This is a genomic window from Psychrobacter immobilis (genome assembly GCF_904846175.1).
Taxonomy (GTDB): Bacteria; Pseudomonadota; Gammaproteobacteria; order Pseudomonadales; family Moraxellaceae; genus Psychrobacter; species Psychrobacter immobilis_E.
Window position 1 is genome coordinate 1 of the sequence record NZ_CAJGZM010000001.1, and the last position, 57671, is coordinate 57671.

Annotated in this window: 45 protein-coding genes and 1 tRNA gene (1 of these 46 running past the window's edge); 26 read left to right on the top strand and 20 right to left on the bottom strand. The window is 41.7% G+C overall.

Going from position 1 to position 57671, the window contains the following annotated elements:
• Together JMW39_RS00005 and JMW39_RS00010 are read right to left on the bottom strand one after the other, a co-directional pair.
• The coding region (locus JMW39_RS00005; RefSeq protein ID WP_201542897.1) for a hypothetical protein at positions 1-624 on the bottom strand (624 nt) is incomplete at its 3' end.
• 163 nt (positions 625-787) lie between these two features.
• Positions 788-1744: a hypothetical protein gene (locus JMW39_RS00010; protein WP_201542898.1), complete on the bottom strand. Its 957-nt coding sequence runs from the start codon at positions 1742-1744 to the stop codon at positions 788-790.
• 256 nt (positions 1745-2000) lie between these two features.
• Here JMW39_RS00010 and JMW39_RS00015 point away from each other — a divergent pair, with 256 nt between their 5' ends.
• The 10 genes from JMW39_RS00015 (at position 2001) to JMW39_RS00060 (ending at position 16568) form a co-directional block, all read left to right on the top strand.
• Positions 2001-3059 carry a LysR family transcriptional regulator gene (locus tag JMW39_RS00015; protein WP_201542899.1) on the top strand — a complete coding sequence of 353 codons (1059 nt, stop codon included), beginning with the start codon at positions 2001-2003 and terminating at the stop codon, positions 3057-3059.
• A gap of 337 nt (positions 3060-3396) precedes the next feature.
• Positions 3397-4683: an NRAMP family divalent metal transporter gene (locus tag JMW39_RS00020; protein WP_201542900.1), complete on the top strand. Its 1287-nt coding sequence runs from the start codon at positions 3397-3399 to the stop codon at positions 4681-4683.
• A 402-nt stretch (positions 4684-5085) separates the two neighbouring features.
• A complete protein-coding gene (gene prpB, locus JMW39_RS00025) occupies positions 5086-5976 on the top strand; it encodes a methylisocitrate lyase (RefSeq protein WP_201542901.1) in 891 nt (296 codons plus the stop codon).
• 136 nt (positions 5977-6112) lie between these two features.
• A complete protein-coding gene (prpC, locus tag JMW39_RS00030) occupies positions 6113-7252 on the top strand; it encodes a 2-methylcitrate synthase (RefSeq protein WP_201542902.1) in 1140 nt (379 codons plus the stop codon).
• Between the two features lie 342 nt (positions 7253-7594).
• Positions 7595-10228 (top strand): Fe/S-dependent 2-methylisocitrate dehydratase AcnD, encoded by a 2634-nt coding sequence (gene acnD / locus JMW39_RS00035; RefSeq protein ID WP_201543468.1) that lies wholly within the window; start codon positions 7595-7597, stop codon positions 10226-10228.
• 297 nt (positions 10229-10525) lie between these two features.
• The gene (locus JMW39_RS00040) at positions 10526-10903 is read left to right on the top strand and encodes a hypothetical protein (protein ID WP_201542903.1); all 378 of its coding nucleotides are present in this window, start codon (positions 10526-10528) and stop codon (positions 10901-10903) included.
• Between the two features lie 62 nt (positions 10904-10965).
• Positions 10966-12222, top strand: coding sequence for a 2-methylaconitate cis-trans isomerase PrpF (prpF, locus tag JMW39_RS00045; protein ID WP_201542904.1), 1257 nt, complete (start codon positions 10966-10968; stop codon positions 12220-12222).
• A gap of 78 nt (positions 12223-12300) precedes the next feature.
• Entirely contained in the window at positions 12301-14154 is a 1854-nt protein-coding gene (locus tag JMW39_RS00050; RefSeq protein WP_227679081.1) for an ABC transporter ATP-binding protein, read from the top strand.
• 118 nt (positions 14155-14272) lie between these two features.
• Positions 14273-14863 carry a GNAT family N-acetyltransferase gene (locus tag JMW39_RS00055; RefSeq protein WP_201542905.1) on the top strand — a complete coding sequence of 197 codons (591 nt, stop codon included), beginning with the start codon at positions 14273-14275 and terminating at the stop codon, positions 14861-14863.
• A 187-nt stretch (positions 14864-15050) separates the two neighbouring features.
• A complete protein-coding gene (locus JMW39_RS00060; protein WP_201542906.1) occupies positions 15051-16568 on the top strand; it encodes a bifunctional 2-methylcitrate dehydratase/aconitate hydratase in 1518 nt (505 codons plus the stop codon).
• Between the two features lie 64 nt (positions 16569-16632).
• On the opposite strand, the gene JMW39_RS00065 is transcribed toward JMW39_RS00060, so the two are convergent.
• Complete coding sequence (locus tag JMW39_RS00065; RefSeq protein ID WP_201542907.1) at positions 16633-17394, bottom strand: SDR family oxidoreductase; 762 nt, start codon at positions 17392-17394, stop codon at positions 16633-16635.
• A gap of 247 nt (positions 17395-17641) precedes the next feature.
• Here JMW39_RS00065 and JMW39_RS00070 point away from each other — a divergent pair, with 247 nt between their 5' ends.
• Both JMW39_RS00070 and JMW39_RS00075 read left to right on the top strand, forming a co-directional pair.
• The gene (locus JMW39_RS00070) at positions 17642-19042 is read left to right on the top strand and encodes a DUF2868 domain-containing protein (protein ID WP_201542908.1); all 1401 of its coding nucleotides are present in this window, start codon (positions 17642-17644) and stop codon (positions 19040-19042) included.
• A 21-nt stretch (positions 19043-19063) separates the two neighbouring features.
• Complete coding sequence (locus JMW39_RS00075) at positions 19064-20716, top strand: DUF3482 domain-containing protein (RefSeq protein WP_201542909.1); 1653 nt, start codon at positions 19064-19066, stop codon at positions 20714-20716.
• Between the two features lie 46 nt (positions 20717-20762).
• Here JMW39_RS00075 and JMW39_RS00080 read toward each other — a convergent pair whose 3' ends face one another.
• From JMW39_RS00080 to JMW39_RS00090, 3 genes are all read right to left on the bottom strand, one after another.
• Positions 20763-21797, bottom strand: a complete 1035-nt coding sequence (locus JMW39_RS00080; RefSeq protein WP_201542910.1) for an ArsA family ATPase — start codon at positions 21795-21797, stop codon at positions 20763-20765.
• Positions 21798-21882: 85 nt separating this feature from the next.
• Positions 21883-22197, bottom strand: coding sequence for a cory-CC-star protein (locus JMW39_RS00085; protein ID WP_227679084.1), 315 nt, complete (start codon positions 22195-22197; stop codon positions 21883-21885).
• A 120-nt stretch (positions 22198-22317) separates the two neighbouring features.
• Positions 22318-23997, bottom strand: coding sequence for a carbon starvation protein A (locus JMW39_RS00090; protein WP_201542911.1), 1680 nt, complete (start codon positions 23995-23997; stop codon positions 22318-22320).
• Positions 23998-24328: 331 nt separating this feature from the next.
• Here JMW39_RS00090 and JMW39_RS00095 point away from each other — a divergent pair, with 331 nt between their 5' ends.
• A complete protein-coding gene (locus JMW39_RS00095) occupies positions 24329-24997 on the top strand; it encodes a hypothetical protein (RefSeq protein ID WP_201542912.1) in 669 nt (222 codons plus the stop codon).
• Positions 24998-25087: 90 nt separating this feature from the next.
• Positions 25088-25651: a hypoxanthine-guanine phosphoribosyltransferase gene (locus JMW39_RS00100; RefSeq protein WP_201542913.1), complete on the top strand. Its 564-nt coding sequence runs from the start codon at positions 25088-25090 to the stop codon at positions 25649-25651.
• Positions 25652-25767: 116 nt separating this feature from the next.
• Here JMW39_RS00100 and recD read toward each other — a convergent pair whose 3' ends face one another.
• From recD to JMW39_RS00115, 3 genes are all read right to left on the bottom strand, one after another.
• Complete coding sequence (recD, locus tag JMW39_RS00105; RefSeq protein ID WP_201542914.1) at positions 25768-27993, bottom strand: exodeoxyribonuclease V subunit alpha; 2226 nt, start codon at positions 27991-27993, stop codon at positions 25768-25770.
• A 45-nt stretch (positions 27994-28038) separates the two neighbouring features.
• Entirely contained in the window at positions 28039-32526 is a 4488-nt protein-coding gene (locus tag JMW39_RS00110) for a UvrD-helicase domain-containing protein (protein WP_201542915.1), read from the bottom strand.
• A 77-nt stretch (positions 32527-32603) separates the two neighbouring features.
• A complete protein-coding gene (locus JMW39_RS00115) occupies positions 32604-36968 on the bottom strand; it encodes an exodeoxyribonuclease V subunit gamma (protein WP_201542916.1) in 4365 nt (1454 codons plus the stop codon).
• 494 nt (positions 36969-37462) lie between these two features.
• Here JMW39_RS00115 and JMW39_RS00120 point away from each other — a divergent pair, with 494 nt between their 5' ends.
• From JMW39_RS00120 to JMW39_RS00135, 4 genes are all read left to right on the top strand, one after another.
• A complete protein-coding gene (locus tag JMW39_RS00120) occupies positions 37463-38023 on the top strand; it encodes a hypothetical protein (RefSeq protein ID WP_201542917.1) in 561 nt (186 codons plus the stop codon).
• A gap of 65 nt (positions 38024-38088) precedes the next feature.
• The gene (locus JMW39_RS00125) at positions 38089-38928 is read left to right on the top strand and encodes a hypothetical protein (protein WP_201542918.1); all 840 of its coding nucleotides are present in this window, start codon (positions 38089-38091) and stop codon (positions 38926-38928) included.
• A gap of 72 nt (positions 38929-39000) precedes the next feature.
• Positions 39001-39076, top strand: a tRNA-Arg gene (locus JMW39_RS00130).
• 146 nt (positions 39077-39222) lie between these two features.
• Positions 39223-39675: an Arm DNA-binding domain-containing protein gene (locus JMW39_RS00135; RefSeq protein WP_201542919.1), complete on the top strand. Its 453-nt coding sequence runs from the start codon at positions 39223-39225 to the stop codon at positions 39673-39675.
• Between the two features lie 151 nt (positions 39676-39826).
• On the opposite strand, the gene JMW39_RS00140 is transcribed toward JMW39_RS00135, so the two are convergent.
• The 3 genes from JMW39_RS00140 to JMW39_RS00150 form a co-directional block, all read right to left on the bottom strand.
• On the bottom strand, positions 39827-40141 hold the full coding sequence (locus JMW39_RS00140; RefSeq protein ID WP_201542920.1) for a hypothetical protein: 315 nt from the start codon (positions 40139-40141) through the stop codon (positions 39827-39829).
• Between the two features lie 159 nt (positions 40142-40300).
• Positions 40301-40918, bottom strand: coding sequence for a hypothetical protein (locus tag JMW39_RS00145; protein ID WP_201542921.1), 618 nt, complete (start codon positions 40916-40918; stop codon positions 40301-40303).
• A gap of 43 nt (positions 40919-40961) precedes the next feature.
• Positions 40962-41294, bottom strand: a complete 333-nt coding sequence (locus tag JMW39_RS00150) for a hypothetical protein (protein ID WP_201542922.1) — start codon at positions 41292-41294, stop codon at positions 40962-40964.
• A gap of 658 nt (positions 41295-41952) precedes the next feature.
• On the opposite strand from JMW39_RS00150, the gene JMW39_RS00155 reads away from it, so the two are divergent.
• The 3 genes from JMW39_RS00155 (at position 41953) to JMW39_RS00165 (ending at position 44575) form a co-directional block, all read left to right on the top strand.
• Entirely contained in the window at positions 41953-42438 is a 486-nt protein-coding gene (locus JMW39_RS00155; protein WP_201542923.1) for a hypothetical protein, read from the top strand.
• Positions 42439-42507: 69 nt separating this feature from the next.
• Positions 42508-43074, top strand: a complete 567-nt coding sequence (locus tag JMW39_RS00160; RefSeq protein WP_201542924.1) for a hypothetical protein — start codon at positions 42508-42510, stop codon at positions 43072-43074.
• An 892-nt stretch (positions 43075-43966) separates the two neighbouring features.
• Entirely contained in the window at positions 43967-44575 is a 609-nt protein-coding gene (locus tag JMW39_RS00165) for a hypothetical protein (RefSeq protein WP_201542925.1), read from the top strand.
• A gap of 395 nt (positions 44576-44970) precedes the next feature.
• Here the strand turns inward: JMW39_RS00165 and JMW39_RS00170 are convergent, their stop codons facing one another.
• Positions 44971-45249 (bottom strand): hypothetical protein, encoded by a 279-nt coding sequence (locus JMW39_RS00170; protein WP_201542926.1) that lies wholly within the window; start codon positions 45247-45249, stop codon positions 44971-44973.
• 96 nt (positions 45250-45345) lie between these two features.
• Positions 45346-46233, bottom strand: coding sequence for an ABC transporter ATP-binding protein (locus JMW39_RS00175; protein WP_201542927.1), 888 nt, complete (start codon positions 46231-46233; stop codon positions 45346-45348).
• Positions 46234-46423: 190 nt separating this feature from the next.
• Between JMW39_RS00175 and JMW39_RS00180 the strand changes: the two genes are divergently transcribed.
• The 5 genes from JMW39_RS00180 to JMW39_RS00200 all read left to right on the top strand — a co-directional run bounded on the left by JMW39_RS00180 (position 46424) and on the right by JMW39_RS00200 (position 52812).
• Positions 46424-46606: a hypothetical protein gene (locus JMW39_RS00180; RefSeq protein ID WP_201542928.1), complete on the top strand. Its 183-nt coding sequence runs from the start codon at positions 46424-46426 to the stop codon at positions 46604-46606.
• A 779-nt stretch (positions 46607-47385) separates the two neighbouring features.
• A complete protein-coding gene (locus tag JMW39_RS00185) occupies positions 47386-49059 on the top strand; it encodes a glycosyltransferase family 2 protein (RefSeq protein ID WP_201542929.1) in 1674 nt (557 codons plus the stop codon).
• A 120-nt stretch (positions 49060-49179) separates the two neighbouring features.
• Positions 49180-50538 (top strand): glycosyltransferase, encoded by a 1359-nt coding sequence (locus JMW39_RS00190; protein ID WP_201542930.1) that lies wholly within the window; start codon positions 49180-49182, stop codon positions 50536-50538.
• Between the two features lie 2 nt (positions 50539-50540).
• Positions 50541-51743 carry a hypothetical protein gene (locus JMW39_RS00195; protein WP_201542931.1) on the top strand — a complete coding sequence of 401 codons (1203 nt, stop codon included), beginning with the start codon at positions 50541-50543 and terminating at the stop codon, positions 51741-51743.
• A 97-nt stretch (positions 51744-51840) separates the two neighbouring features.
• A complete protein-coding gene (locus JMW39_RS00200) occupies positions 51841-52812 on the top strand; it encodes a glycosyltransferase family 2 protein (protein ID WP_201542932.1) in 972 nt (323 codons plus the stop codon).
• 15 nt (positions 52813-52827) lie between these two features.
• Here JMW39_RS00200 and JMW39_RS00205 read toward each other — a convergent pair whose 3' ends face one another.
• The 6 genes from JMW39_RS00205 to JMW39_RS00230 all read right to left on the bottom strand — a co-directional run.
• Positions 52828-53583: a hypothetical protein gene (locus tag JMW39_RS00205; protein ID WP_201542933.1), complete on the bottom strand. Its 756-nt coding sequence runs from the start codon at positions 53581-53583 to the stop codon at positions 52828-52830.
• Between the two features lie 702 nt (positions 53584-54285).
• A complete protein-coding gene (locus JMW39_RS00210; protein ID WP_201542934.1) occupies positions 54286-54576 on the bottom strand; it encodes a hypothetical protein in 291 nt (96 codons plus the stop codon).
• 82 nt (positions 54577-54658) lie between these two features.
• Complete coding sequence (locus tag JMW39_RS00215; protein WP_201542935.1) at positions 54659-55396, bottom strand: hypothetical protein; 738 nt, start codon at positions 55394-55396, stop codon at positions 54659-54661.
• 71 nt (positions 55397-55467) lie between these two features.
• Complete coding sequence (locus JMW39_RS00220; protein WP_201542936.1) at positions 55468-56142, bottom strand: glycosyltransferase; 675 nt, start codon at positions 56140-56142, stop codon at positions 55468-55470.
• Positions 56139-56870 carry a class I SAM-dependent DNA methyltransferase gene (locus JMW39_RS00225; protein ID WP_201542937.1) on the bottom strand — a complete coding sequence of 244 codons (732 nt, stop codon included), beginning with the start codon at positions 56868-56870 and terminating at the stop codon, positions 56139-56141. The genes JMW39_RS00220 and JMW39_RS00225 overlap by 4 nt, the downstream gene beginning before the upstream one ends.
• Positions 56854-57671, bottom strand: partial view of a PIG-L deacetylase family protein gene (locus JMW39_RS00230; RefSeq protein WP_201542938.1) — the 3' portion only. 43 nt of this gene lie beyond the right edge of the window; the window shows 818 of its 861 coding nt (coding positions 44-861); its start codon lies off the right edge, out of view; its stop codon occupies positions 56854-56856. Before JMW39_RS00230 ends, JMW39_RS00225 begins: the two co-directional genes overlap by 17 nt.

Genomic DNA, 57671 nt, shown 5'->3' on the forward strand with positions numbered 1-57671 from the left:
GTCCTGTTGATCCATCGTTGGCTGACTTATTACTACAAAGCGCGCACTATTACTTTCTAAGTCATGAGAATCTGAATCACGGAATAACGTATTCTGCGCCGCTCGTTTAAAATCATCTTCACTCAGCATTGTTTTAACCTTTATCATCCCTATTTCTCCATCAGTATTTTGCATCTCATTTTGAGTTTCAATAAACTGAGTAATGGACTTAGGATTGGGTGCGGCTGCTGCATTCACTTGATTGGCTGATACCTTATCCTTGACGAATGAAGCTGATACACTATCAGTTGCTAGTGATATATTGGAATTTTTTGCGAGTAAATAATCGAAGGCAAATACAGCAAGTAAGAAAACGGCGCAAAAAACACTAATGACGCTGAGAAATTTGGTGTTATTAAACGACCTACTCTTATTAATTTTAGCAGCGTAGATAGAGACCTGAGGTTTTGAGTCGTTTACAGCCTTTTGCGTGGTTTGATGCATCATTTGCTGCATATAGCGCTCGTATGGGCGACGCATACGCTTACGACCCTCGACATTTAAAATAACGTCATTACTATTAAGGCTACTACTAGGCAGCTTTGTAGCGATATCAGGATTCATGTCATTACTTGAGGGGCTCATCAGTACCGTATCCATATATGTTATTAGCAGTATATATCCGCGTCTATATCTGATGATACGTAACCTTTGATACGATGCAACGGTTTTTGGTATGAGCGTTAAGATTACCGGATAAACGGTATCAAAACACTGATTTAGGGCCTTTTTAGTAAATTAGGCATAGTTAATCATTGGTCTCACGAAATAATGTACTTTGTGACTCTTCTCTAAAATCTTCATAGGTAATGGCAGGTTCAGACTTTGATTCATTCTCAGCGGTAGTCTTATCCTCATTGCTAGAGTTTTTATTATTGGTACTTGGCGCAGTGCTTTTAGAGTCTACAGTCGATTGATTGCTAGTATCAGCAGAAGCTTTATTAGGGTTTTTGTTTTCTTGTCCATTATTAGCAACAGGCGTCTCATTTGCTGTATTTACTTTATCACTATTATTACTAACAACTGTATCAGTGGCAGGCGGTGTTGTTGACAGAAAACCGGCAAAGATAAGCGTCAATACGACCGCAGCAATTAATAATGAGCCAACAATCATCCCGATGATGAGTGGTTTTTTGCTACTTGCCAGCTTAGCATTTTTTGCTGAGATAAGTTTGGTTGGGCTTTGTGCAGATAAATCATCGATGTTAATCTTTTCTTGATCGAGATCTTCAATGTTGTCATAGCTTTGTTTCGTACTATTTAAAGGTGCCTTATCTAAGGAATCTATAGGAGAAAACGACGCAGAATCTCTTGCAGTAGTGTTGTTAGCCGTATCTGCATACTCATCATTTTCATCGGAGAAATCTAAATGAACGCCCGTACTTGAGGCGTTTGTTCCCTGTAGACTTGTCTCTTGCTGTAGCTCATCTTGCTGGCTAGCAAATAACTCTAGCTCTGCGGCGCTCAACGGCTCGTATGATGACAGTTTATTGGCATTTTTTAACAGTTTTAATACTGCTTGCTTGCCTTCATTACTATTATCTTGCTCATGATTGCTATTATCGGTGCTGTCTACATTTTCAACACGCGTGATAAAACGCTCATAAATATTGTCTTTACGCGAACGTCTTCGTGGCTTAGCATTAGCAATTTTAGCTAAGTTTGCCTCTAGATCAGCGCTTTTCTTGCTTTTTTTATCGCTCATGAAGTGATACCAGAACAGTTAATGCCACGAATAATAGATGATTGCTAGAATTAGGTTAAAAATGTCTTGTTGGTACGCGTTGTTTGTATGGCTAATTTACAGGAATTGTTTGCTAAATTGTAACACTATCGTTACCCCACAATATAGTGGGTCGCCTTCTCTCCTTCAAGTATAATTTACGTTTGTTTATTTTAGTTGTATAAACGTCACAAAATACCCGCTTAAATAAGCGTTATAGACAGATGAGCATCACAATATGGATTTAAAACAGCTCAATGCTTTTATTGCTATTGCTGATTGTAAAAGCTTTAGCGCCGCTGCCACTAATACTGGATTATCACAGCCGACGCTTAGCCGGTTGCTCAAGCAGCTTGAGACTGATATGGGTGTAGAATTGGTTGATCGTTATCATAGACCGCTCCATCTGACAGAAGCGGGTATATTCTTTTACGATAAAATCAGTACGATACTGACAGAGATTGACACCGTCACCATTATGACCCAACGCTTATCAGAGCCAAGCACGGCTTTAAATATTGGCTTTGTACCATCGGTGCTGTACGGCTTACTACCCGAAGTTATCGCTAAGCTCAAGCAGTCTAATCCCGATATTGAGGTAAATCTCAAGGACATCAGCTCCTATCAGCAAACTGATGCCTTAAAAACGGGTGAGATTGACATAGGTTTTGGGCGCTTTGCCCATCAAGATCCTTGGATTCAGCAGATATTATTACGTCATGAGCGTTATATGGTGGCGCTTCCTAAAGCGCATGCGCTCGCTCATATTAATGAACAACGCCTGATTGATTTGGCAAATAATCGTTTGATTTTATATCATCAAACTCACCTGCCTATATCGACGACAGCCCAACCTATTAACTCTTCTATTAGGAGTAGCTCTACTAATAACGCTACTAAGCCTCTAACTACCAACGATAAAAGCCGTGACCAAAATAAGCTGTCTTCTACCGAGCAGGCTTCTTTTGAGCCGGTAACTGAACCTTTGCTGCATCTATTTGCTCAATATGGCATCTCACCATTTATGACCACCACCGTCAGTGATTTACAAGTAGCACTCGGCTTGGTTGCCGCTGGTGAAGGCATTACCTTGGTACCTGCCAGCCTAAAAACCGTACGCACCGAGCAGATCGTCTATCGAAGCCTGCTGCATGAAAATGCCACCTCTCCTATTTACCTGCATACCCTTAAAGACTTTGTCCATCCTAAAATACCTGACTTGCTTGGCGCAATTTATCAAGTATATGAGCGCCGCGGTATCACTTATCGTAAGCAAAGTTTTACCTTACAGCGTTAAAGCGCATTAAACCGTTGTAAATGGCGCCAAGTGGCAGATATCGGTGGCGGATTGTGTTATAAAGAACCGGCAAAAAATACATAGCCCTAACCCTTGATATTCTTAGCTTCTTATGCTAACTATCGAGAATGGGCATACAAACAAATAGTAATAATAATCTTAATAATCATTCTCCTGTATAGCATCGTTATGCTAAAGTCGATACAAGGTGAATCGTTTTATATTTAGCATTATAAAATAGCCGCTATAAAAATTGTATAAAACGATTCTCTAACGATCACTGGCAAACTGACACAGGTAAGTGATGATTTGCCGTATTAACCATTTCGAGGTATTCATGTCCACACAACCACTCAATAACCCAGCTGCCACTAACGATACCGTTACTCCGCAGCAAGAAGGCTTTAGCTGGCGAATTTTCGGTCCCGGTATTTTGATGGCGACCGCTGCTATCGGTGGCTCACATTTGATTTCATCGACACAGGCTGGTGCAATATATGGCTGGCAGCTGGCGATTATGATTATTTTAGCCAACGTCTTCAAGTATCCGTTCTTCCGCTTTGCCACTGATTATGTCTACGATACCGGCGAGAGTTTAATCGCAGGCTATGCCAAACGCTCAAAAGCCTATCTCTGGATTTATTTTATCCTATCCATTTTATCGGCTGTGATTAGTACGGGTGCAGTGACATTGCTTGCTGCCGTGATATTGGGCTTTATGCTGCCCGCATCTGTAGGACTATCAAGTATTACCTTAGCTGTCATCATCGTTGCGGTATGTTGGTTTTTTCTGATTGCTGGTCATTATAAGTTGCTTGACGGCGTCACTAAGTGGATTATGATTGCGCTCGTATCCGCAACCGTGTTGGCGGTGATGATTGCTGCTGGTAAGCCGACAGTGATGGTGGCGGATTTTGTCCCTGCCTCTCCTTGGAATCTAGCGACTTTAGGGTTTGTTGTGGCATTGATGGGTTGGATGCCAGCACCACTTGAGTTTGCTGCCATCACCTCGATGTGGACATCAGCCAAGAGAAAAGCTGACAATACCACTCACCGTCAGGGTTTGCTGGATTTCAATGTGGGTTTCCTAGTGTCTGCTATTTTAGCCTTGTTCTTTTTAGCGTTAGGTGTTTTCGTGCAATACGGCTCAGGTCAAGAGATTCAAACCGCAGGTGTCGCTTATATTGATCAGCTTATCAATATGTATACCGCCACTATCGGTGAATGGTCAAGGCTACTGGTCGCCTTCGTCGCCTTTATGTGTATGTTTGGCACAACGATTACCTGTGCGGACGGTTATGGTCGTGCTAATGCCGAATGCTGGCGTCTACTAAAAGGTGAAGATGAGATCAACAAAAAGCAAATCGCCTTTTGGACCACTTATGCTATCGGTGGCGGTCTGGTGATTATTAGCTTCTTTGCCGGACAATTAGGCGCTATGTTGAAGTTTGCGATGATATCAGCCTTTATATCCGCGCCTATCTTTGGGTGGTTAAACTACTCGCTAGTGAAAAACCATAAAAAACTATCAGCCGGTATGAATGCCTATTCGATAGCAAGCCTTGTATTTTTAGGTGGCTTTACCTTGTTATTCCTAGCCAACCTTGCTGGTATCCTTGGTTAGTGCGGGTTAATTTTGATTAAAATATCGTTATAAAGCCTTTTATCATAAAAGCCCTTTTATCTCAGTTATCAGGGCTTTTTATTGCTGAGTGCTATGGTCAGCCTTAACAAAGCCGGAATAGACTAAAACAGAGCGATTTGTAACTAAATGTAAATAATAATATGGCTAAGATTTCATAACTTGAGCAATATGAATAGTAATCTCAATAAATCTCTAGAAAATGGATATTACTATTCATAATATGAATTATTTTATTAAAACTAATAAATATATTAAATATTATTAATTAATAGCAGTAAAACACCGCTTTGCAATCATGGATAATTGGGTATAATCAAGCACAACAATCTCATCCTTCTTCATCATATCGATAAGATTATCCCTCCACGTAAGGACTACGACATGACCTCATCAGCTGGCGCTCGCTTTCGCAGTGCAATGAAACAAAAAAACGATAATAACCAACCACTACAGATTGCCGGTGCGATTAATGCTTATACGGCTATGATGGCAACCCAAGTCGGTCATCAAGCTTTGTATCTCTCTGGTGCGGGCGTAGCCAACGCTTCATTTGGTCTGCCTGATTTGGGTATGACAAGCCTTGATAACGTCTTAGAAGATGCGCGCCGTATTACCGATGCGGTGGATACGCCGTTATTGGTCGATATCGACACCGGTTTTGGTGGTGCATTTAATATCGCTCAAACGATTAAGAAAATGGAAAAAGCCGGCGTTGCAGCTGTGCATATCGAAGACCAAGTGGCGCAAAAACGCTGTGGCCATCGCCCAAATAAAGAAATCGTTAGCATCTCAGAGATGGTTGATCGCTTAAAAGCAGCGCTTGATGCCAAGACGGATAAAGACTTTGTGGTGATGGCGCGTACGGACGCCCTATCTGTAGAAGGTCTTGATGCGGCTGTTGAACGTGCCGTTGCTTTTCAAGAAGCAGGTGCCGATATGATTTTTGCCGAAGCATTGACTGATATCGAGATGTACCGTAAGTTTACCGATGTATTGGATATTCCAGTCCTCGCAAATATGACTGAGTTTGGTCAGACTGACCTTTATACTACTGAGCAGTTATATGCGGTAGGTGTTGATATGGTGCTATACCCATTATCAGCATTCCGTGCGATGAACAAAGCGGCATTAAACGTTTATCAGCATCTGCTTGATGATGGCACACAAGAAAAAGTCGTCGATACCATGCAAACGCGTATGGAGCTTTATGACTTCTTAAACTATCATGAGTTTGAGCAAACGCTAGATAAACTATTTGCCGATAGTAAGTAAGGACGGACAATCAATAATCATGCAAGTAAGTCATCAGCAAAATCATCGATATTTAATTTTACTGATGACTGTTTAATTATCGTTTAACCATTACTAGTATTTCACCCCAAAAGCTACCAACAAAAAGGAATTTATCATGGCAGCACAAAACCAATCAGCAAAAGTATTGTCAGGCGCAGGTCTACGTGGTCAAGTCGCAGGCAAGACGGCTTTATCTACCGTTGGCAAATCAGGCTCTGGTCTGACGTATCGCGGTTATGACGTATCAGAACTTGCTGACAAATGTATTTTTGAAGAAGTGGCTTACTTATTGTTATATGGCAACTTGCCAACCCAAAGTGAGCTTGATGCTTATCAGACCAAATTAAAAAGCTTACGTGGTTTGCCACAGCCATTAAAAGAAGTGCTTGAACGTATACCTGCTGCAGCGCATCCAATGGACGTATTACGTACCGGTTGCTCAATGCTCGGTAACTTAGAAACTGAAATGAGCTTTGATGAGGAAAACCATCAAGCAGATCGTATGCTGGCGGCATTCCCATCAATCATCAACTATTGGTATCGCTTTAGCCATGACAACGTCCGTATTGAAACAGAAACGGATGATGACACGATTGGTGGTCACTTTTTGCATCTGCTAAAGGGTGAGAAGCCAAACGAGCTCCATACCAAGGTCATGAACGTATCACTCATTCTTTATGCTGAGCATGAGTTTAATGCATCAACCTTTACTGCTCGCGTTTGTGCCTCTACCTTGTCTGATATCCATTCTTGTATCACTGGGGCGATTGGCTCACTACGTGGTCACTTGCATGGCGGCGCGAATGAAGCGGCAATGGATATGATTGAAGGCTTTAGCTCACCAGATGAAGCCGAAAAAGAGATGATGGCAATGCTGGCGCGTAAAGACAAAATCATGGGCTTTGGTCATGCCATCTACAGTGAATCTGATCCACGTAACGTTGTTATCAAAGGTTGGGCTGAAAAGCTCGCTGCTGACGTTGGTGATGAGGTGTTATATCCCGTATCAGTACGCTGTGAAGAAGTGATGTGGCGCGAGAAAAAACTGTTCTGTAATGCCGACTTTTTCCATGCTTCAGCCTATCACTTCATGGGTATTCCAACCAAACTGTTCACGCCAATCTTTGTTTGCTCGCGTCTAACTGGTTGGGCAGCACATGTGTTTGAGCAACGCGCTAACAACCGTATCATTCGCCCAAGTGCGGAATATATCGGTGAAGAGTTGCGCCCAGTACCAGAGATAAGTGCGCGTTAATCTATATAACCTATATAGATTAGCTATCTGGAATAAGGACTTACGCCATATAAACCGTACTTAGTATAGAGAATTTAGCGGTTAAGTCAGCTATGTTGATTGGCTTAACCGTTAAACCTTCTTATAAGTTTAGACTGACTTTTACTCTAGTTAAATCCCGTTTTTTTAGTAAAGCTAAGTTTTTCGCGTTTAATAATAAGTGCTAGGTAGCGCATAGATAATGCTTTGCTAAAAGAACTGCCCTTTTTATAAGAAAGTTATCAACAATCCTTTTATAAATAGCCCTCATTGCAACCAGCCAATAGCCAAAGGTGACTTATGGACAACGCCCTCGTACAACCGATGAATGAACAATTCAAAAAGCCATTACCTGGCACAGATTTGTATTACTTTGATACCCGCGAAGCGATTGAAAGCATTGAAGCGGGTGCCTATGACAAACTGCCGTTCTGCTCAAAAGTATTGTGTGAAAACTTGGTACGTCGTTGCCCTCCAGAAGACTTAACGGCGGCGTTAGAACAGCATATCTATGGTAAACAAGATTTAGATTTTCCTTGGTACCCTGCCCGTGTCGTTTGTCATGATATTTTAGGTCAGACGGCGTTTGTTGATTTAGCAGGTCTACGTGATGCCATCGCTGAGCAAGGCGGTGACCCATCAAAAGTCAATCCTATCGTGCCAACGCAATTAATTGTTGACCATTCATTGGCCGTTGAACATGCAGGCTTTGAAGAAAACGCTTTTGAGAAAAACCGCGCCATTGAAGAGCGTCGTAACGATGACCGCTTCCACTTTATTAACTGGTGTCAGTATGCCTTTGATAACGTCAACGTCGTACCGCCTGGTAACGGCATCATGCACCAAATTAACTTAGAAAAAATGTCGCCGGTTGTGCAAGTGGTCAAAAATAAAGCCGGTGAACAAGTTGCCTTTGCTGATACGCTCGTCGGTACAGACAGCCATACGCCGATGGTTGATGCTTTAGGTGTTATCTCAATCGGTGTTGGTGGTCTAGAAGCTGAAAGCGTGATGTTAGGCAACCCATCATATATGCGCCTCCCAGATTACGTTGGTGTTAAGCTAACGGGCAAATTGCAAAAAGGCATTACCGGTACCGATTTGGTGCTCGCGATGACCGAGTTCCTACGTGATGCCGGCGTAGTCTCTACCTATATTGAGTTCTTCGGTGAAGGTGCACGCCAACTGAGCGTTGGTGACCGTGCGTCTATCTCCAATATGACCCCAGAATATGGCGCGACGGCGGCAATGTTCTATATCGATGAGCAAACCATCGACTATTTACGTCTCACTGGCCGTTCTGAGGCTCAAATCAAATTGGTTGAGCAGTATGCCAAGCAAACCGGTCTATGGGCTGATGGCATGGGAAATGCGGTTTATGACCGTGTGCTTGAGTTTGATTTGTCTGCAGTCGTCCGTAATATGGCAGGCCCTTCACGTCCGCATGCTCGCGTTTCAACCACAGATTTGGTTGCCAAAGGTATTGCTCATGCTCCTGAAGATAAATTACCAGAGCCAAAAGATGGTCTGATGCCAGATGGCGCAGTTATTATCGCCGCAATTACCAGCTGTACCAACACTTCTAACCCACGCAATATGGTTGCAGCGGGCTTAGTTGCTCGTAATGCTAATAAGAAAGGTTTGTTACGCAAGCCTTGGGTAAAATCATCATTAGCACCAGGCTCTAAAACCGTCAAAATGTATCTAGAAGAAGCTGGTCTGATGTCTGAGCTACAAGAAATCGGCTTTGATGTGGTTGGCTTTGCTTGTACCACTTGTAATGGTATGAGTGGTGCGCTTGATCCTGATATTGAAAAAGAAATCATCGATAACGATCTGTTTACCACTGCGGTGTTATCTGGCAACCGTAACTTTGATGGTCGTATCCACCCGTATGCCAAGCAAGCATTCTTAGCGTCACCGCCATTAGTGATTGCCTATGCTATCGCCGGTAATATCCGCTTTGATATTGAAAAAGACTCGTTAGGTAAAGACCAAAACGGCAATGATGTTTATCTAAAAGATATCTGGTTCGATGACGATGAAGTTGATGCCATCGTTGCCAAAGCCGTGAAGCCTGAGCAATTCAATGCTGTCTATATCCCTATGTTTGATGAAGCTAAAAAAGACACAGGTAAAGCCTTAAGCCCACTCTATGATTGGCGCGAGATGACCACTTATATCCGCCGTCCGCCATATTGGGAAGGCAAAATGGCAGCGATGAATAAGCTAAAAGGTATGCGTCCGTTAGCGGTGCTTGGTGACAACATCACCACTGACCATTTATCACCATCTAATGCGATTTTGGGCGATTCGGCGGCTGGCGAGTATCTTGATACTATGGGTCTGCCAGCAGAAGATTATAACTCTTACGCAACCCATCGCGGTGACCACTTAACGGCGCAGCGTGCGACCTTTGCCAATCCTAAGCTATTGAATGAGATGGTACGTGACGAGAAAGGTGAAGTCATACAAGGTTCACTTGCTAGAGTTGAACCAGAAGGTCATGTCATGCGTATGTGGGAAGCGATTGAAACCTATATGAATCGTGAACAGCCACTTATCATCATTGCAGGTGACGGCTATGGTCAAGGCTCAAGCCGTGACTGGGCTGCCAAAGGTGTGCGTTTAGCTGGCGTAGAAGTTGTGGTTGCTGAAGATTTTGAGCGTATCCATCGTCAAAACTTGGTCGGTATGGGCGCACTACCTTTGCAATTTAAAGAAGGTGTCAATCGTAACACCCTAAATATCGATGGTACTGAAATATTCGATATCGAAGGCGAAGTGTCGGCTGGTGGTGAGATGACACTGGTCATTAACCGCACAGATGGTACTGTCGATAAAGCCTTAGTGAAATGCCGTTTAGACACCGCTGATGAAGTTAAAATGTATAACGCGGGTGGTATGCTCCAGCGCTTTGCCAAGGAGTTTATCGATGGCACGTTAGATATTGCGTAAGCATTTGAGTTTTAAATAAGCAAAGAGCCGATGTTGTATAAATTATACGGCATCGGTTTTTTTATAATTGGCATCCTATTATCAACTGACAACCACGACATCAAAAAGCTTGTAAATTATTCAACAATTATTAGGAAATTGGGCATAATAACGATTTATATTTTACTATTAAGAGATGTTGTTATGAGCTGGTTCAAATTGTTTATTGCGTGTGTTGTCCTTTATCTTGGTCAAAGTTATTACCTTTTATCATCAAATAATGTAGAAAAATTTTTGGCTGAACATAACGCCTTAGCTATGCAAGATCCGGTAGCCGCTTGTGATAACTATAGCGATGACGTCGAAGTGTCTATTAATCACGATACCGGTAACGGCGCTTGGGAAGTAGAAGGTGGTAAGAATGAGATATGTGGCTATATAAAACAATCTCAGGCAGCACTTACTGTCCTACAAGCCAATACCTCAGGTCATCTCGAAAATCTAACGGTGAAGACAGGCTTCCCATGGTCTAAGGCTCATGTGAGCTATGATGAAATCAACGAGGTTCAAATGAATACGCTAGGCTCAATCAGCAGTAAAACGCATGATGCTATTGATATTAAGCGCACGCTCACTGGTCTAAGTATAGCGTCAGTAAATTCTACTGGTGGCGTAAACGCACTCGGTAAACCTTAATCATTACTTTTAGCCATGCTTTTGAAAATAATATTAGAAAATTAATTAAAGGACTTCCCACTATGACTCAATCAACTTCACAACATGCATCTTTAAAAAACACACCAATATTCGCTCCACAAATCTCTGTCCCTGCTACCTATATGCGCGGCGGCACCTCAAAAGGCACCTTCTTTAAACTCTCCGACCTACCAGAACGTTGCCAAGTTGCTGGCGAGTCGCGCGATAATTTCCTATTACGTGTCATCGGTAGCCCTGACCCTTATGGTAAGCAAATTGACGGCTTAGGAAATGGTAGCTCTAGCACCTCAAAGACAGTAATCTTATCCAAGTCTGAAAAAGAAGACCACGATGTTAACTATCTGTTTGGACAGGTAAATATTGCCAAGCCGATGATTGATTGGGCGGGTAACTGTGGTAATTTAACCGCTGCCGTTGGTGCTTGCGCGATTAATATGGGCTTGGTTGATGCGGATAAAGTTGCTAGCAGTACGGACGACGGCATTTGTGAAGTACGCATCTGGCAAGAGAATATCAGTAAAACCATTATTGCCCATGTGCCTGTTTACTTAGATGAACAAGGCAAGGTACAAGTCCAAGAAACGGGCGATTTTGAGCTAGATGGTGTGACCTTTCCTGCTGCCGAAGTAAAGATTGAATTTATTGATCCAGTAGATTCATCTAGTGATATGTTCCCGACAAACAATCTAGTCGATGATTTTGATGTGTCTGGTTGTGGCCTAAATACTGATAACGTAAAGGCGACCTTTATCAGTGCGGGTATCCCAACCATCTTTATGAAAGCAGAAGATTTGGGCTTTACCGGTACTGAGCTGCAAGGTGATATCAACAGCGATAGCGAAACCTTGGCTAAGCTTGAAAAAATCCGTGCCAAAGGCGGTGTTGCGATGGGCTTGTTTAAAGATGTCTCCGAGGCACAAACCAGTCAGCATATTCCAAAAATTGCTTGGGTTGCTCCTGCACAAAGTTATAGCGCATCAAGTGGTAAAGCAGTTAATGCTGATGATATTGATCTCGTTGTACGTGCGATGAGTATGGGGCAACTGCATCATGCAATGATGGGCACAGCAGCAGTAGCGATTGCAGCAGCAGCGACTACTCAGGGAACGTTAGTTAATGAGGCAGCAGGTGCAGGCGAGCTTAGTGAGGTGCGTTTTGGTCATCCATCAGGGACCTTATTGGTTGGTGGTAAAACAGAACAAGTCGCTGGACGTTGGCAAGCCAAAAAGGTGTCGATGAGCCGCTCTGCTCGTCGTATCATGGTTGGTGAAGTGTTTGTACCAGCAGATGCGTTTTAAATGTTTATTATTTGTTCGATTTCTTTAATACTTATACTCTGAATAGCTTTTTGCTTGCGTTTGTTTTACTCTAATAAAATGCCAACTTCTCCTACTCTTAATAAATCACCACTAGACAAAAAGCCGCCGCTCAAAAAAACGGAGCGGCGGGCTTTGCTGTGGGATATCCTAAAAAAGCTTGCCGTCTTTGCTCAGCCTTATCGCTTAATAATCATTGCTACCTTGATATTGACGGTGCTAGGCTCCTTTACGGCTCAGGTTAATGCCTTTGTACTGCGCTATGCTGTTGATACCTTGACCGAAATCGCCACCCTTACCGAGCCTTGGGAAGCTGGCGTGCGCATGCTCACTATTATAAGTGTGGTATTGCTGACTAAAGAGATATTGTCGATATTCATCTCGTTTGGACAGCGCTTTTATGGTGAAAAGATTCGTATCAATCTCTCGCGTGATTTATCGCAAAAAATCATTGAGCGTATCTTAACTTACCGTATGGCGTTTTATACCAGTAGTGAAAACGACAGTGGTAAGCTGCAAACCCGTATCGATTATGGCGTTAGCAGTCTTACAAGCCTAGTACAGAACTTCTTTATCGATATGCTACCGCTGTTTGCAAGTGCCATTGTATCGCTAATCATTATGTTTTCGACCAACTTTTGGATAGGCTTGGTTGGTCTGATTATTATCCCGATTTACTTTTTTATCAGTCAAAAACAGGCAAAGCGTTTGCAAGGTTTCCGCCGGCAGATGCGCGGCTTTAGAGAAGCCAAAAGTGGTCTTGTTATCTCGCTGATTAACTCAATCAGTGTCGTAAAGTCCTTTGTGCGCGAGTCTATCGAGGCGGAGAAGCATTTAACCATTCAAAAGGATATGACTGATAATCAGCTGCGTATTCGTAGTATTGGTTTTATTTATGATGCGATAAAAACCTTTATCGAACAAATCGGTGTAGTGGCTATCATACTACTGACTTCTTATTTCGTGCTAAACGGTCAGATGACCATTGGGATGATTTTATTTCACGTCATGCTGTTTCAAAACGTCGCGGCCCCTATCCGTCAATTACATCGCATATATGATCAAATTAACAATGCGCTTACCTATGCCGAAGGATTTTTTGAGATTTTAGAGGACGATGATCAAGTTGAAAAAGTCTCTGGTTTGAGTAGCAAAAACTTAAAAGGTCATATTGAGCTTAAACATGTCAACTTTACCTATCCTAATGGCACCCAAGCGCTAAAGGATGTCAGTTTTACCATCAAGCCCAATCGCATTACGGCGCTGGTGGGCTTAAGTGGTGCTGGCAAGAGTACGATTATCAATCTGTTGGTAAGGTTTTATGAGCCTGACGCCGGCACGATATGCTTAGATGGTCAGAATCTAGCCGACTACGATACCCATGAGCTACGGCAAAATATCGGCTTGGTATTACAAAGCAACCATATTTTCTCAGGTACGATTAGCGAAAATATTCGTTATGGCGATATGAATGCAAGTGAGGATGATATTGTGGTTGCAGCTAAGAAAGCTTCGATTCATGAGCAAGTCATATCACTAGCAAAAGGCTATGAAAGTAGTGCAAAGTCCCTATCAGGCGGACAGCAGCAACGTATTGCATTGGCAAGAATGTTTTTAAAGGATCCGCCGATTGTGTTTTTGGATGAACCAACGGCGAGCTTAGATGCCATTGCCAGTCAACAGGTTAAGAAAAGCCTAGATTTGATTAAAAAAGATCGTACCGTGATTATGGTATCGCACAATATTGCCCAAATTATCGATGCTGATGATTTAGTAGTAATAGAAAACGGGCGCGTGGTTGAGACAGGTACTCACGAAGCACTATATGAGCAGCGCGGTAAATACTTTGAGATATTCAGCGCGATGTCTGACAGTTTAAACTTGGATAAAATCAGTCAAACCTTAAATAGTTAATGTAGGGTGAAATCGTTATAATGCTCAGGCATTGATGCATTATTTCTGTATTTAGAATATTTATAATTTATGTTGTTACCCTATATAAGCCCTTTAAATTGTTAGAAGCTATTTGACTATGACCTGTGAATTTTCTATAAAAACCTTTGATGAGCTGACCACCGTTGATCTTTATCATATCTTAAAAGCCCGCTCACAAGTATTTGTGGTGGAGCAAAACTGCCCGTATCAAGATATGGACGAGGTGGACTTTGACTGCTTACATCTGGTTGCCCATCAAAATGAAGCCTTGATTGGCTATTGCCGAATTATCCCGCCGTCATTTAATCACAAAAAATCCTCGGTTAATCCGTCAGGTCCGATACCGGCGATTGGCAGAGTTCTGGTGTTAGCAGAGCACCGCGGCAATGGTGTCGCCCGTCAAATAATGCTTGAGGCCATCAAGTACTGCCGCAAAAAGTATGGTAAAAAAACCATTATTATCTCCGCACAGACTTATTTGCTAAACTTTTACGAATCACTTGGATTTATCGTTGAAGGTGAACGCTATCTTGAAGACGGTATCGAGCATGTCATCATGGTTTTACCCGTCATTAAGAAAGTAAAAGTACAAAAAGAAAGCTCAGGGATGATGAGTAGTATTCTCAGTTTTTTACTATTGATACTGTCATTGTTATTCATTGTTGGGTTAGTTTATCTCATGATTTGATGGCGCGCGTTTTTATCTTTACCTTGAATACGCTCATAGGCAAATCATTAAACCATAAAACAGTCTTACACGACTTCACTGTTGTTCGATATTGAGTATGCTATTTTTGATACATGACTGATTAATAAATGTCTAAGACGACTTTATTAATCGCTCAAATATTCGACTCAAGGAAGAGGTAACGACTATGTCTACGACTCAAAACGCCACGGTAGAGAGCAATGTTCGTCCAGAGTATGACGATGAAATTCAAAAAATCGCCGACTATGTGCTAAATTACTCTATCGATGCAGACTCGCCCAATAGTGCTGATGCTTGGAATACCGCCCGCTACTGTTTGATGGATACGCTAGGGTGCGGATTATTGGCACTGCGCTTTCCTGAATGTACCAAGCACCTAGGACCCGATTGCGCTGATCAAATCACCCCTAACGGCGCGCGCGTACCCGGTACACCCCATAGACTCGACCCTATTAAAGCCGCTTTTGATATTGGCTGTGTGGTGCGCTGGCTTGATTATAACGATACGTGGCTTGCGGCTGAATGGGGTCATCCTTCGGACAACTTGGGTGGTATCTTGGCAGTAGCGGACTATATAAGTCAGCAAAATGTCAGCCAAAATAAAGTACCGCTCACGATGCATGACGTACTAGAAGCGATGATTATGGCGCATGAGATTCAAGGGGTGCTTGCCTTAGATAATTCATTCAACCGTGTGGGTTTAGACCATGTGTTCCTAGTCAAATTAGCCTCAACGGCTGTGGTCGCTAAACTCTATAAATTACCACGTGAGCGCATCATGGCGGCGATCTCGCAAGCGATTGTGGATGGTCAAGCGCTGCGTACCTATCGTCATGCACCTAATGCTGGTAGCCGTAAATCATGGGCGGCAGGCGACGCCACCAGTCGTGCGGTACGCTTAGTCGATATTACTCGTCGCGGCGAGATGGGCATCCCTGGGGCATTAACCGCTCCGCAATGGGGCTTTTATGATGTGTTGTTTAGCCATACCAATAAAGATTTGGCACTCAAACCTGAAGGCGAGCGCCGCTTTACCTTCCAGCGCGAGTTTGGTAGCTACGTGATGGAAAATATTTTGTTTAAGATAAGCTTCCCTGCCGAGTTTCATGCCCAGACCGCTTGTGAAGCGGCTGTCATTTTGCATCCACGTATCGATGATAGAATTGATGAGATTGAGAAAATCGTTCTGACTACTCATGATTCAGCCATTCGAATCATCTCGAAAGAAGGCGCGCTTGCTAATCCTGCTGATCGCGATCATTGTTTGCAATATATGGTTGCAGTGCCTTTATTGACCGGCGACTTGATGGCAGAGAATTATGAAGACGATTACCACGCGCAGCATCATATCTTGATTGATGGGCTGCGCCGTAAGATGGTTGTTGTCGAAGATGCCAGCTATTCGAAAGACTACCATGACCCAAGCAAACGCTCGATTGCCAATGCCATTCAGATATTCTTTAAAGACGGCAGCAGTACCGATAAAGTCGCTGTGGAATATCCTATTGGTCATAAACGCCGCCGCGCTGAAGGCATCCCTGTATTAGAAGCGAAGTTCCGAGCAAGTTTGGCGACGCGCTTTATTGACAGTCGCTGTGCGGATATTTTTGCTCTATGTGATGATCAAAAGTGTTTGGAGCAAACCCCTGTTAATGAGTTTATGGATTTATTCGTCGCTAATTAATTTTAAAGCGTATCAATAATTCAGGTGCCTTTTCATTTTCATTAATAGTGTTTTTACCAATCTTTTACCAAGGAATGGACTGACCTGCCCAATCGACAAAACAACCAGATTGGGCGGCAGTCATACTATCAAGCATTTCTATTAAGTGTTCAGCGCTATAAGATGGCGAGAATAGCTTTTCGTCAGCCACATTGCTTTGAAAGGGTGATGATAACTGGGTATCAACCGTACCGGGTTGCATGACGACCACGCAGACAGCCTTTAGCGACCGATTCCATTCAATACTCAAATTTTTCATACCCATATTCAGTGCCGCTTTACTCATACGGTAGCTGTACCAACCGCCAAGCTCATTGTCACTAATACTACCCACACGAGCCGATATGGTCGCAAAGACTGCAGGGTTGTCAGCGTCACGTTCAGCTTTTGCAAGTAATGGCTTGATATGCTTGGCAATAAGCAGACTGGCTAAGGCATTAATCTGCATATTCTGTAAAAAAAAGTCAGTCTCTAGTTGTCGTAGCGCTTTTTCTGGTTGATTATTTGGCGTATGCAATAACCCCACACAGTTAATCACCCAATCGATATGAGTGGCTTGCTGCTTAATCTCAGTAACGGCTTGTTCAATGCTTTTCTCATTGCTGACATCAATCGGTAACCAGTGCAAATTATCGGCGGTAAAGTCAGGCTGATTTGTATGATAAGTGGCAAATATTTTTCCGTTGCCACTGCTTTTATTATTAGCAGTCATCTCTATTAGCTGTTTAACAATCGCCTGACCAATACCGCCGCTACCGCCAACGATTAAGTAGTTTTTTTTATTCATAAAGCATTCCTTATTGCTATCTGTATTATGAGCTGTTGCTAATCTGCATTCATTTTGGCGTATTTACTTTACATTTACTATGCTAAAACGCTAAGAATAATAGAAGTTATCGCTATTCTATATAGGCTACAATAATCACTGAGGGGTAAATACTCGACATCTATCAATTGAGATGTCTAAATGCCTTTAACGTTTAATCTTAACGTTTTAACTTTAACAAACGCCTTTATACGGATATCATCGCCCTATGCTATCGCCCCAAGACCAATTGACCGAGCTGGTACGGACGCTTGAGACGCAGCAACATGTCTTTGCCACTGACCCGCTACTCATCACAGAAAAGCTGCAAGGTGAGGATGGGAAACCCATGCAAAAGTTGCATCGCCGCGCCTCGCGTATAGATAGTAACGGTGCGCTGGTACGTGTGCTCGGTAAGATTGATGGTCGTATCAAAGGTATTATGCTAGTTATGAGCGTGGTGTGGTGCATCTCGGGGTTTTTGGGGTTGTTTACCCTACTACAGACCAATGTAGTGAATTTCTTTTATGTGCTGGTCTGTCTGCTTGGGTTTCATACGATTATGCTGTTAGGCTGGCTAGTCATGACTTTGATTAATCAAGGTAAGCAGTCGTCAAATTGGTTTGCCAGTTTCGTGAGCCCAAGCTATCTGATACGTGGTAAGGACGATATCACCAAAGCGGCGGTTGATTTGTACGAGCGTCAATTACAACATAGCGGTATGCGTTGGTATCTAGGACGCTTTAGCCATCAATTATGGCTAGCTACCTTGACCGGTATGCTGCTGGCGATCATATTTTTGTTGATCGTGCGTCAGTACAGTTTTAGCTGGGAGTCGACATTACTCTCTGATCAGGCTCTTATCACTTTGACTCAAGTACTCGGCTGGTTACCAAGTATGGTAGGATTTACGGTGCCGGACAGTGCCGCTATCGTTCAGAGCCGTTTAGTGACTGACGCTATGCCCTTATCGATGGCGCGGCAATGGGCCGGCTTATTGGTCGGTAGCTTGCTGATGTACGGTATTGTACCAAGGGCGATTGCTTGGGCATTTTGCGCATTGATGTTCCGCCGTAAAAAGATGCGCTTGGATATCAAGCAGCCGTATTATCAAAAGATTCTGAACTTTTGGCAGCGTCATGTGGTCGATGAAGATGATTTTAAAGCAGCGCCCGCTCCTGTCGCGCCAAAAGCGACGCTTAGTACTGGCAAGAAACTGGTTGCTTTACTTGAATACCCATCACAGCAGGATAATTGGTGGCAATCAGGACTTAATGCCGATATTAGTAGCAATAGTAACGTTAGTAATGTTGAGAACTTCGGTATTCTTGACGACCGTGATGATATGGATCGATTAATGACTTACTTGGACAGCCATCCGGTTCAAGTACTATTAGGCATTCATAGCAAGGCTTTACCCGACCGAGGTACGCTGCGTAAACTTGATCGTATTGCCGAACATGCCGCAGACGGCCTTATTGTACAACTGCTCAGTGATGCCAACACTGCTAACACCAACTTGCAAGAGCAAGACTCAGAAAACCAAGACGTTCGTTATCAGCAATGGCAAACTGCCCTTGCCGCTCGGAAAATTGGTCTAGTGACGTCCTCTAATATCGATACTCAATAATATTAATAATAAGATTCTATTATGAATAATCAAAACAATAACGATCAAAATAACAATCAAGATGATGCTAAACCTGTCGGTCTCTTTGCCGATAAAGCCTATGGGCCAACACCCGACTCAGAAAACGATTCAAAGAATACCAATACAGAGCTATCGTTGAATAAACAGACATTGCATAAAAAAGCGTCAGATGAGCAAGTCCTACCTGTTAATACTGCCTCTAAAAAAACCATTGCCAGTGGCGAAGCACTGAAACTAGCGGTCGTTGGTCATACCAATACGGGTAAAACGTCACTATTACGCACGTTACTACGTGATGTTTATTTTGGGGAAGTAAAAAACGAAGCAGCAACCACCCGCCATGTAGAGCAAGCAAAATTGACCGACAGCCAAACGGGCGAAGTATTGGTGGTGCTTTATGACACACCGGGTTTAGAAGATGCTTCAGGGTTAATGGATTGGCTAGAAGACAACACTGCCAGTCGCCGTGATGGTATTGAGCGTTTGCAGCAGTTTTTGGCAGCCGACATTGCCCAAGGCGGCGATGCGCTAACTAGCAATGAGGACTACAGCCAAGAAGCCAAAGTCATCCGTCAGCTACTGGCAAGTGATATGGCCATCTATGTCGTCGATGCGCGTGAGCCGGTACTCGGTAAGTATAAAGATGAGCTGGCTATTTTATCTTGGGCGGCGATACCTGTTATGCCGGTATTTAATTTTACTGACAGTCAAGATGCGAATATCGATGAATGGCAGACGATGCTGGCAAGACGTAATTTGCACATCTCAACGCGTTTTGATTCCGTGGCTTTTGAGTTTAAGGATGAGATGCGCTTATGGCAAAATCTTACCACTATGCTTACCCATTCTGAGATGCTTGAACAACTGATGGCACGCCGTACGGAAAACTGGGCGCAGCTCTATGAAGAAGCCAATATAATCATTGCGGATTTTTTATTAAATGTCGCATCATTTGTGCGTGAAATTAGTGAAGATGATGACCCAATGCCCGTGCTTGCACAAATGCAAGAAGCGGTCAGACAGAGTGAACGTGCAATGCAGCACAACCTGCTTAACTTATATAAATTTTATGATAACGCCGTGGCAGCAACGCCGCTTGAGTTACAAGCCTATCAGCAAGACCCTTTTGATCCTGAACTGCTCAAAAGCTATGGTATTCGCACGACATCGGGTGCAGCAGCGGGCGCATTATTAGGCTTGGGCATTGATGCTGCAGCATTGGGTACCACTTTAGGTTTGGGCGCGGCCATTGGCGGTATCGCAGGCGGGCTATTATCGAATACCAGTAGTATCGCTGATAGAATCACTGGGGTAAAACGTTTGTATATCGACCCTGCCACCCTAACCTTACTCGCAACTCGAGCGATAGATTTACTCACCGCCCTGTGTCATCGTGGTCATGCGGCAACCGATGCCACCCAACTGATATATAGCGGCGCAAAAAATAATGCTGAAATGTCAACTAACGAAAATAAAGATAATGTCGTGACGCCATGGCCACCACATAAATTACCAAGTGAGCTTAAAAAAGCTCGTGGCAAACCGCAGTGGTCGTCGCTTAGTAGCGGTAAGTCCGAACAGGCTCAGCTACTGCGTACAGATATGGCATGGTCGCTGGCAAGCAAATTACAATTATATAAGCCTGAGCATTAACAGTCGATTTATTATATTTTTCAAACATCTGGTTTTCAAACAACCTTTACGATGATGGGCGTAATAGCATACTTAATGCTTCAGTACCGCGTACGTCTGTTTGCTGCAGATAGATCGGATACAGTGGATAATTGGTAAACGTGTTTTCAATATCCTGCAGCAATTGCTGTTGCCGCTCGGCACGAAGACGCCAAAAATCATCTGACTGAGTTGGTGCTATCAGCTGATTAATGACTACCGCGGCTGGTGTGAGTTTACTCTCTTCCAGTTGTTCGATAGCGCGTTTGGTTTCTGCTAAGGGCAATACGTCGGCAGTCATAATTAAAACAATCGCTGTCTTTGTACGGTCATGGAGTAGTATCCCTGCTTGTCGAAACAGCTGTTTACGTTTTTCTAGCACTGCTACGGCTTGCTCCCAGCGGTCGGGTTTTTTTGGGGCAAAAGGATTGGCTATATCATGCTTCTGATTGCTGCTCTGACTTTTATCTCTTTGGTTATGGCTGTCTAAATGGTTTGCGACTGAGCGTAATTTTGCCTGTCGCCGTTGCTGTGCTAGCAGCCCATCTGTCCACGCGCCCATCATCTCTGGCAATACGAGTAAGCGCAATGTATGCCCAGTTGGTGCGGTATCAAATATGATATGTTCATAATTGGCATTTGCAGCCGTGATTAAATGCTGACACATAGATTCGAGCATAGCCGCTTCTTGTGCGCCAGGTGCTGACTTTGATAGTCGCAGATGCTCACGGATTTTGGGCATCATATCTGGATTGGCATAAGATTTAATGGTGGATTCAACTTGAGCAAAATGCACATCGACGATGACATCGGGGTTGAGCTCAATAGCATCAAGATACGGCGTGATGGCAGTTTTTTCGTTATTGAGCCGTACATTTAATACATCACCCAAGCTATGCGCTGGATCGGTTGAGACAATCAAGGTCTTTTTTTGCTGGCTCGCATAATAACTGGCCAGTGCCGCGGCAGTCGTGGTTTTACCGACTCCGCCTTTGCCACCAATAAATATGATAGGTTGCGTCGATAGTTGGTCTACTAATCCATGTAGAGGATGTAATGCCATATTGGTATCTCAATTTTAATTCACATAAACTTTTATTCATTCATCTTTTATCATTTTTTTCTTATAAAGCCAACCAGCAGATGACCTAACAGCAACCGACGTGGTCAAAGGGGCATTTATCCATACCCATGCGTGTATGCCATTCATGGAAGTTTTCTAAAAATAGCGGCTGTAACTCTAAGGTATAAAAGCTGGCAGGATTATCAATGCCTAGGCTCTCTGCAAACATCAGCAGCATAAAGAAATCTTCTTCATCACGTGCCGCGCGTGCCATCGTCTGGCGATAAGGGGCATGATAAAACTCATTTAATCCTGCCGCAAAACGTTGCCACCATGGTGCTTTGTCTTCTAATTGCTTTGCCTTGCCTTCTAGCTCTCTTGGTATCGGGTTATCTTCCATGATTTACTCACTTCTGCTTATTTCTTACCATCTATCATGCCTATCTCATACAAAAAACGCCAGCAATTGCTGCTAGCGCTTTTTATTGATACAAGTGTATATGATAGCTTTTAATCTCAATTAGGAATCCGTTTTACCTTTATGTAATGTCCATTCTTTACGCAGTACTGATAGACTTTCGAACGTTACTAGAATCGTTGCGATTAAGATAATAATGTCCATAATGATAAGCAGCCAATTGCCATCTGTAAAAAAGGTTTTTAGCTGAATTAATAAGGCAAAGACAGTCATAACGAGCAAGAATGACAAGGGTGCTAAGGTGTACCAAACTGGCTTACCTTTACGTAATAATATAATCGTGACAATCATTAGGGTTAAAGCCGCCATGAGCTGATTGGTAGTACCAAATAATGGCCAAATAATCATGCCGCCCGCGCCATCAATACCACCGGCGCCAAATGCTAATAATAGACAGCTGCCGACAGCAAGAAAAGTGGCTACGACACTCTTACTTAGCACTGGAATATTATAAAACTCACCAAACTCTTGGAATATATAACGTTGTAAACGGACACCAGTATCCATCGTAGTGCCGGCAAATAAGGCTGCCATAACAGTCAGCATCGTTTGTGAAAGTACCATATCGATACCAACGCCTGCATTTAATATGGTCGCACCACCATCAATAAAGGCGCCAATAGAACCGTCGCCAAATTTTTGATAAACCGCTTGCCAATCGCCGAGTGTCGCAAAACCTGCGGTGGCCGCAAGAATGGCACCCAATGCGAGCATGCCTTCACCCATGGCACCAAAATAACCAACGAAGCGCACATCGCCTTCTTTATCAATCTGCTTAGAAGTCGTTCCGGTCGCCACTAAGCCATGGAATCCTGAGATAGCCCCGCAAGCAATAGTAACGAACAATAATGGCATTAATGAAGGCGTACCGATGGGTAAATCGTGATTAATCGCTGGCGCAACAATGTTTGGCGTCGCAATAAATACGGCTGCATACAATAAAATCAAACCAACAAATAATTGTAGCCCATTAATATAATCGCGCGGCTGCAGTAGCATCCATACTGGTAATAATGAGGCAATCGCGGCATAGGCAAATAAGATAATAATCCATATGGCGTTATCAGGTAGTCCCATAAAGGTCTCTGGTAACACTACTGGAAACATGGGACCGAGATAGATAAGTCCATATAAAGCGACGACGCCAATGATGGATACCCAAACCAGATTCATCTTATAACGATAAATACACTGACCGATAATAAAGGCTACAACCAATGCGCCCCAGACAGGTAACACAGAAGACGGCGTTTTTATCATCATATTGGCAATAGCGACGCCAAATACCGCGTTCACCATTAATAATAATAGAAAAATAACCACCATCATTAAGCTACGCACACGTGTGCCCATGACGGTACCAGCAATCGAGCCAATAGATTGACCTTTATTGCGCATACTGGCCCAAATGGCTGACATATCATGTACGCCTGCCATAAAAATGGTGCCTAAAACAACCCAAATAATAGCGGGCACCCAGCCCCAAATAACCGCAATAGCAGGACCGATAATTGGTGCCGCTCCTGCTACAGAGGTAAAATGATGCCCCCACAATACATATTTATTGGTGGGGATATAATCTACCCCATCCTTCATCGTATGGGCTGGCGTGGGACGACTGTTATCCAAGGCCAAAATCTTAGTGGCGATAAATTTTGAGTAAAATAGATAACCGCAAAGCATTGCGGCCACACCAACCACCAGTACAATAGCACTATTCATCTTATCTCTCCCTAGACAAGTATTAGATAGCCTTATAAGTTCAAGCTTTTTAAATCAAAATCTTAAAAATATGCTAGATTAGTGAGCAGTGAGTGACTCGGCTCACTGTTTTTCGAGAAACAGTTGTTAAGAAAACAGCTATTAAGGAAATAACAGCACTTCTTCTTATCATTAACGGCTAACAAAGCATAGCATTTTAAGATTCAGACACCTGGCTAATTAGCCATAAAGTATGATGAGTCTTTACTTATTCTGTGGTTTAAATAGTAACTTATTTAACAGTAAATGTAACGTTGGTGAAACATTAAAAACAATAAATACAGGGATTAAAATGACACATTATTTTGGATTCGTACCTTCAGATGAATTGAAAGCGTTGATTATTGAGGCGGAGCAAGTCATTGAATCAAACGACAAAACAGATTATTACCCATATCGTGATGCACTTACCCATCAAACGGCGCGCGACCTTACGGATAAATTATTGGTTGGACTGGTAGATATTATTCCAAATCCTGAGCGCCAAGCCTCTATGCGTAAAATCGTTGGTACGATTGAACGGGCGACGGATACCCTACTCAATATTCTATTGGGTAAAGAAAACAACGAAGAAGTAATGCCAAGCTTTCATTTTTTGAGAGATCAAGCGACCTTTATTGATAACGAAGGTGTGAAGCGTATCGGTTTTAAATTATCAGATGCAGACGCTAAAATCATTGATGACGGTTTTGCGGCGATTACACCCGAACACGTTGACAGAGTGGCATTTAAAAAAGCACTTGAGACCGTAAATGAAGAGACATTAACGCATTTTATCAGTCGCTACTCTGAAACGTTGAAACTTGGCATGATTAAGCGTAAGTCTGTGCCAGTTGCAAAAGCCGCTATTGATAAAGGTATGAGCATGGCATTAAATAAACTGCTACCTGACTTACCTGATGCGTCATTAAACCGTTTGGCGAATTATTATCGTCCTTTTATCGTGAAAAAGCCTGAATAACGAATATTATGTTTTTATTAAGACTGTAGTGTTGGGCAAATTTGCTAAAATTTGCTAAAATAGGCGGCACTTTTATCAAAGGCGCAACTCATGACCCAAATTAGTAATCAAGAAATCGAAAAAACCCTGCGCAACTCAGAGTGCCTAATCAGCAGTATCGAAGTAGCCGCTGCTTATGAGCGCCTTGCCGCCCAACTCAACCTACATTATGCCGGTTTAAACCCAATCGTGATGGTGGTTATGAACGGTGGGCTTATCCCAGCCGGTCAACTACTGACTCATCTAACGTTCTACCATCGCATGCATTATATCCATGCGTCGCGCTATCGTGATAACGCCGGTACCAATGAGCTTGATTGGAAATTCAAACCTGATGTGAGCATCGAAGGCGAACACGTCTTATTGATTGATGATATTTTTGACGAAGGCATCACGCTAAAAGCCATCGTTGAAGAATTGGGTAAAGAAAATCCGTTATCTATTGAGTCTTGCGTGTTGCTAAATAAAGAGCACGATCGTAAGGTTGCAGACTTTGATGTTGATTTTGTTGGTATCAATGTCGCAGACCGCTATGTTTATGGCTGTGGTATGGATTTCCATGGTTACTTGCGCCATTTGCCTGGTATCTATGCTATTAAAGAAGACAAAATGTAAATCTGAAAATTCAAGTTTAAAAAAGCATCCGATATAGGATGCTTTTTTTTACGCTATTTTTTTACCTTTTTATAACCTTCAACGAACTGATAATCTTAAAAGGTAGAATCAACCGCCTACTCTAGCAGTTTTTCAAACTGTAAGCTCAGTCCAGTTTGACGCATCGTTGGTGTTGATAATGCGGAGGTCAATGCCGAGGCAGTGCTAAAAATAGAAACTTGTTTTTTAGCGCGTGTGACAGCCGTATAAATCAACTCTTGGCTTAATAAGCGTGCATTATTATCATCGAAGCTAATCGCTACATGGTCAAATTCCGACCCTTGGGATTTATGAATGGTCATCGCATACGCAGTCGCAATCATCTCATCACTTAGCATATTGATATTAACACCCTGTTTTTTGTTCTCAAAAAATACCTGTAGTCGCCCTTTTTCTACTTGCAGACAGATACCGATGTCACCGTTAAATAGCCCTAGCTCATAATTATTTTGCAATACCATGACTGGACGACCGTGATACCAAGGTGATTTGGAAAGTGGTAACTTTAACTGAGTTTTATGCTGCTCGCTCAGATAATTATTGATGTAATGGTCACCGCAGCGGCCATGATGCCCAGCCGTTAAAACTCGAAAACGATTAAGTAGCTCTATAAGCTCACCAAACTCAGTAAGATATTCTTTAGTTGGTATGGATTTCGCTATTTTAATCTTATTTAGTATTTTATTGGTTTGGTTGAAGTATTTAAGGTAATTATTGGATATTACTTTGAGAAATTTATAATTACTTAGGCTATTTTCTATCTTATTATTAATTCTACTGCTGTCAGTTTCTTCATTATTGCCCGCTGTCAGATGATAAAAACTTAATGCGTCATCCTTTTGAAGAAGCTGCCAAACAGCGTCCATATTTTCGCTTCGGTTCTGACTCTTATCTGTTTGGTTAATCAGTTTAGCAAGCTTACCAATACCTGAATCCTCTTTAAACCGGCGACTGGCGATTAAACGTTGGTGCACGTCTTGTAGCGCCTCTATACGGCACAAATCTGCCAATACAGCCCCCGCATCGACCGCTGCTAGCTGATTGGCGTCACCAAGTAGTATCAGCCGCGCATTGGGCTTTATGGCGCTCACTAGATGATTGGCAAGCTCTACACCAAGCATCGAAGCTTCATCAACGATGACGATGTCTTCACTGAGTGGATTATCTTTATGGTAGCGTGGGCGCCCGCCCTGCCCGATGCCGAGCAAGCGATGTATGGTTTTCGCCTCTGGCAGTTGCATAGAGACACCTGCTTGCTGTATGGCATTCTGCAACGACTCTTGCATACGTTGCGCCGCCTTCCCTGTCGGAGCCGCTAGTGCTAAATTGGCTTTTGACTCACTACCCTTCTCATCTGCTGCTTGTTCTTGCTGTAGTGCCATGACTAACTGGGCAACGGTAAAGGTCTTGCCGGTCCCTGGCCCACCAGTGATAATACTAAATGCTGAGCGATTGGCCATATGGATAGCATCTTGCTGCTCATCAATTAGCGACGAACTTAGTTTAATCGGTAGCTCAACAAGGCTTTGATTTTTAATACGCAGCACATGCTGCGCCAGAGCGAATTCTGCTTGCCAAGTACGATGCAACCACAAAGTTATTTTTATAGATTGATTATTTAAGTCCTCGTCTATTTGAAAGACAATGGGACTTGTAATATCGTTTTTATCTTTTGTGTTGCTATTAAAAAGTGCGTGTTTACTTAATAATTCACTGAAATCGCTTAGGCTAATTTCTTTCGAGTCAGTACTATTAGCTATATCTTTTAGCGATTGATAAAGCTTTACCCAAGCTTTTCGGCGCTGCTCTAATATGCGTTTGTCATAGGCTGACAGTGTGGATTGGCGTAATGCCGACTCCCAAATAGAATCTTCTTCTAGCAGCTCATTAATAGATATGTCTGTCATATTGGTGTTGGTGAATGCCGACCACAGCGGCTGTACTAAAGGTTGTAATAGCTGTTGCTGCCAAGCAAATAGCCCATTATCGGCATTCATAGCCTCACCGCTTGCGACGTTATGAAAAGCATCAAGCGCTAGAACGGTATGCCCTTCCTCTAAACGCTGCACCAGCACTTCAAATAGCGTCTCAAACAACCAATCTTGCATGTCACCCGACTCATTTGAGCTATTGGGTAGCAGCTGACTTTGATAGGCAGTCTGCGTTTGTGCGCGGCGCTGCAATAAATATTGGCTAATCGTCGTCGCCCAACTATTGCCAGCGTTATCACCGACAGTATTTTGAGCGCTATTTGTTGCTTTTGCTGGCTTGCTCACGCTGTTTATACTTTTAACATCACTCATTATTTATCCATTTTTATCATTATTTTAAGGTTATTAATTTAAAAATTATAAAGCGCTAGGGCTACCAAACATCTCATCCAACGCTTTGACCAGCTCAAACGGTATTTGCCACTGAATCCGCCCATAATTATGTGCACCTTGTGAGTCAATACCACGCAAGAATACATACTCTACTGCGCCTAAATACTGTGTTTCATTACCGACGTAACCCTTTAAACGCAAGCGTAAAAACCGATGCAAAGCGACTTGATAAATGGCGGCTTGTAACCAGTAACCTGCTTTATTCATAGCGGCGCTTAGATTTTCGTTGTTATAATTACTTAGGCTATTTCCTAAATAGTTACTTTTATAGTCCACCACGTAGTACTTGCCAGCGTACTCATAAACGAGGTCAATCTCACCGCGTAAGTACCGATAAATATGATTCGCATACTGCGGAGTGAGCTCAATATGTTTCTCAGGCTCATCAGGTAAATACTGCGCAAAGATGCGGTTGATACCTTCAGGGGTAAAGTCTTCTGACAATCCCATGTTAAAGCCAAGCTCAGCGATACGCTTTTTAGGCGCTATTGCTTGTAAAGGCTGTCCAGAGGCCAGTAATGGAGCAGCCAATACATCAGCTACCCAAGCCATTAGCTCTTCATGAGCAACCCCTAGCTGACTTGTCTCAGTCAAATCGATATTGTCGGCATCAGGCTCGACAGGTAATGTCTTGCCTTGTTGTAATCGCTGCTGAGCGCTAGCGCTGGCATAACTGATCGGTAGCTGATACTGACGAATACTTTGATCAATAATAGCGGACCATTTACTATTATCTGTAAAGTCTATCTTTTCAAAAATCTCATGCAAGAATGTACCGGCATTTGCACCCTTCACAAAGCGGAAGCGAATATCGTCACTGGATACTAGATTGCTCTCATTACCGTTTAATGAGACCGTTTTACGCTCACCATCACTTTGAGACACCTGAGAATCAGAAGCCAGATGCATACTATCGGTTAGGTCTAAGTCATCTTCTATCGCATCATCAAACACCGCTAATGCTTGACTCTTTTCGCCAAGCTGACGCGATAGTGCGGTAAAGCTGGTCTTAGCCCAGCCTTTGAACGAGTTTAGTTGTATCTGGGCATAAGCGCTTTGGTAATTAATGCGCCTTAGCGTCTGTAACTCAGAGGAGGCATTAATATGGTTAGTATGTTGAGGCGTTTTACTGGTCTTAAGCATAGTTTCAGCGATGGGCTCAATCGTTGTATATTCTAGCCAGTCCACATAATCTTTTAGATAGTCTGGTAATTCAAGATTCTTACCTTTACCGTTTAGCCACTGGGCAATTGGTTTTAGATGATCGTCCTGATTTTTGCCAGAATCACTAAACACCATATATAATTGCTCACTGGCACGTGTAAAAGCAACGTAAGCCAGTCGTCTGAGCTCTTCATAGTTTTCTGTGGTTTCAAACTGGGTGTAATAATCGGTTGGCTTTTCACCTTTAGCAGATTTACTATAGCGCTTGCCTTTACTGGCAGACAGACGGCGTTCTGTCTTATTTTCTTCTGCCTCATGGTCATATAAAAATAGATTATTTTTGCTACGCTCACCAGCTTTTTTACTAGCAGCGTCCATGCCAACAACATAGACAATCGGGAACTCAAGGCCTTTAGATTTATGAATAGTCATAAGCTGCACACCTGACTCTGTCGGTAGTGGCTGCTGCTGCGCCCATTCTGGCGTACGGCTACTATTCATATTTTTCTTATACCAAGCGAGCAGCTCATGCTCACCGATATGCATACCATGCTGTGCTAAGATATCGAGCAAATGACGCAAGTCCATCAAGTAGCGAGCACCGTCTTCTATGTCAGCAAGCCCCACCCACACATTTTGGCTCTTTGCTTGTCTATCGGATGACAAGCTATTTGCGCTAACCATAGGGTTACGAGCAAACAAATAATGCAATGCCGATAAAATACCATTGTGCTGCCAATGCGAAGCAGCAGTCTTTAAATACAACTGGAAGTCTTGATAGCGTTGTTTTAATTCTGCTTGCTCGGTATCTGTTTTTCTGTCCGTTTGAGCAACATTAGTAAGAGCATCGCTTTCACTGCTTTCGTTTCCTTCATCGTCATCGAGCATCAAAGCTTGTACGTCATTGAGACTCATCTGATAAAAATTACTGGTCAATACGCGGTTAATGATGTCACGGCGATGTGGTCGCAGCATGGCTTCTAACAAGGCGGCTAAGTCAGCAGCGATAGCCGTATCAAAGACATTTTTTTCAGCGGTTTCTAGCGTTGGGACACCAAGCTTGCTGAGCATGTCTTCAACTTGCTTTAGCTCATGCTTACGACGACCCAGAACACCAATATCACTTGGCTTAATAGCTCGTCCTTCTATCGTTTGCCCACTTGCCAGCAACGCCGCGATATGCAACGCGGTAAGCTCAAATGCATTATGCTTGGCTTGTTTGTCATAAGGCAGATGAATCACACTAACAGGGCTATTAGATAAGATATCAGTATTTTCCGCTTGCGCCTTTACCTGCCCTTCTATAGGCGTTTGCCATGAAAGTCGGGAGTTCGTGTTAGCAGCGGTTATATGCTGGTAGTAAATACTCTTACCCAACTGCGCCAATTGACTGGCCTTATCAAAGCTTGCATCTTGCAATTCTGAAGTCGGTCTGCCAAACCAGTGGTTCAGGGCAGTAATCAAGCGCTCATTAGAGCGGCGATTGACATCAAGCGTCATAATCCTGTCTTTGGCAAACATGGACTTCATCGCATTATAGTTAGCAACGTCACCACCGCGAAACCCGTAAATCGCTTGTTTTGGATCACCAACGAGCAATAGGAAGCCGCGATTGTTACTCTGGTTCACACTATCATTACTCTTAGAAAGATAAATACGCTCAATCATGCGCGCCTGCTCACCATTGATATCTTGTGACTCATCAATCAACGCCACCGGATAATGATGGCGAATATAACGTGCTAGCCGCTCACCTTGCTTACCTGACAATGCTTGGTTTAAGCGTACCATTTGCAGAGCGAAAGTAGTCTCACGACGCGCTTCTAATATCGATGGCAGTTTTTGGCGCACTTTGAGGGCGATGTCGCGGTTAAGGTTTTCGACAAGCGCATCAAGATACATCTCTATCTGGTTGGCGTAATCACAGACTGTTTTTAAGGCTTGAATACTAGGTAAACTGATAAACGTTGCCCGCTCTTGTTCTTTATTGGCATTAAAACCTTTACCACCTTCTTCTTTGGTTAAAAAAGCGAGGGGCAACGCATCATAAAACTTCTGTGTGTCCTCATCTAAATGCGCAAAAAATAAGGTACCGTTTTTTTCGATAGCAGACTGAATATGATAAATTCTATCAATTTTAGCACCAAGACCCGCGGTACCATGAAACCCTTGTGCCTTGCGATAGTCTTTGCTGAAATATGGCTCGACATCCTTTAAATCACAATTTTTAAACGCATCTAACGCTTGCTGATAAGCGCTAAAGTCTATCTCTGCTCCCATCTCAACATTCTCGATAGGCGTTGAAATAAATTGCATGGATTTTTGCGCGACGCCAATATGATCAGCAGGCGCAGTCAAACGATTGGTATGCTGCAATAACTGATAAATCTCGTGCTTTTGGTTAAACAGATAGCTGTGATGTGCGCGTACGGCATCATGAATGATGCTTTCTATCACTATTTGTTCTTGGTCGCTTATCTGTACGCCTTGTTGATACCCAGTTTCGGCACTATATTCAGACAGCCATTTTTGTGACAAGCTATCCAAGGTACCAACAAACAGTTTATCTAATGTCGTTAGTACCAATGCACAGCGCCTCATAGCATCTGCTAATGGATAATCTTCGGTATGATCTAATAAATATATCAGCAGGTGGCTATTAATGGAATCTGCCATCAAGTCGGCGTTACCAGATAGCTTAGCCTTTTCTTCTAACCATTCTTTACGTGCCTGACGTTGCTCTGCACTTACCCTGTTATCTGATGTAAGCGCTTTATTATTTGATTGTTTATCGTTAGGGCTCCGTTTATCAGTATTTCTATTATTAGTCCTGTCGTTGTTAGCTACAAGCTGAGGGTAAAGAATAGAATGCGTGCTTGGGTTAGCTTGGACGTTATTGAGCCATTGTAATAATTGATAAAAATCAACCAAGCGGTCATGGATACGTTGGCGCATCTCAGCAGCAGCGGCGCGAGTAAAAGTGGTGGCAATAATATGCTCAGGCGCACGTTTTGCTTCGATGAGTAGGCGCAAAACAATACCGGTCAAAGTCCACGTCTTACCCGTACCCGCTGAGGCTTCTATCAAATACTTGCCGTTTAACTTGATACGAATCGCAGGTGGCTCTTCTGGCTTATTATCACTCTTTTCAGTTAAATCACTAACTAAATAATCGGGGCTAGCATGACTATAATCATCATCATTATTATTATAATAATCACTACTATAGACATGACCGACATTATCTAAGCCATTAGCAGTATTGATAGCGTTGTTATATTGATCCATAAAAATCACTTGTTCAAAGTCGTACGATTAACATCATTATTATTCATTAGTCATGAAATACTTAGCACTAAACGCATTTATAAGGCTATTAGCGCTTCGTCCATTGCCGAAAATAAAGGCGCTGATAAGGCTGGTAGGGCGTCTTTTAACTTGGCAAAAACATCTTGTTTATAAAGAATATATTGCCATAGCTCATGCTGTGAGCAAGTGTCATAGATAACATCGCTGTTAAAGCTCGGCCATAACCAACTTTCAAAGTCACTACGCTTCGGCTGATAATCGGTATCTTTTGCTTTGGCTTCATTGAGCTTATCAAGATAAGAAAGCGCATGAACTGGCAGCACCGTCATCGGTATCTTGCCAGCCATATGTGCAAACCTTATCCATTTAAGCAATTCTGCCAAAGCTGTATCATAAGCAATAGGCGCAAGCTCAAAAGTGGTTTTATCTTTAAACTTTTTATACTCATCGCTGCCTTTATTAAAGCGCCAAATACTTCTACCGTCGCCAGCAGCAACTTGCGCGTCAGTGGTATGGCGTGCAACCTGCCAATAAACATGCGCCAACCAAAAATGCAGTAAATATTGCGTACGTGCGCTATTGGGCCGAATATTTAACCACAGCTGAGGTGAAGATGACCGGTATTGTGATTTATCAGGGTTAGAATCAAGGCTAGAATTATGATTGTGATTGGCAACGGGCACCATACCTTTAATCTGTAATTTACCTTGTGGATTTATATCTGGGGTCACAACCGTGGTCATGGTCTCCGCACAAGGGCTTAGTAAGACTCTACTATTACTAGCACTACCATGAGCATCTATCCCTAATGACAATAGCTGATCAGCAAACTCTTGGCATTGCTGTTGCAGTTTAAGCTGCTGATACTGCAGCGTTGATTGCCGTGCCACGCCAGCTGGCATGACTGGGTCGTATAGTAGTTTGCTGAGAGGTTTCTTGGTCTGGCTACCGATACTTGCTTTATCATTTACCTCATCAGTAACGATATCGCTATCTTTATTCAATTCATCAAGCAGCTGCGTATTCACAGCATAAGCACTTAGACCTGATAATGACAAAGGCTCTTGGTGCGCCATTTCATCTTCTGGTAAGACCACATGCACTTGCTGCTCGCGTAAAAAATGCTTGGCAGGGTGACGCACTTGGTAGTATAGCGACTGCATATCAACTTGGTTAATCTCAAACCGTTCAGCCATAAATGGCGTAGCTTCATGAGGCGCAATGCTACTTGATACAATACGTTGAGCAATATTGACATAATCCTCGCTGCTAGGTAGATTAACCTTGATGGCTGGCAAGCTGGCATCATCGTGAGTATGCAAGCGCTCAAACACCTCATGCCATACTTTGGCTGGGGCGTTGGTACTTTGTTGGTACAGCTTTTCTTTTTGCATAGCACGCGCCAGCAAGTCCGTCAATGCTTGGCCATCCTCTTCGCTAGCTGTTAGGATATCTGAGCCAACGGCATCAGCTGCTGATTGCACAAATACCTCTTCGGCAAAGGGTAACGCGGGATGACGGGTCACTAACCACTGTTCAATCAGCTTGGGCAGATAACGCTGCACTTGCGCTGCCAACGCCGATTGCTCATCACCATTAACAGTCGTTAAAGATTTGCTCTTAAGCTGCTCAGTTTTTAGCGGATCCCACTGCCATTGCACTTCACCTTGTAAAAACTGCAATAACTCACTCACCGGATTGGCAGGCAAGTGCTCATGAGCATCGGTCAAGCGCTGACCATTATAAAAAATCCAACAAGCATTGCGCGCGCAGAGTAACGCATCCAAAAACGCCCCATTGTCATCATCTTCGCTAAATCTATCGCCGCGACGTGCCAGCCCAGACTTCATCAAATCATAACGATTGTCGCGGTCACGGTTGGGGAACTCAGCCAAATCCATATTGAGCATCACCACCAACCCAAACGGTACGTTACGCAGTGCACCAAAGCGTCCAAAGGTAATCACCCCTGTTGGCTCGGCACTGACCTGCTGACTTTCTAGTTCATCCTCAATACTATCAAGCATAAAACTAAGCTTTAATGGCAAATTGCTGACTTGCGATAATTTTGATTCTACTTGACTGGCTTCAAGTTGTAATAAGCTTGATAGATTCTCTGGCGTTTCGTTGTCGACTGTCGTATGCGGCCGATTGTCGTTTTCGCTATGGTAGCGCTGATAATGACGGTTGGCACGTAAACTGCTCTTAAAGCCATTCATGGCATTAAAGATGGCGCGCATGGGACGGGTTTGATCAAGGGCGCCAAAATACGGATGGATGATATGGTTCTCAATATTATTGAGCCATTTTTCGGCATTATAACGGGCTTCAAACTCGTAACGGCAATGATGTAAGCCATTATAGACACGGCATAAGGCTTCAATAATCGCCGCATCCGCCAAACTAATCGCTGACATAGGCACGGTTTTTTCCGCTAAAGCATTGTCTTGCCAGTTATCAGGATATAGGCAATCGCTAATCTGCGCCTCGGGCATGACCAAACCTAGTGCCACTTTATCTAACGCATGAGCAAAGCTAAACCGATAATCATAATCGTCCACGTCAAGCGTTTGCTGCAAATGCACTTCATCAAAACCGCGTACGAATCCTGCTTGCTCTAATAAATCACAGGCGCGGCTCATCTGCTCATGCGTTAAGCCGAGACTTTCATATAGCGGAGGCAGCATCAACCAATCAAAAACTGCAGCCCCTTCAAAGCGAGCACTCTCGCTCCCTAATAGGCCGTAAAAACCCCGTATCGCCTCCCATAACTGGCGAATCGACTTATCGACGACACCGGTGACTTTAGCCGGTAGCGTCAGACCATCTTGCCCTTCGCCATTAACAAATACCGAATTAATCAATTCATGATGACGATCGACATCAGGGAGTAATACCACGACATCAGACAGATGACGCGTGCTACCATCTTCGTTTGGCTCATTTAACCAACGTCCAATCATACCGCGTAACACTTCAAGCTGACGCTGCAAATTATGGCAAGAATGAATGCTTAGGCTATTATCATATTGCGATAATTGCCATTGGCGCGGCTGCTCATAGCGCTTACCTTTTAAACTATCGTCGCTATACCATGAGTTAGAATCATTATCTTTGCTTAGGCTATTTTTAGCATTTGTATCTTTATTACTTAAAGCGGTATTTGAATCATTCTGCATTTGCGTGCTCAGCGCAGCACTTAGACGCCCAGCGGTCGTTTGCTGCGTTGCACTTTCATCCAGCATAAGGACATCTTGTTGCAGGTGTGCGAGTAGACTGAGCGGACGCTCGGCTTGTGCATCAGTTGTAGGCTGATAGCCGACATCAAACTTATCTTGCCAATCAAGCTTAAAACCGTTTTTGTCTTCGTTACCCGATAGGCTTGCCAGCATGGCAAAGGTCTCACGCGACTGCTTGCCCAAACGCGACAATAGCGTGTGCCCATAATCTCGTAGAAACACGCTTTCAGGGTTAATCACTTGCTGACGCTGCAGCCACTGCTTATCGACAATATCTGCCCAGAACAGTTGCGACGGATTGTAATGTAATAAAGTGATATCCATGTAAGTGGATAAGCGCTGTAAGAAATTCAGCTCGTTCTGTGGCAATTGTTGAATGGTAAAAATATGCAGCTGGGTTGGCAGTATCGTTTGTATATCTACCCCACTATCAGCCTTATCTTGCGCCATGATTTGCCAAAAGCGCGTCTCAATAGAGGCGCGATGCTCATACACCGAAGCAAACAATAACCGCCATAAGTGCCGCTGAGCGACTTCAAGCTCGGTATAATGCGCAACCAACCAGTCAGGTGTGCTACCAGCATACTTATCAAACTCCATGGTTAGCTTGTCTTTTTCAGCGACCAACAGCTCGACATCAACCGCTTTATTATCAGACCATAAGGTCAGCCAATCCTCACGATGGGTCAAATAACGGCTAAATACCCGCGAAAAATCTGTCGCCAGCGACCATAGACGCACATCTTGCTGACTACGATCTGACTCTTCATCGAGTAACGCCGATAGCAGCGGATACAAAGGATGCTTATCATCGGCCATAATCTGCGCTTGATAATAAGTAAAGTAACCAAACAGCCGCCACTGCATCACAGCCCCAGTCAATACCGCAACCTCAGGCACCGTCACAATCTCTTGCGCGCGCTGATTGACCTCAAGCCAGACATTGTGCTCAGCCAAGACCTTTTGCATCAAGGTCCATTGATATTGGCCCCAAAACTTGGTGGTCACCAAGGTACTAATACCTGCTTGACTGGCAATTGATTTGTCCAACCAATCACCCAGTACCATCGATGGCACAATAACAATAAACTCTTCAAAGATAGGCAGGTTTTTAGACTGATAAGCAGTCAGTAATTGCTCAACTAAGTGTTCGGTACGGTGCGACTGAATAATGGTAAACATAAAGGATAGTCTGATTGAGTTGATAAAGTGAATGCTAAGAGGAAAACTTATACCCTCAGAACGCTATTTTGAACTGACTATAGATTCTTAATGCATATTGATAGTTATTAAGAAACACACTAAAGGATACTCACCAATCCATGTTTCGCAGTCGTTACTACTCTGTATTTCTGCTAGCATAATGACCATAATTCAATATTAAGCATCTTAAAATAATACTAACAGCCAACGATGACTGGCTCATTACTTATAAGCTTGAGAGATTATAAAAAAAGCAAATATGAGTGTGCCATTGATACTGGCTATTTACCAGTTTATTCACTGCGCTAGCATGACCTCACGACAGTCAGTGTCGCGCTATTATACCGCTTATCGTTGCTGAAAGATTATTGAGCTGTAAAACAAGATAGTGTTATTTTCATTATGTCGCAGTTTGCCATTGTTGCTACTTAAGCGTTCAATCATTTTCTATATTAACGAGATATTATAATACTATGCCTTTGCGTCCCATTGATGCCATCTTCGTTCATCCTAAACGGCGATTATATGTTGTATATTATCGCGGTGAGCTGTGGGCACTGCCACGCATGAAAATTGATGATAGGTCGTGGCAAAATAGGCAGCCCTATACCGATGATAGTACCTTGCTTTATCTAAGCATTCATCAAGCCATCAGTGACCCCGTGCTCGCGCAAAAACTACGTACTTTGAACTTGCCAGCGGCAGTTCGCGGCAGCACGTTACCACGCTTTGAGGCTTGGTGGGAGACAAATGGTTTTAAGTGGCTAAAAGATAAGCTTGCGACAGGTGAATCACCATTAGCCGCTCACCAAACGGGAGCGCCTAAAATAGCGGAAACAAAAGCGATTGACAAGCAGACGGCTTCCCCTTCAAACTACCAACCTGCGCCATTAAATAACGATAGCGCCATTAAGCAAAATAGCACCATCGAACAAAAAGGTAGTGAGCAACCAACAGCTGCTGTAGAAGCGATAGATATTTTTGCTGATATGCTGGCAGATTTGGCGGATGAGGTGTTAAATCAACACGAATAAATCTGCTACCATTCATCCTCTATACAAATCATTGATGACATTAACCAAGAAAAGAACGATAACCTATGAAAGATTACAAGCTGCTATTAGCGGGGCTTATTTTACTGCTGTTGATTATTTTTATCGCCATCTTTACTTGGTTATGGACCAGTAACCGCAAAAACATGGATCCTCTGCCCATTTTGGCAAACAACAATAATTCATCGACTGCGGATAATGACGAAAATGCCATTGCTAAAAGCACCTTGCATATACAAGCAGAAGACAAGCTAGAAGCGCCTCTAAACGCCGTTATCGCAAGCTTTCAATCACGCTATCCGCATGTGCAGATAGCGACTAACTATGTCTCTTCTGCTGCCATTCTCACTTTATCTGATAGTGACTTTAGCGACAGTAATCGCACTGACGATGAGCGTGCGTCTTATGTCATTAATACCGATTTGATTATTGCCAATGGCAAGCTGTCAAAAGAGCGCTTATCACCTTTGCAAGAAAAAATAAAGACGGCTCAAGATAAGCACAATCGAAGCAAAGTGAATAATAGCAGTGCGCAAGATAGTATGGTAGAAGATGGGATTGGTGAAAATGGTAAGACTGATGCTGAATTTGCTGCTCAAGCCAAAAGCGATAATACTAATACCCGTAGCATTAGCTCTTTTAGCTATGCCTTACAAGATACGCAAGCAGTAGATGGCGTTGTATTAACGCAGAACCCTGCTGCGATTAACTTTAGAAATTTTTTGCTCTCAAGTACCGGTCAAGATATCTTAAGTCAGTATAATTATAACAATATCGACGGCTATAAGAACGATATGTCTGATTTATTCAAACCCAGCTCACGTGCCAAACAAGCAACAGGTGAGCACTCAGTAGATGTGGGCGACGCGCTTAGCAATGGCAAATAATCATAAAGCCCGATGCCTAATGATTACTCATTGCTTTTATAAATCATTTTTTCTACAATGGCACTCCATTACGCGCCTATAGCTCAACAGGATAGAGCAGTTGCCTCCTAAGCGATCGATCGGGGTTCGAGTCCCTGTGGGCGCACCATCGAATACAAAGAAACCTTGTAGCGTAAAGCATACAAGGTTTTTTACGTCTATAGGCTGATATTAAATAGCCAACAAGAGCATTTTTTGTTGTTAATTATTCATTCAGGTTGTTGTTAAACCTCTTAACGCCTTGAGTTATAAGCCATGACGAGAAGACAAGACTATCGATTAACTGACGTTGGCGTGAAAGCAATAGCCAAACAGTCCACACTCACCAAAGTCACGCGCCATGGTGATAGCAACAATTTATACCTTATACAACATCCAAATGGATCGTTATTTTGGCAGATGATCTATCGCTATCAATCTGACAAAGACCTTAAACCGAAGCAAAAGACCTATCAGATAGGAATTTACAAGCCAGCCAGACAAACTATTGACTCTACATTCAAACCACAAGTGTCGCTAAAAGAGGCTCGGCTGACACGCGATAAAGCTCAGACACTCCTAAATGATAGCATTGACCCTACAGAACATAAAAACCATGAAAAAAATAACTTTGAGCAAAAAGACTTATTTAGAGTAATTGCCAAAAGTTATATTAACGAAAGATCTAGCACTACACCCAAAAATGTTCAAAACTTCATAACTATCTAGATGAGCATATTGCACCCCATATCGGTGACTACCCTATTACCTCTATCACGGCACAGGACGTAATTAAAACTGGATTATCGATCCAAACTTACTTTGAATAGAGCGGCAAATGGACGACCGATACTTCACATAAGTGCGTTGCCTCATTAGCTCAGTCTTTGAGTATGCTATCAATACTAAGACCACTTAACAGTGACAGCAGCAGTACTGCATACCCAGTACGACTCTCTTTATCAACATTTATAAAGCGCTGCCAAAGCGTGCCAAATAGCATCTGATAGTCAATAATACTCAGCTGACGATGATTAGTGGCGAAGTGAAACTGATTGCGACTAGCATGTTGATGGTTATTTTTTAATCGCCATTGCTGCAGCTCAGAGGATTTAGCAATTTTTGTGGCTGGCTTAAAGTCATTGTCTAGCAGTGGTACTTCGTCGTCATCGGCAATATTTTCAGCAATTGCCACGTTACTGTGCTTTTTTGATTGTTTCGTACCAAACACTATTCTTTGTAGTGGCTCATTATCTATCAGTACTCACCGCTGTCTTTATGACTGTTTGAGCCGACTTTACACGTTTAGTGCTCTCAGTATAAGTTTTGCCAACAAAGGTTTTATTATCAATCGCTACCTCATAAGCCAGCCTGATTTGACCGACTTTACTACTAAGATATTGATTGGCTGTTTTACCCGTTGCCTCTTCCTGCTTGACCTCATGCTTGCTTCATATTGTCTGATATGAAGCAAGCATGAAGTCAAGCTATCGCACTGAGCGTGAATGCTGATTAACTGGTCGAGAATCTTACGTTGTGGGTCAGTAGGTCTTAGTGCCATACGAATGCGCACGCCAAGCTTATCTATTTTGGCAAAGTACTTGTCGTGACGTGCTGTGATCATAACTATCACTTTCAGATAACCACTCATAAAACGCCAAGCATTATTATTGATATCAACTTCGCCATATGCCTGATAAAAGACAATTAGCAGATAGCTGACCGCCCACTCTCCAGTTTTACCTTGCCGAATGATTTGTGTCATTACCTCAGTGCAGTTTATGCCAGTAAAGTCTGCAGAATTAGATTCCGATGTTGAGTGCAATAAATCAATATCATCATCTGGCACTAAAAAACTTATCACATCGATCACAAGCTGAGACATTTGTATGTGATGTAGTGAATCTATTGGGATAAGCTTATCCAACACTCGCCTATCGGTTACCTTATTAAATGGTTTAGTGTGACCCATAAGAAGTGTCCATCCAACTCAGGTTTTTAGGTAAGCGCAACATTTATTGATCATTGGTAACTTTACACTGCTGATACTCATAAGCGCTTTGGTTGATACCAGCAGACTTGCAATAATTCTCTACCGTCAGACGCTCAATATTCATAAGTTCGCAAACAATACTTTTTGGTGCACTGGAGCTTAATTCTTTTAAAAACTCAGGGTGATTAATTCCCCTTGAGAAGGCCAGCTCGACAAACTCACTCCAAGCCAAGCGCTTAATATCTTTGACGCTTTCAGCAGCAACTAAGCAAGGCTGACGTAAACTCGTCTCTTCTATAAGAATTTTATCAAACCTTCTAAACTCATTAAAAAAAACAATAAGTCTGATTCTCACCAATTACTAAACGCAGTGCTGGTCGATAATAATCATCCAAGCTAGCCATATTTATACTAGCTATTTCTTGGTCTAAACTGCTGCCAAACTGTCAATGCTTTTTGCGCATCTATATGTATAACCAAATTCCTTTTATCAAAAGTTAAGAACTTCTGAGCAGGTTTGAGATTAATAGTATTCATTATATTTATCTTAATAGTGAATACTATTATGTTATAAGCTATCGGGTGTCAAATCCTTTAGTTTAGCTGTTATAAAAATATACTTATTATTAAGCATCATAAAATTCATGCAATTTAAAAATAAAAAAAGACTCTTTAAGCTATATTTCTCATGGCTTAAAGAGTCTTTTTTTAATCTGCATTTTTATTTAGGTAAATAGCTCAAAGTTGGGGTCTATACTAAAGATACGAAACCATTAGTTGGTAAAAAAATTTTGAAACCATCTTGTTCTGCTTCACTCCTTGACCCCATTAAGCCCTGAAACCGACTAATAGCCTTAACTACTAAAAACGGGGATATGCTGTAGAAGTTTTAACTTGATAAGCAACCGTTCGTCGGTTAAAAAAATAACCAGTATTTCAGACGCTATAATCGACTCATCAGAAAGACAGCCAGTCATTCTGACTTAACCTAAAACTCACAAAAGGATATATTCATGAAGCTCACAAAAATACTGATGGTTACTCCATTGCTATTACTTTCTATTAGCGCTATTGCCGGCATGGGTGATGTTAATGGCGGTACCAAATGCACCACCGTTGACTCTATTAGTAAGAAGAAGGCTATCGTAAAAGCTTGTACTTACGATGGTGCAGTAGGCGGGAGTATGAGTTATGCAATTAGCCAACTAAATTTCAAAATTTCTAAGGGTAGTACTTATCGTACCGTCAATAATGCTACGTTTGATTTTGATAAAAACGGAAACGTCCAAAACTTAAAAGAAAGTATCTCAGTCAATGGTAAAGCAGCTGAAATAATAAATTTACATCATAAGACATTTAAAAAAATATCTGATAAAGAAATAGAAAGTCGCTATGAAAAGAAAAGTCCTGACTTTTCTGATGTCTTACAATGCTTCAAATATATTAAGAAAGACACTGCTTTCTGTGTACCTTATGAATTTATTAGCAGCATCTCCTAACAATTATTTGGCTATAATACATTCTTTAGCATGCACCCGAACAACCTAAATTTATCTATTGGAGCAACTATGAAATCTCTTTCTCTAACTTCTTTGACACTATTCGCGACTGCATATTTACTATCTACTACTACTCTAGCTGCCCCCAGCTCCTCTAAAATTATAACCAGCTACAAAAGCAATGATATGGTTCATGTGTTTGGTTGGATGGAAGATGCTTGTCATGGTGAAAAGCCACCTTATAAAAAGATTTCCAGTAAGAACTCGGCGTTTACAGACAGCATCAGAGGCCAAAGAGCTTCTGGTGACTTTGTGAAGCCAAAGACCCAATGGTTATCAGAATATCGAAATATGATAAAAGATGTAAAAATGAAGGTAGGTGAACCATACACTGAATATCGAGTTATTTTCAATAAAGGCGTTACCTACCGTGGTCAGCCTCTAGAGGAGTATACATTCAGTTTTATACCTGAATCATCAGGTGGTGAAAACGTTTTAAAGTTTGCATCGACTGCGACTGTACCTACCATTATGCCGAACTTTCAAACTCGAACCATGGAATACTGGGGTGAGATGGAGAAGAGAGGGGTCGAATACAACTCTAAAAATAAAACGGTTACCTGCTATTTTTGGTAAATAGCTTTTTTTCGAAAAGTTGTAGTTTCTACTGTCAGATTCATCTTTCTAAACTTACAGTATTTAGATTACTAGTATTATCGAAATACCACTAAAGAGTTTGAGTATGATGCCCAAAAGATATGCTGAAGAAACTGTACGAGTAAGCTTGGTAAACTAAGCATCATAATAGGAAGTCAACATGATAAGTGGGAATCTACAATGCCGAAGTCGTCAAGAAGGTAGCGGATAATAATGGTAAATTTTCAACGTCTACAAAGCATCTAGCCATAGAAATCCAGACCCTATCTAATTGGCAGAATAAATTAAATCAAGGCAAGCTTATTGACAAAGAACAATACCGTCCTGACGTTATGGCCGCTCTTGAAGGAATAAAGCAACTTTCTAATAATCATATTTTTATTTATTAGGTACCACAGCCATGCATTTTTTGTTTATAACCTTATCAAAGATAGATATTGTCAACAGCATAACTAGACAAGATCTTGACTATAGAATAATTGCTAACCTATGACTAGCATAACCTATCAAGTATTTATTATTTTTAAGATTTCTTAGGTACTCGCTTTACATCCGGGTTTGCCCTTGTATGGTATTGGACACAAAGTACAATTACCTTAATGTCAAAAAAGCCCCTAATAACATAGATTGTTAGTGGCTTTAATACTAATTTTTTAGAGTTTGATCAATTATGATGAAAAAAGTAATCCTCAGCATAAGATATGGCATTAAAAAATAGTTTTAATATATTTTTTGCTCAATCTTAATAGTTAAATCAGAAGTATAATCTCATTTAAAGTTTTAGCCTTTCTTGCATCCTTTTACACATCATTAGGATTAAGGCCATTATACGAAATGTCGTATCACCATCTAAGCTATTTTAAGGTTAAAAATGTCAATAAAAAATCCTAATGACGGTAAATACATAGCTGATACAGCGCAAAACCGCAGCATCATACGCTCCGGCCAATATTCTAATACTTATTCTAACACTAACTCTTATAATGGGTATTATCAGTCTCAAGATAGTTATGTAGGCTCGTCTAATGAAGCGTCATTTTTAACAAAAATAGTGTTATACATAGTGGGCCTTGGCCTGTTCTATGAAGCTTTAAATATGATAACGCCATATTTTGCAAACTATGCCAACTATTCATATCCATACAAACCTATCGCAATATTTTATGATTACACCATTACTGTTCCATACCAAACGGTTGATAGAGTATGGTATTGGTTAGCAAGTTTAGAATTGGCAGCCGCTGAGAATACAAGCTTTATCATTGCTTGTATTGGTATTGCTATCTACGCATGTGTATTACTTTTTCTATATAGTATATGGATTAATACAATAGCGAAGATTTTCCGCCATCCTGTTACTAATAGACCATCTCGTGGTGCCGCATGGCTGCTATTTATCTTGCCCGCATTATTTGCTCTTATTTGGTACATCGTACCTGTTACTTGGCACTTCATAATAGACTTGATCAACTATCTGTAAGCAAATTAAATACTGAACTGCCCCGACTATATCGGAGACTGTTTGCTTAAGTTAGACCGCCAGGCCTAACTGACCTCTGCTGTCACATCCGTAGACATTAACTTGGGAGACTATAATTTAAAAAAATTGATCTGCTGTCTATTTTTATTAAGGTATAGTTTTAAAATTAACATTGATAGCGAAGAATGATTCAATGCTAGAGTAGACCAAATATTAATTTAAACTATAACTTATTAGGTGGCATACCCGCCGATACTATGGTATCCAAAATATCAATAATATCTCCATATGTCATGAATTTATTTTACTCTGATGAGTCGAAAACACTCTACATACTATTATTTGTATAGCGTAAAAGGCTGAGGTATGAAATTTACTTTTCTCAGGTGATGTTGTTAATATTGGGGTTTGGTCCAGTGCACGGTATAAGCTAAGATCAAAGCGAGCATGGTGGCGCTCAGAGCACTTACTGTCGCCACAAAAAAACTATTAAACATCACCTGCTTAAAACTATCACTACTTGCGATACTCTTATAGTTATCTAGGCCAATGCCATCGCCGACATTTAATGATAACGCCAGCATTTTACCTAAAGGTACAAATAGAAAGGCGATGAATAAAATCGTCACAAATAGCCAAATGACTTTTGCTTGGGGTGGATTACTAAGCTTCATAAACGTCCAAAACAATCAAATGGTCAGGTTTTTACTGAATGACATTTATAGTCATTATCTCAGTTGCCAATTCAGTCATTGTCAGCTTTTACAAAATCAGCCTTTCACAGTATCTTTTGACTTTTGCTTATCATTAATAGGGATAGCTTTAGAATCAGCCTGACGAGGGCTAATATCAGCCTCATACTGCCCATAGTTTTGGGTTTGAGTGTATTTACTTAGCGGATCAGCTTCAGATATACCGTTGGCAAATAAGCTTAAAATATTGCGACGTTTGATATTGAGCTGATTTAGAATGAAGTTGGTGACAAAATTACTGGCGGGATTGTGTATGATTTCAGCGGGTTCAGCGAACTGCGCTACTTTGCCATTTGATAGCAGTAGGATGCGATCTGATAGCGTCATCGCCTCTTCTGGGTCATGGGTGACAATTAAAGTAGTCAGCTGATAGCGTACCGAAATCTCACGAATACGCTCTTTGACGGTTTCTTTAATCACTCCATCTAATGCCGACAAAGGCTCATCTAACAGTAGTATTTTGGGCTTCATGACTAACGTACGTGCCAGCGCGACACGTTGCTTTTTACCGCCTGATAGCTGATGAATACGCTTACTTAGATGCGCTTTAACATCGAATAAGTCGATCAGCTCATCGACGTCTTGTTGTGTACTCACATTAGGATTGTTACGCAGACCGTATTCGATGTTTTGTTTGACATTAAGGTTGGGGAATAACGCATAGTCCTGAAAGACAATATTAAAGCCTCTTTGTTTCATAGAAACGCGGGTAATATCTTCGCCGTTATAGGCAATGCGGCCGCCACTAACATCAGTTAAACCCAAAATCATATGCAGTAAAGTAGTCTTGCCACAGCCGGACGGCCCTAAGATTGAAACTATCTCGCCCTTGTTAATTTTGAGTGAAAGATCCTCGAATATCACCTTGTCATCATATCTCTTTGTAACGTGTCTTAGCTCTAACATATCCACTCACCTAATCGCTTATAATCATCCGTTTACTTACTTATCTTGCGTAGGTCAGCAGTTTATCTAGCAGATATGACACTTCGATGAAAAAATGAAGGCTAGACAACCCTATTTGCGCTAAAAAAGCTTAAAACGAGTGAACCGCGCCCGGATTATCGGAGAATTAACTTTCTTAGAGAACATGACGATGAAAGCACGAAACTACACACCTGAAATTAAAGAGCGAGCCATTCTTATGCTGATTGAAGCAGCAAACGACTACCCTCTACATGGACAGCCGTCCAAGTCATCAGTGGCTGGGAATTTTTTGACCGTTGCTCGCGACCATGATATCGAAAAAGGGTGGTGTATCAAAAAGCATGCTGATTAAAAATTTAAATAAACATTAAAGCCTTATAGAATCAAAGAACTTAGCATGAATTTCTTATTAACTCTTATAGTCAACATTCTTTTTAGAACACCACCTAAATATCAATTTAAACTATAACTTATTAGGTAATAAACACCTCATTATTGTGGTGTTCGAAGTATCAGTAAGATCTATACATCTAATAAATTAATTTTACCTTGATAGGTGTAGAAAGCACTACATGCTATTATTTACATAGCATGTAGAACTTAGGCATGAAGTTTAATTGTCTTAGGTAATGTTGTTAATATCGGGGTTTGAAAAGAAATGGGCACAGGCAAAGTTTCTACGCCAAGGCTGGATGGAGAATAATCTGCCTAAACTATTTTATGATATGGGTTGTATCGATTTTATAAAGACTTAACTAAGCAAATACGTATCTTAAAGGTGTTTATATTTAGTTAAAAACATACGTTTTAATAAATCCTTAGCCCTAGTTAAAAAACTCTGACCTTTTCTCCAAAAAACTCAGGTTAGCTACAGAAGCGACGGCATAGATTAAACAGGCACTTGAATTGGCTAAAGATTTATATAAATTACTTACTCTTACACAAATTACTTAGCCTTACACTATTAAGAATTATTAAACACTTATCCATCAATTTCTTATCATGCTTTAAGCTATTATATCCCACTAAGTAAATATACTACTAATAAGTATCAGGTAATATTGGTGCTTGTAGTTATTACTATTATTTCTAATGGAATAGCAAAGTTTGAACCGTAAATAGGGATGAGTTATGGCGATCAATAATGGAATGTGTACTAAAGAAGGTTTGGAGTATGTAAAAGGGTGGGAAACTATAAATAGCTATCCTGTAGATAATGACGTAAAAAAAAACCATTTACAAGTCGCTACGGCTGCTTTAAGTTTTCAATTGATGACATGTGCTGAGCCACCAGAACTAGTCATTGCCACTATACAATCCCTCCTTTCGATAAAAAAAGACTGCGATGAAATTATTATTATTGATAATAATAATACTGACACATCCATGTATAAACCATTGGCAGCATTTTGTGCCAGTTTAGATCCTGAGCTACAGGTATATTTTTATCATATTGACGAGGTAGAAGGATTTAAAGCGGGTGCATTAAATTTAGCATTAGGATTAATGAGCCCAGATTGTACGCATATTGTCGTCGTTGATAGTGATTATCAGGCATTGTCACACGCTAGAGTATCGATAGCTGACGCTATCGAAAAGTATCCTGCTCACACTCTACTTCAGTTTCCACAGTTTTACCGTAACGTTGGACAAATAGATATTCATAGCGAATTAAACCACTATTTCAATCAGCACTTGTACCGTCCTTTTAATCGCAAGCGTGCGTTATCAACAGGAACTTATGCGGTGATACGCCGCTCAGATCTTTTAAGCTTAGGTGGCTGGTCAGGGGCATCGATTACTGAAGATGCGCAGATGGGTGTTCTGATGCACCAACAAGGTTTGCGTAGTCAATTCATACCCAAAGTGATTGCCACCGGTTTATTACCCAATACGCTGAATGACTTAATGTCCCAACGTCGACGCTGGATCTATGGGAATATGCAAGTAATAAACAACTACTTCTCGATAGCTACGTCCTCAATGCACGAACAATGTGTGGAGAGAAGTCAAACGTCGATTCCTGTTAGCCCTCTTAATGAATCCACTTTCAATAGCACAAAAGCAAAAGGTGTCTGCGAACGCCTAGCCTATGCGCGTGCACACTTTTCTCAACTCAGCGCTTGGGTAAACCTCACTGGTTTCTTTATTTTTCTGCAAATCTGTACACTACTCATTATCTCAAGTACGCTCTTTGCTCCTACACTTTTTGATATTAAAAACGAGTTGTTTTTACTTATGCCTTTATACCTTGTATATGCAAGTTATATGGTTTTTCTTGTTAGGCGTTTATGGGCATACTTACAGGATCAGTCGCCGCTTAATAAGCAAGTGAATAAAAACTATCAATCAACTATGAAAATGCGTTTGAGAGCATGGTTGATGCATTTGAATTTTTGGGAACTTGGGGCGCTATCATGGTTACCCGTTATATGGGGGAGTGAAAAACCATTTATATGCACGCCAAAGCATGAGCATATTCATACTCGTCACTCTTTATGGCAAGCAAATATAGCAGCATTACCCAAGCTGCTTTTGGTCCTCAATATTATTACAGCGCTTGTAGTAGCGCCTTTCTCCCCTCTTTATGCTCCAGTATTATTTGTCTGTGCTTTGGTGATTTGCCTGTTAAAAATCGCTGCAGCAAAAGTGGCATTTGATAACTTTGCTGTTACAGAGCAAAAACTTAACAGCATTAGTATCAAGTCTAAACCTGCGGTCGCGCAGGCTAGAAAACAAAACAAACCGCTAAGACCGTCTAAGATTGAAACGGTATTTGAAAACAAAAAAATTACTAATTCTTGATCTTAAACATGATCTATTTTTGAAAACCGATGTTATAGAAATATTTTTAATAATTTGTGTGTATAAAAACCTGTCGTTCTTGCCAATTTAAAATAATCGCTATTCTTATTTGAGGTTTATATGTCTTTCGCTCTTTCTGTTGGCTATGTAAGCTCTATTGATGCTAATAATAAACGCTCTATCGTAATAACCAATAAACCATTGCGTATAGCAATCATTGCACACTGTTTATATCCTATTGCTCAGCCTTACGCAGGTGGACTTGAGATGATTACGCAACTCATCTGTGATGAGCTTGTTGCTCAAGGTCATGAGGTACTGCTTTATGCCAGCAAAGACAGTCGAACGCAAGCAACCTTAGTTCCAATGCTAACCCGAGCTGAATTTGATGCCACTGTCTATGATAATGAACATGAAGCGCTAGGCATGAGCCGAGAGGAGATGTACCAGTACTTGGTCTATCAACGTGTACTGCGCGACATTATTGAACGTGATGCACGCAGTGAAATTGATATCGTGCATAATCACAGTCTACACCATATACCGATGATGACAGGTCAAGCGTTTGGTGCTCGATTTTTCACTACTTTTCATACGCCTATTTTTCCGCAGTTGCGTCTGGCGCTTCTGACGTTACGTCATGGGACAAGCACCCAGTTTACCGCCATCAGCAAACACCAACAGCGGCTTTTTTCTGAGTTCGTTCCCTCACATGTCGTTTATAACGGCATCGATGTTGAATCCTTTATAGCTAATACTGAGCCTACGGATAGTTTAATTAGGGAGCATGGCGAGGTTTATTTTTGGTACGGACGTATCTGTCCCGAAAAAGGCACGCATTTGGCCATGCATTATTGTATGGCAGCTGGAAAAAAACTCATTATTGCCGGACCTAAAAGTAATGAAGAGTACTTTGATCAACAGGTGGCAACTCTACTATCTCAAGACGGTCAAAATGGTCAGAAAAAGCTGTTTGATTACGTCGGTCATGTGATTAAGGAAGATGTAAATCATTATTTACACCGAGCAACTGCCATGCTATTTACCAGCACTTGGGATGAGCCTTATGGACTGACACTAGCTGAAAGCTTGGCGTGTGGCACACCGGTGATTGGTTTTGATGTGGGTGCAAGCGCTGAAATCGTCACGCCTAGTACAGGTATTATCGTTGCTAAGGAAGATAAAGAGGCGTTTATAAAGGCTTTTTCTGAGATTAAACACATATCGCGTCAGGCTTGCCGCGAACGTGCTTTACAGTTTTGCTCAGTATCAGCGATGGTAGAAGGATATCTTGCACTATATAAAGCGGCAGTAAGAGAAAGACAGGCAAAAAAGAGCTTTGATAATTCACGAAATGAACATCTGGCACAGAGTTCATTTACCCGTAATGATAAGTTAAATTCGTCAACGAGTTCAAATCTTAAATTAAACCATACTTCAAGCGATCGCTCCATCATTATGAACCTTGAGGAGCATTGAATATGCGTCTTGGCTACTACGCACATCATCACGGCTCAGGACACTGCCGTCAAATTGATAAACTTGCGGCGCTATTACCGGTGGATGCAAAAAGACAGTTAATAGTATTTACGAGCTTAAGCCGAGATGATTATAATTTTACCGCTGTTGATGAAACACAAATTGTAAGGCTGCAAGCAGAAGATGAGTGTGCAGATGATGTGCTAAAAGGGCGCGCAGGAGAACATTGGCAACCAGACAGCCTCCATTACTCGCCTGTCGGTAATAGCAATATTCAAAAGCGCAGCCATCAAATACTAGATACAATTTATCAGTGTAAAATTGATTTGATGATTATTGATGTGAGTGTTGAAGTGGCGATGCTTTGCCGCGCTGCCAGTATTCCTTATCTTTATATCAGACTTCCTGGTATTCGTGATGATACCCCGCATCTCAATGCCTTTGCTGGCGCTCTTGCCTTACTAGCCCCTTATCCTCGTCTACTAGAGGCTACTATGACACCTGAATGGGTAGGTAAAAAAACGCTATACCTTGATTTTATTAATACTGCGCAGCAAAAAGAGCTAACTTATCATGAGTTCATAAAAATACTAGAGAAGTTAAATACTTTAAATCTAAAAGACTGGGAAGAAGATGCGCCTACTATCATTACCGTTATTAAGGGCTACGGCGGACATGAGGCCATTGACATGAAATTACCGGAGTTGCGCCGCCTATTACCCAACGCCTTTATCATATCACTTGGTCCTATAAACGATGACATGCGATGCCACGTTGATATTGCTGCGCAAGTAAATGATGTCACACCGTTTATACAACATAGTGATTATCTACTGATGGCCTGTGGTTTGAACGCAGTTGCGCAAGCCTATGATTATGGTACGACACTCGTGGTTTTGCCTGATGACCGTCCGCATCAAGAGCAAGAAGTGATGGCGCAAGCATTAATAAACCAAGAACGCGCATTGAGCTGGCAGCAATTTAAAACCTTGCTGTCTCATAAACAAACTCATACTAACCCGAATGGACAATCGGCAAATAAAGTACAGCCCAAGTCAGTGTCAAAGTCTAGTAACGCATATCGCAACAAAGACTGTTTAACTGGTGCCCAAGAATTTATGGATAGTACGACTGAATATCCAACGACCAAAGCTTGGTTCGAAAAGTGGTTACTTCCCAAACTTGAGTTAAATCCTGACTACTAATAACTTCAACAATAATAAACAAACTCTCAATAATATTAAACGCATTATAAAAAACAAAATGATAAAGAGGCTGTGACGACTGATGAGCATAAAATCCATGTCTACTGCTAAAGATGGTACTGACCATGTGCCAGTAACGGTTATCACCACCTGTTACGGCCGCAATAGCCATCTTTATAATCTACTTAGCAGCCTTATGAACGGTAGCGTAAAGCCAGATGAGGTCATTATTGTCAATGACGATGCAGACTCCAAACGTTTGGCTGAATTTTCTTTAAATATCTTAAAAATTCCTACCACCATTGAAGCAGCGGTCAATATATCAAATAAAGCTGGTTTTGATATTGGGCACAATCGTAATATCGGCGCGGCGCATGCTACTCATGACACACTCATTTTTTTAGATGTTGATTGTATAGTAGCACCGACGTTTATTGAGCAATTAATCGCTAAATTACAACGATATCCTAACTCCTTACTCATGGGTCAACCGCGCTATCTCACGCGACCTTTGTCAGATATGGAAAGCTTAAAGTTAGAAAATCGTTCACTAACCACCTGCTTTTTAAATAAACTGTCTGTTTATAACCCTTATCGTTATAATTTTAATGAGGCCGACTACATTGCCACATCAATAAAGCAGACGGTTATTGAGCAGACCGATGACTACGGTGCGTTTTGGAGTTTATGCTTTGCTATTAAACGCCAACAGTTTGAGCATATAGGTGGGTTTGATACTCAATACATCGGTTATGGCGCCGAAGATACTGATTTTGCTTTTACTGCGCGAAAATTAGATATCGACTTTTATCTCACGGCTGACATTGTTTACCATCAGCAGCATAGCGTCTATCGGCCACCTCTTAATCATCTAGATAGCATTGTCATCAATGCCAATCGTTTTTATGAGAAATGGCAGCACTGGCCAATGGAGGGGTGGCTTAAGCAATTTTCAAATATAGGACTTATTTGTTGGACAGTGGTACAGTCGACGCCGATAGTTGTGTTACGAAAACCTAGCGCTCATGAGATAGAGCAAGCACACTGCCCTAATGCACCCTATGTTTAAATTTTTAGTTAATGCTCAATACTGACGAATAACCTCTACTTTTTGCGGCGGCGCACTCATTTCGCGGCGCTCAAAACCCCAGTTATGCCCGTGCCAAAAATGGGCAGTCTTATCATTATCATTAAAACCTATCATTAATAGTTGTAGTGGCAGATCTGATTCTTGCACCAACTGTAGATGTTCTCGAGCGGCTAATAGCAATCGATATAACAAAAACCCGGACGACGGTGCTGACGAATGAATATCGCCAAAGTAAGGGTAATCAGCAACGACCGGATGACACTCGGACAGTACTCTATGGTAGCTATCGTTCTGTAATAACTCTTCCACCACTGGTGGAATAATGAGTATTCGGTCAGAAGTAATAGGATCATAGTCAGGGTTTGGATCATCACTTGGTAACGGAAACTGGTAAGGCTGATTGCTCAGCAATATACCTAATGGTGCAGCCTTTGCCATTCTCTTCATTACTGCTACGTTATTACTTCTAGGTGGCAAGCCAAAATGCAGTTTACTGTCGCCAATCTGCCGAAAAAATAATAATTTAGGCAATTTACTAATTAACGGATGGTTAGCAAAAAAATCGGCGTGTATGAAATAATTAAACAATACTAAAACATCATCAGGTTCCAACAGCTGCTCAAGTTGCGTGGTGCTAATAGACGGATTATTGGCGATAAATACTATTCTATTTTTTTGCTCTAGGGCATTTTGAATGTTAAGTGGCAAACTTGCAAAGGCAGCTTCTTCTTTACTTATTTTATTAGACACGCATTCACTCCCACCTGATAACGAAATACTTTTTCAAGTATTGAATCATAATTTTTAACTATACCAACTTGTTTAATAGACTTTGATACAATCTTATTTATACTCATTGACGAACAGATTACATACTAAAAATATGAGTATTAAAATAATTGGTGGTGTGTCAAAAAGTATGCTGATTAAAATTTGAACAATTTTTGAAGCCTTGAAAGCCCTATAGAATCAGAGAACTTAGCATAGATTTCTTATGGACTTCTATCGCCAGCATACTTTTTAGAACACCACCAAATAATTCTTGTGATCAAAATGATATATTTAGACAGCAAAATCACTGATTTGAAGACACGAAAGTATTGTTAAACCTATTAACATGGAATTTTCCTAGAAAGCTGCATACCGCTTTTTACTGCCTGACGGGAGAATAAGCAATAACTAATCAAGAAAAAATAAAAAATCCAATGCTAGGCATTTTATTTAAACACCTAACATTGGATCACTGAGCCTAATCTTATAAATCACCAATCTACTTTCTTTTTATCTTTATTCACGGCAACTTATTAATTTTTTCTTATTGATTAGCACTCAGCGTGTTAAAGCCATTTAATTTTAAAAAATACTTGTGAACTATATAGACAGCGTACTTGTATAGGTTGCGCCGTCTTTTTATAATCATTTAGAATGCTACTGCACACCGTCTGCCGCTGTTTAATCTAAGTTTGGATTCTCGTCAGTATGATTGTCTGGCTCATCATTACCCATACTATATGTAGACCCTGACTGATTCATTATGCCTGTTCCATCACTAGAATTAGCAGTAGAGTCTGTAACAGTATCCACATTAGTATCGTTTGTCGGTGACAGCGTACCCTCTTGAGAGGCTGCATCTTCAACTTCTGAACCTTGAGTGGTTCCTATGGCGTCGCCTGATTGAGTACTAGCGTCCTCTTTTTTACTACCACAAGCACTTATGCTCATAATAGCGGCTAAGGACGCCATAAGAAGACCTGTACGTCATGATACGTTTAATTCTATTATCTTCATCTCAACGTCCTTAAGTAAAATTAAAGTAAAGTGCTAATTAGCCTCGTAGTTGGTCGAGCATACTTTGGTATTTATCTTTTTTATCAGTAATTTTACTACGTTCGTCTGTAGCATTGGGCACTGGCTCTTTAGAGTCTTCTGCGTTCTTATCAAAGGTTTTTAGCTCAGCCTCTGCAGCGTCCAGAAGCCTATTAAGCATCATAGCAACCGCTTTTTCAGAAACTTCGTGCGTCATACTAAAGGCTTCAGAGGTAAAATCATCTTTAAGCTTAGACGCCCATTGATAGATATTAGCTATTATTGCACTGTGCTTGTCATCTTGATCAGATTTACTAGATGTCTCTTTGTCATTGGAATCAGACTTCCCCTCTTTATCAGAGATAAAATCATCCTTAAGTTTAGACGCCCATTGATAGATATTGGCTATCGTCATACCATGCTTATCATCTTTGTTAGATTCATCATCTTTGTTAGATTCATCATCTTTGTTAGATTCATCATCTTTGTTAGATTCATCATCTTTGTTAGATTCACCATCTTTGTTAGATTCATCATCTTTGTTAGATTCATCGTCTTTGTTAGATTCATCGTCTTTGGTAGAGTCAGCCTGTTTTTCCGCATTGTAATCTTCAAAGTCACCGTCTTCATACATTACCGTATCGCCTTTTAAGACCTCAACACCCGTTACTCTATCATTTGAAGGCGCTTCTGTTGTATTCTCAAGAGACTCTAAAGCATTCTTGATATTATCGTTACTAGTAGGCTTATCTGACATGATTTATAATCCTTATTGTTGAAGTATATCTACACTCAATGATAAGTCAGCGCAATCTTATATTGCGTATCTTAATGTAGATTGTTTTGTTCTAAATTGTTTAAAAATGCTGCAAAACCTCCATCCGCCCGAGCTTGCAACCGACTACTAGTCATCACGCGAACGCGATTGCTCCAAGTAATGGCATAGCTTTGAGCTTCAAATTTTCCGACCAAATCTACATCTTCATGACAAGGTAAAGAGGAGAAGCCACCAACAGCCAAATAAGCCTCACTGCTAAAACTTAAATTTGCTCCATGGATATGATGATGTCCCATTTTATCTTGGTAATGAGCAATATAATCTTCACGAGTTTGCGCGGTTAAATGTGCCCAGCTATCAACGTCTACCACCCCGCAAATCATATCTGTCGGTTGGTGGCTAATATGTTCAATCTGCTGTGCTAGCCAATCCACAGTTACCACTGAGTCAGCGTCTGTACAGGTAAGCCATATTGCCCCATTTGCGATCGCATGACGAATACCAATGTCTCTTACTTGTCCCACACATTGATAATCACAGCATAGGTAATCAACGCCCGCGGCTTTAACAATGGACTGCGTATCATCGGTGCAGCTATCCAGCACCACTAGCGGATACGCTTTGATTGTTGATGGTAATTGCTTGATAGCAGATTGTACTGATGCCAAGCATTTGGCGATAGTCATCGCCTCGTTATGAGCAGGAATCACAATACCGATTTTCATATCAGTTTTTCTTGCATAGCTACCGAACTTTGGCAACGCTGCCAGACGTCTAGTAAAAAATCGCTGTCTACCATTTGGCTTTGATGAGTGAATGCAACCTGATGCTTGTCATTACTTGTAAGGTTAAAAGCATGGTGCAGGCGCTGATGCACGGTCTCACCTGTCATGGTAAATCCATCGATAGCATAACGCCAATGACAACACAGTAACGTACCGCCTATAGCAAGGTTTTGCTCAGTCCAAGCGATCACTGTGTCAATATCATTGGGTGGTAAATAATATAAAATCTCGCTGATGACAATTAAATCAAAGGGTGACTTGTTAGTAGACGTACTGCCTGATAAAGGATAAGCCTCTATAACGGCATCTTTTAAAGTCAATAATTTATTAGGAATCACACCCTGAATGACCTTAACATGAGACACTTTTGCCAAGCGCGCTTTAGCAAGTTGCACTGCCCGTTGATTACCATCGATACTCACTAATGCCAGGCAACGTTGAGCCAATAACTCACTAAGCACGCCGTTTCCGCAGCCCAATTCAATAGCATTGTTATATTGAGATTGTGGCAGTATCGCCAGGCAAATATCACGTTTGCGTTTTTCATACCAACGAGTTTGATACTGCCATGGATCGGTATTATCCTTATATAACGCGTCAAAATACGATTCGGAATAGCCACCATATTGGTTCACGTCAGCTAAGCTATTTTTAGAGGTATGATTCATACAAATAAACCTCCCAAGGTTGGCTGATTCTAGCAATCGTTTGCGCGGATAAAATGGGAGGGTTTCCCGTACTTTCATCTGCAGTAATTTGACTTTTAAAACAGGCAATGGCCTCTATTTTACGTTGTAGTTGCTCAGGGGTTAAATCTACTCTGATAGCATGGTGCCAAGGGATACGATTATCAGCAGGTTTTGCCCAATGCCATGCCCAAATTAATACTTGATAACAAGCTAAATGATACTGCTTGGCAAATGAGGCAACCACTAGCCCGGTTGCTTCATGATCGGGATGACCGTCGCGCATAAAAGGCGTTATTAAAACATCGTTAGGCTGGATAATAGAGGTTAATCTTTGCTGAAACTGATCTTGTTGGCTAAAGACATTACCATCTGTTAAGTCTAAAGCAATAGTCGTAACCTGGTGAGCAATGCCTAATACTTCCAGGGCTTTAACACTTTCTTGTGGTCGGATAGTATCAAGGCTTTCTTGAGAATAAATTTGCGAGTTCGGATGACTTTGTGTGCCATTGGTCACGTGAATAAGAACAATAGGATTGCCATTCGCGGCCAGTTGTTGCAACAGACCGCCACAGCCTAGCACTTCGTCATCAGGATGCGGGGCGAAGATGCAGACTCTTTGATTTGGGGCAAAGCTTTTTGCAATATCAAATCGAGGCAAATCTTGCAGCCCTACCCAATTTTGCCAAGCTTCTTGACTGGTGCCATCGCCTTCAATAACACGATTACCCACAATCGGATGGTTGCTTTTAAGCCTTTCAGCATGCGTGACGGCGACGTCTT

Coding starts and splice junctions, on each gene's coding strand:
- JMW39_RS00010 (WP_201542898.1), bottom strand. CDS start 1,744: ATGAGCGATAAAAAAAGCAAGAAAAGCGCTGATCTAGAGGCAAACTTA.
- JMW39_RS00015 (WP_201542899.1), top strand. CDS start 2,001: ATGGATTTAAAACAGCTCAATGCTTTTATTGCTATTGCTGATTGTAAA.
- JMW39_RS00020 (WP_201542900.1), top strand. CDS start 3,397: ATGTCCACACAACCACTCAATAACCCAGCTGCCACTAACGATACCGTT.
- prpB (WP_201542901.1), top strand. CDS start 5,086: ATGACCTCATCAGCTGGCGCTCGCTTTCGCAGTGCAATGAAACAAAAA.
- prpC (WP_201542902.1), top strand. CDS start 6,113: ATGGCAGCACAAAACCAATCAGCAAAAGTATTGTCAGGCGCAGGTCTA.
- acnD (WP_201543468.1), top strand. CDS start 7,595: ATGAATGAACAATTCAAAAAGCCATTACCTGGCACAGATTTGTATTAC.
- JMW39_RS00040 (WP_201542903.1), top strand. CDS start 10,526: ATGCAAGATCCGGTAGCCGCTTGTGATAACTATAGCGATGACGTCGAA.
- prpF (WP_201542904.1), top strand. CDS start 10,966: ATGACTCAATCAACTTCACAACATGCATCTTTAAAAAACACACCAATA.
- JMW39_RS00050 (WP_227679081.1), top strand. CDS start 12,301: ATGCCAACTTCTCCTACTCTTAATAAATCACCACTAGACAAAAAGCCG.
- JMW39_RS00055 (WP_201542905.1), top strand. CDS start 14,273: ATGACCTGTGAATTTTCTATAAAAACCTTTGATGAGCTGACCACCGTT.
- JMW39_RS00060 (WP_201542906.1), top strand. CDS start 15,051: ATGTCTACGACTCAAAACGCCACGGTAGAGAGCAATGTTCGTCCAGAG.
- JMW39_RS00065 (WP_201542907.1), bottom strand. CDS start 17,394: ATGAATAAAAAAAACTACTTAATCGTTGGCGGTAGCGGCGGTATTGGT.
- JMW39_RS00070 (WP_201542908.1), top strand. CDS start 17,642: ATGCTATCGCCCCAAGACCAATTGACCGAGCTGGTACGGACGCTTGAG.
- JMW39_RS00075 (WP_201542909.1), top strand. CDS start 19,064: ATGAATAATCAAAACAATAACGATCAAAATAACAATCAAGATGATGCT.
- JMW39_RS00080 (WP_201542910.1), bottom strand. CDS start 21,797: ATGGCATTACATCCTCTACATGGATTAGTAGACCAACTATCGACGCAA.
- JMW39_RS00085 (WP_227679084.1), bottom strand. CDS start 22,197: ATGGAAGATAACCCGATACCAAGAGAGCTAGAAGGCAAGGCAAAGCAA.
- JMW39_RS00090 (WP_201542911.1), bottom strand. CDS start 23,997: ATGAATAGTGCTATTGTACTGGTGGTTGGTGTGGCCGCAATGCTTTGC.
- JMW39_RS00095 (WP_201542912.1), top strand. CDS start 24,329: ATGACACATTATTTTGGATTCGTACCTTCAGATGAATTGAAAGCGTTG.
- JMW39_RS00100 (WP_201542913.1), top strand. CDS start 25,088: ATGACCCAAATTAGTAATCAAGAAATCGAAAAAACCCTGCGCAACTCA.
- recD (WP_201542914.1), bottom strand. CDS start 27,993: ATGAGTGATGTTAAAAGTATAAACAGCGTGAGCAAGCCAGCAAAAGCA.
- JMW39_RS00110 (WP_201542915.1), bottom strand. CDS start 32,526: ATGGATCAATATAACAACGCTATCAATACTGCTAATGGCTTAGATAAT.
- JMW39_RS00115 (WP_201542916.1), bottom strand. CDS start 36,968: ATGTTTACCATTATTCAGTCGCACCGTACCGAACACTTAGTTGAGCAA.
- JMW39_RS00120 (WP_201542917.1), top strand. CDS start 37,463: ATGCCTTTGCGTCCCATTGATGCCATCTTCGTTCATCCTAAACGGCGA.
- JMW39_RS00125 (WP_201542918.1), top strand. CDS start 38,089: ATGAAAGATTACAAGCTGCTATTAGCGGGGCTTATTTTACTGCTGTTG.
- JMW39_RS00135 (WP_201542919.1), top strand. CDS start 39,223: ATGACGAGAAGACAAGACTATCGATTAACTGACGTTGGCGTGAAAGCA.
- JMW39_RS00145 (WP_201542921.1), bottom strand. CDS start 40,918: ATGGGTCACACTAAACCATTTAATAAGGTAACCGATAGGCGAGTGTTG.
- JMW39_RS00155 (WP_201542923.1), top strand. CDS start 41,953: ATGAAGCTCACAAAAATACTGATGGTTACTCCATTGCTATTACTTTCT.
- JMW39_RS00160 (WP_201542924.1), top strand. CDS start 42,508: ATGAAATCTCTTTCTCTAACTTCTTTGACACTATTCGCGACTGCATAT.
- JMW39_RS00165 (WP_201542925.1), top strand. CDS start 43,967: ATGTCAATAAAAAATCCTAATGACGGTAAATACATAGCTGATACAGCG.
- JMW39_RS00170 (WP_201542926.1), bottom strand. CDS start 45,249: ATGAAGCTTAGTAATCCACCCCAAGCAAAAGTCATTTGGCTATTTGTG.
- JMW39_RS00175 (WP_201542927.1), bottom strand. CDS start 46,233: ATGTTAGAGCTAAGACACGTTACAAAGAGATATGATGACAAGGTGATA.
- JMW39_RS00180 (WP_201542928.1), top strand. CDS start 46,424: ATGAAAGCACGAAACTACACACCTGAAATTAAAGAGCGAGCCATTCTT.
- JMW39_RS00185 (WP_201542929.1), top strand. CDS start 47,386: ATGGCGATCAATAATGGAATGTGTACTAAAGAAGGTTTGGAGTATGTA.
- JMW39_RS00190 (WP_201542930.1), top strand. CDS start 49,180: ATGTCTTTCGCTCTTTCTGTTGGCTATGTAAGCTCTATTGATGCTAAT.
- JMW39_RS00195 (WP_201542931.1), top strand. CDS start 50,541: ATGCGTCTTGGCTACTACGCACATCATCACGGCTCAGGACACTGCCGT.
- JMW39_RS00200 (WP_201542932.1), top strand. CDS start 51,841: ATGTCTACTGCTAAAGATGGTACTGACCATGTGCCAGTAACGGTTATC.
- JMW39_RS00210 (WP_201542934.1), bottom strand. CDS start 54,576: ATGGCGTCCTTAGCCGCTATTATGAGCATAAGTGCTTGTGGTAGTAAA.
- JMW39_RS00215 (WP_201542935.1), bottom strand. CDS start 55,396: ATGTCAGATAAGCCTACTAGTAACGATAATATCAAGAATGCTTTAGAG.
- JMW39_RS00220 (WP_201542936.1), bottom strand. CDS start 56,142: ATGAAAATCGGTATTGTGATTCCTGCTCATAACGAGGCGATGACTATC.
- JMW39_RS00225 (WP_201542937.1), bottom strand. CDS start 56,870: ATGAATCATACCTCTAAAAATAGCTTAGCTGACGTGAACCAATATGGT.